The 57,671-nt window shown below is 40.9% G+C and carries 62 protein-coding genes and 2 pseudogenes; 33 read left to right on the top strand and 31 right to left on the bottom strand.

Going from position 1 to position 57,671, the window contains the following annotated elements:
• Positions 1-27: 27 nt before the first annotated feature.
• From V6259_RS12775 to V6259_RS12755, 5 genes are all read right to left on the bottom strand, one after another.
• Positions 28-291: a hypothetical protein gene (locus tag V6259_RS12775; protein WP_341584836.1), complete on the bottom strand. Its 264-nt coding sequence runs from the start codon at positions 289-291 to the stop codon at positions 28-30.
• 115 nt (positions 292-406) lie between these two features.
• Entirely contained in the window at positions 407-865 is a 459-nt protein-coding gene (locus tag V6259_RS12770; protein WP_341584835.1) for a hypothetical protein, read from the bottom strand.
• A 470-nt stretch (positions 866-1,335) separates the two neighbouring features.
• Positions 1,336-1,617 (bottom strand): hypothetical protein, encoded by a 282-nt coding sequence (locus V6259_RS12765; protein ID WP_341584834.1) that lies wholly within the window; start codon positions 1,615-1,617, stop codon positions 1,336-1,338.
• A gap of 50 nt (positions 1,618-1,667) precedes the next feature.
• A complete protein-coding gene (locus tag V6259_RS12760; protein WP_341584833.1) occupies positions 1,668-1,880 on the bottom strand; it encodes a hypothetical protein in 213 nt (70 codons plus the stop codon).
• A 47-nt stretch (positions 1,881-1,927) separates the two neighbouring features.
• Complete coding sequence (locus V6259_RS12755) at positions 1,928-2,653, bottom strand: DUF5983 family protein (protein WP_341584832.1); 726 nt, start codon at positions 2,651-2,653, stop codon at positions 1,928-1,930.
• Positions 2,654-2,887: 234 nt separating this feature from the next.
• Here V6259_RS12755 and V6259_RS12750 point away from each other — a divergent pair, with 234 nt between their 5' ends.
• The 4 genes from V6259_RS12750 (at position 2,888) to V6259_RS12735 (ending at position 7,340) form a co-directional block, all read left to right on the top strand.
• Positions 2,888-3,325, top strand: coding sequence for a hypothetical protein (locus V6259_RS12750; protein WP_341584831.1), 438 nt, complete (start codon positions 2,888-2,890; stop codon positions 3,323-3,325).
• Positions 3,322-4,983 carry a hypothetical protein gene (locus V6259_RS12745; RefSeq protein ID WP_341584830.1) on the top strand — a complete coding sequence of 554 codons (1,662 nt, stop codon included), beginning with the start codon at positions 3,322-3,324 and terminating at the stop codon, positions 4,981-4,983. The genes V6259_RS12750 and V6259_RS12745 overlap by 4 nt, the downstream gene beginning before the upstream one ends.
• Positions 4,984-5,155: 172 nt before the next feature.
• A complete protein-coding gene (locus tag V6259_RS12740; protein ID WP_341584829.1) occupies positions 5,156-6,247 on the top strand; it encodes an SPFH domain-containing protein in 1,092 nt (363 codons plus the stop codon).
• Between the two features lie 4 nt (positions 6,248-6,251).
• Entirely contained in the window at positions 6,252-7,340 is a 1,089-nt protein-coding gene (locus tag V6259_RS12735) for a hypothetical protein (RefSeq protein WP_341584828.1), read from the top strand.
• A 217-nt stretch (positions 7,341-7,557) separates the two neighbouring features.
• Here V6259_RS12735 and V6259_RS12730 read toward each other — a convergent pair whose 3' ends face one another.
• The 9 genes from V6259_RS12730 to V6259_RS12690 form a co-directional block, all read right to left on the bottom strand.
• Positions 7,558-7,917 carry a hypothetical protein gene (locus V6259_RS12730; protein WP_341584827.1) on the bottom strand — a complete coding sequence of 120 codons (360 nt, stop codon included), beginning with the start codon at positions 7,915-7,917 and terminating at the stop codon, positions 7,558-7,560.
• A gap of 154 nt (positions 7,918-8,071) precedes the next feature.
• Complete coding sequence (locus tag V6259_RS12725; RefSeq protein WP_341584826.1) at positions 8,072-8,587, bottom strand: hypothetical protein; 516 nt, start codon at positions 8,585-8,587, stop codon at positions 8,072-8,074.
• Positions 8,572-8,829, bottom strand: a complete 258-nt coding sequence (locus tag V6259_RS12720; RefSeq protein WP_341584825.1) for a hypothetical protein — start codon at positions 8,827-8,829, stop codon at positions 8,572-8,574. The genes V6259_RS12725 and V6259_RS12720 overlap by 16 nt, the downstream gene beginning before the upstream one ends.
• Before the next feature lie 27 nt (positions 8,830-8,856).
• Positions 8,857-9,045: a hypothetical protein gene (locus tag V6259_RS12715; protein WP_341584824.1), complete on the bottom strand. Its 189-nt coding sequence runs from the start codon at positions 9,043-9,045 to the stop codon at positions 8,857-8,859.
• A gap of 220 nt (positions 9,046-9,265) precedes the next feature.
• Complete coding sequence (locus V6259_RS12710; protein WP_341584823.1) at positions 9,266-10,126, bottom strand: helix-hairpin-helix domain-containing protein; 861 nt, start codon at positions 10,124-10,126, stop codon at positions 9,266-9,268.
• Positions 10,127-10,128: 2 nt separating this feature from the next.
• On the bottom strand, positions 10,129-10,338 hold the full coding sequence (locus V6259_RS12705; protein ID WP_341584822.1) for a hypothetical protein: 210 nt from the start codon (positions 10,336-10,338) through the stop codon (positions 10,129-10,131).
• Positions 10,339-10,372: 34 nt separating this feature from the next.
• Positions 10,373-10,702, bottom strand: coding sequence for a helix-turn-helix domain-containing protein (locus tag V6259_RS12700; protein ID WP_341584821.1), 330 nt, complete (start codon positions 10,700-10,702; stop codon positions 10,373-10,375).
• The gene (locus tag V6259_RS12695) at positions 10,686-10,970 is read right to left on the bottom strand and encodes a hypothetical protein (protein ID WP_341584820.1); all 285 of its coding nucleotides are present in this window, start codon (positions 10,968-10,970) and stop codon (positions 10,686-10,688) included. Before V6259_RS12695 ends, V6259_RS12700 begins: the two co-directional genes overlap by 17 nt.
• 28 nt (positions 10,971-10,998) lie before the next feature.
• Positions 10,999-11,664, bottom strand: a complete 666-nt coding sequence (locus V6259_RS12690; protein WP_341584819.1) for a hypothetical protein — start codon at positions 11,662-11,664, stop codon at positions 10,999-11,001.
• Between the two features lie 270 nt (positions 11,665-11,934).
• On the opposite strand from V6259_RS12690, the gene V6259_RS12685 reads away from it, so the two are divergent.
• The 3 genes from V6259_RS12685 to V6259_RS12675 all read left to right on the top strand — a co-directional run bounded on the left by V6259_RS12685 (position 11,935) and on the right by V6259_RS12675 (position 13,383).
• The gene (locus V6259_RS12685; protein WP_341584818.1) at positions 11,935-12,405 is read left to right on the top strand and encodes an antitoxin Xre/MbcA/ParS toxin-binding domain-containing protein; all 471 of its coding nucleotides are present in this window, start codon (positions 11,935-11,937) and stop codon (positions 12,403-12,405) included.
• On the top strand, positions 12,402-12,851 hold the full coding sequence (locus V6259_RS12680; RefSeq protein WP_341584817.1) for an RES family NAD+ phosphorylase: 450 nt from the start codon (positions 12,402-12,404) through the stop codon (positions 12,849-12,851). The genes V6259_RS12685 and V6259_RS12680 overlap by 4 nt, the downstream gene beginning before the upstream one ends.
• A gap of 79 nt (positions 12,852-12,930) precedes the next feature.
• The gene (locus V6259_RS12675; protein ID WP_341584816.1) at positions 12,931-13,383 is read left to right on the top strand and encodes a competence protein CoiA family protein; all 453 of its coding nucleotides are present in this window, start codon (positions 12,931-12,933) and stop codon (positions 13,381-13,383) included.
• Positions 13,384-14,077: 694 nt separating this feature from the next.
• Here V6259_RS12675 and V6259_RS12670 read toward each other — a convergent pair.
• Both V6259_RS12670 and V6259_RS12665 read right to left on the bottom strand, forming a co-directional pair.
• Positions 14,078-14,776 (bottom strand): hypothetical protein, encoded by a 699-nt coding sequence (locus tag V6259_RS12670; protein ID WP_341584815.1) that lies wholly within the window; start codon positions 14,774-14,776, stop codon positions 14,078-14,080.
• Between the two features lie 255 nt (positions 14,777-15,031).
• Positions 15,032-15,556: pseudogene (locus V6259_RS12665) on the bottom strand (DUF7281 domain-containing protein); the annotation flags it as partial.
• A gap of 227 nt (positions 15,557-15,783) precedes the next feature.
• Here V6259_RS12665 and V6259_RS12660 point away from each other — a divergent pair.
• Positions 15,784-16,626 (top strand): WYL domain-containing protein, encoded by an 843-nt coding sequence (locus V6259_RS12660; protein WP_341584813.1) that lies wholly within the window; start codon positions 15,784-15,786, stop codon positions 16,624-16,626.
• A gap of 73 nt (positions 16,627-16,699) precedes the next feature.
• Positions 16,700-17,911, top strand: coding sequence for a tyrosine-type recombinase/integrase (locus V6259_RS12655; protein ID WP_341584812.1), 1,212 nt, complete (start codon positions 16,700-16,702; stop codon positions 17,909-17,911).
• A 37-nt stretch (positions 17,912-17,948) separates the two neighbouring features.
• On the opposite strand, the gene V6259_RS12650 is transcribed toward V6259_RS12655, so the two are convergent.
• From V6259_RS12650 to V6259_RS12640, 3 genes are read right to left on the bottom strand one after another with little or no spacing between them, the layout of a single operon-like run.
• Entirely contained in the window at positions 17,949-19,379 is a 1,431-nt protein-coding gene (locus V6259_RS12650) for a BspA family leucine-rich repeat surface protein (RefSeq protein ID WP_341584811.1), read from the bottom strand.
• A gap of 22 nt (positions 19,380-19,401) precedes the next feature.
• Entirely contained in the window at positions 19,402-19,701 is a 300-nt protein-coding gene (locus tag V6259_RS12645; RefSeq protein ID WP_341584810.1) for a hypothetical protein, read from the bottom strand.
• Positions 19,698-19,847 (bottom strand): hypothetical protein, encoded by a 150-nt coding sequence (locus tag V6259_RS12640; RefSeq protein WP_341584809.1) that lies wholly within the window; start codon positions 19,845-19,847, stop codon positions 19,698-19,700. Before V6259_RS12640 ends, V6259_RS12645 begins: the two co-directional genes overlap by 4 nt.
• A gap of 462 nt (positions 19,848-20,309) precedes the next feature.
• On the opposite strand from V6259_RS12640, the pseudogene V6259_RS12635 reads away from it, so the two are divergent.
• Positions 20,310-20,645 (top strand): annotated as a pseudogene (locus tag V6259_RS12635) (BspA family leucine-rich repeat surface protein); the annotation flags it as partial.
• 433 nt (positions 20,646-21,078) lie between these two features.
• Here V6259_RS12635 and V6259_RS12630 read toward each other — a convergent pair.
• Together V6259_RS12630 and V6259_RS12625 are read right to left on the bottom strand one after the other, a co-directional pair.
• Positions 21,079-22,347 carry a Y-family DNA polymerase gene (locus tag V6259_RS12630; RefSeq protein WP_341584808.1) on the bottom strand — a complete coding sequence of 423 codons (1,269 nt, stop codon included), beginning with the start codon at positions 22,345-22,347 and terminating at the stop codon, positions 21,079-21,081.
• A gap of 10 nt (positions 22,348-22,357) precedes the next feature.
• Positions 22,358-22,777, bottom strand: coding sequence for a LexA family protein (locus V6259_RS12625; RefSeq protein WP_341584807.1), 420 nt, complete (start codon positions 22,775-22,777; stop codon positions 22,358-22,360).
• A 738-nt stretch (positions 22,778-23,515) separates the two neighbouring features.
• Between V6259_RS12625 and V6259_RS12620 the strand changes: the two genes are divergently transcribed.
• The 5 genes from V6259_RS12620 to V6259_RS12600 all read left to right on the top strand — a co-directional run bounded on the left by V6259_RS12620 (position 23,516) and on the right by V6259_RS12600 (position 26,792).
• Positions 23,516-24,034: a hypothetical protein gene (locus tag V6259_RS12620; protein ID WP_341584806.1), complete on the top strand. Its 519-nt coding sequence runs from the start codon at positions 23,516-23,518 to the stop codon at positions 24,032-24,034.
• Between the two features lie 70 nt (positions 24,035-24,104).
• Complete coding sequence (locus V6259_RS12615; RefSeq protein ID WP_341584805.1) at positions 24,105-24,752, top strand: crossover junction endodeoxyribonuclease RuvC; 648 nt, start codon at positions 24,105-24,107, stop codon at positions 24,750-24,752.
• Between the two features lie 82 nt (positions 24,753-24,834).
• Positions 24,835-25,122 (top strand): hypothetical protein, encoded by a 288-nt coding sequence (locus V6259_RS12610; RefSeq protein WP_341584804.1) that lies wholly within the window; start codon positions 24,835-24,837, stop codon positions 25,120-25,122.
• Between the two features lie 60 nt (positions 25,123-25,182).
• Entirely contained in the window at positions 25,183-25,851 is a 669-nt protein-coding gene (locus V6259_RS12605) for a hypothetical protein (RefSeq protein WP_341584803.1), read from the top strand.
• A gap of 23 nt (positions 25,852-25,874) precedes the next feature.
• Complete coding sequence (locus V6259_RS12600; protein ID WP_341584802.1) at positions 25,875-26,792, top strand: recombination-associated protein RdgC; 918 nt, start codon at positions 25,875-25,877, stop codon at positions 26,790-26,792.
• 48 nt (positions 26,793-26,840) lie between these two features.
• Here V6259_RS12600 and V6259_RS12595 read toward each other — a convergent pair whose 3' ends face one another.
• The 5 genes from V6259_RS12595 to V6259_RS12575 all read right to left on the bottom strand — a co-directional run bounded on the left by V6259_RS12595 (position 26,841) and on the right by V6259_RS12575 (position 32,183).
• Complete coding sequence (locus V6259_RS12595) at positions 26,841-27,884, bottom strand: hypothetical protein (RefSeq protein WP_341584801.1); 1,044 nt, start codon at positions 27,882-27,884, stop codon at positions 26,841-26,843.
• A 164-nt stretch (positions 27,885-28,048) separates the two neighbouring features.
• Positions 28,049-29,263 carry a type II secretion system F family protein gene (locus V6259_RS12590; RefSeq protein WP_341584800.1) on the bottom strand — a complete coding sequence of 405 codons (1,215 nt, stop codon included), beginning with the start codon at positions 29,261-29,263 and terminating at the stop codon, positions 28,049-28,051.
• Positions 29,263-31,014, bottom strand: coding sequence for a GspE/PulE family protein (locus tag V6259_RS12585; protein WP_341584799.1), 1,752 nt, complete (start codon positions 31,012-31,014; stop codon positions 29,263-29,265). Before V6259_RS12585 ends, V6259_RS12590 begins: the two co-directional genes overlap by 1 nt.
• Before the next feature lie 11 nt (positions 31,015-31,025).
• Positions 31,026-31,553: a hypothetical protein gene (locus tag V6259_RS12580; RefSeq protein ID WP_341584798.1), complete on the bottom strand. Its 528-nt coding sequence runs from the start codon at positions 31,551-31,553 to the stop codon at positions 31,026-31,028.
• Positions 31,554-31,652: 99 nt separating this feature from the next.
• Positions 31,653-32,183 carry a hypothetical protein gene (locus V6259_RS12575; RefSeq protein WP_341584797.1) on the bottom strand — a complete coding sequence of 177 codons (531 nt, stop codon included), beginning with the start codon at positions 32,181-32,183 and terminating at the stop codon, positions 31,653-31,655.
• Between the two features lie 398 nt (positions 32,184-32,581).
• Here V6259_RS12575 and V6259_RS12570 point away from each other — a divergent pair, with 398 nt between their 5' ends.
• The 7 genes from V6259_RS12570 (at position 32,582) to V6259_RS12540 (ending at position 37,477) form a co-directional block, all read left to right on the top strand.
• Entirely contained in the window at positions 32,582-33,055 is a 474-nt protein-coding gene (locus V6259_RS12570; protein ID WP_341584796.1) for a hypothetical protein, read from the top strand.
• A gap of 53 nt (positions 33,056-33,108) precedes the next feature.
• Positions 33,109-33,798: a hypothetical protein gene (locus V6259_RS12565; RefSeq protein ID WP_341584795.1), complete on the top strand. Its 690-nt coding sequence runs from the start codon at positions 33,109-33,111 to the stop codon at positions 33,796-33,798.
• Positions 33,799-33,802: 4 nt separating this feature from the next.
• A complete protein-coding gene (locus V6259_RS12560) occupies positions 33,803-35,179 on the top strand; it encodes a hypothetical protein (protein WP_341584794.1) in 1,377 nt (458 codons plus the stop codon).
• 10 nt (positions 35,180-35,189) lie between these two features.
• Complete coding sequence (locus tag V6259_RS12555; protein WP_341584793.1) at positions 35,190-36,050, top strand: hypothetical protein; 861 nt, start codon at positions 35,190-35,192, stop codon at positions 36,048-36,050.
• On the top strand, positions 36,040-36,498 hold the full coding sequence (locus V6259_RS12550; RefSeq protein WP_341584792.1) for a hypothetical protein: 459 nt from the start codon (positions 36,040-36,042) through the stop codon (positions 36,496-36,498). Before V6259_RS12555 ends, V6259_RS12550 begins: the two co-directional genes overlap by 11 nt.
• 14 nt (positions 36,499-36,512) lie before the next feature.
• Positions 36,513-37,067 carry a hypothetical protein gene (locus V6259_RS12545; RefSeq protein WP_341584791.1) on the top strand — a complete coding sequence of 185 codons (555 nt, stop codon included), beginning with the start codon at positions 36,513-36,515 and terminating at the stop codon, positions 37,065-37,067.
• Between the two features lie 104 nt (positions 37,068-37,171).
• On the top strand, positions 37,172-37,477 hold the full coding sequence (locus V6259_RS12540; RefSeq protein WP_341584790.1) for a hypothetical protein: 306 nt from the start codon (positions 37,172-37,174) through the stop codon (positions 37,475-37,477).
• Positions 37,478-37,718: 241 nt separating this feature from the next.
• On the opposite strand, the gene V6259_RS12535 is transcribed toward V6259_RS12540, so the two are convergent.
• Positions 37,719-38,879: a hypothetical protein gene (locus tag V6259_RS12535; RefSeq protein ID WP_341584789.1), complete on the bottom strand. Its 1,161-nt coding sequence runs from the start codon at positions 38,877-38,879 to the stop codon at positions 37,719-37,721.
• A gap of 48 nt (positions 38,880-38,927) precedes the next feature.
• Complete coding sequence (locus V6259_RS12530) at positions 38,928-40,268, bottom strand: ParA family protein (RefSeq protein WP_341584788.1); 1,341 nt, start codon at positions 40,266-40,268, stop codon at positions 38,928-38,930.
• A gap of 369 nt (positions 40,269-40,637) precedes the next feature.
• Between V6259_RS12530 and V6259_RS12525 the strand changes: the two genes are divergently transcribed.
• Positions 40,638-41,273 carry a hypothetical protein gene (locus V6259_RS12525; protein ID WP_341584787.1) on the top strand — a complete coding sequence of 212 codons (636 nt, stop codon included), beginning with the start codon at positions 40,638-40,640 and terminating at the stop codon, positions 41,271-41,273.
• 68 nt (positions 41,274-41,341) lie between these two features.
• Here V6259_RS12525 and V6259_RS12520 read toward each other — a convergent pair whose 3' ends face one another.
• Together V6259_RS12520 and V6259_RS12515 are read right to left on the bottom strand one after the other, a co-directional pair.
• On the bottom strand, positions 41,342-42,604 hold the full coding sequence (locus V6259_RS12520) for a hypothetical protein (RefSeq protein ID WP_341584786.1): 1,263 nt from the start codon (positions 42,602-42,604) through the stop codon (positions 41,342-41,344).
• A gap of 4 nt (positions 42,605-42,608) precedes the next feature.
• Positions 42,609-43,148, bottom strand: coding sequence for a hypothetical protein (locus tag V6259_RS12515; RefSeq protein ID WP_341584785.1), 540 nt, complete (start codon positions 43,146-43,148; stop codon positions 42,609-42,611).
• 220 nt (positions 43,149-43,368) lie between these two features.
• Here V6259_RS12515 and V6259_RS12510 point away from each other — a divergent pair, with 220 nt between their 5' ends.
• From V6259_RS12510 to V6259_RS12465, 10 genes are all read left to right on the top strand, one after another.
• Positions 43,369-43,956, top strand: a complete 588-nt coding sequence (locus V6259_RS12510; protein ID WP_341584784.1) for a hypothetical protein — start codon at positions 43,369-43,371, stop codon at positions 43,954-43,956.
• A 218-nt stretch (positions 43,957-44,174) separates the two neighbouring features.
• Positions 44,175-45,095 (top strand): EAL domain-containing protein, encoded by a 921-nt coding sequence (locus V6259_RS12505; RefSeq protein ID WP_341584783.1) that lies wholly within the window; start codon positions 44,175-44,177, stop codon positions 45,093-45,095.
• Positions 45,092-45,646: a hypothetical protein gene (locus tag V6259_RS12500; protein ID WP_341584782.1), complete on the top strand. Its 555-nt coding sequence runs from the start codon at positions 45,092-45,094 to the stop codon at positions 45,644-45,646. The genes V6259_RS12505 and V6259_RS12500 overlap by 4 nt, the downstream gene beginning before the upstream one ends.
• Before the next feature lie 6 nt (positions 45,647-45,652).
• Positions 45,653-46,528: a hypothetical protein gene (locus V6259_RS12495; protein ID WP_341584781.1), complete on the top strand. Its 876-nt coding sequence runs from the start codon at positions 45,653-45,655 to the stop codon at positions 46,526-46,528.
• Positions 46,529-46,553: 25 nt separating this feature from the next.
• A complete protein-coding gene (locus V6259_RS12490) occupies positions 46,554-47,936 on the top strand; it encodes a hypothetical protein (RefSeq protein ID WP_341584780.1) in 1,383 nt (460 codons plus the stop codon).
• Positions 47,924-48,394, top strand: a complete 471-nt coding sequence (locus tag V6259_RS12485; protein ID WP_341584779.1) for a hypothetical protein — start codon at positions 47,924-47,926, stop codon at positions 48,392-48,394. The genes V6259_RS12490 and V6259_RS12485 overlap by 13 nt, the downstream gene beginning before the upstream one ends.
• Positions 48,391-48,750: a hypothetical protein gene (locus V6259_RS12480; protein ID WP_341584778.1), complete on the top strand. Its 360-nt coding sequence runs from the start codon at positions 48,391-48,393 to the stop codon at positions 48,748-48,750. Before V6259_RS12485 ends, V6259_RS12480 begins: the two co-directional genes overlap by 4 nt.
• Before the next feature lie 132 nt (positions 48,751-48,882).
• On the top strand, positions 48,883-49,251 hold the full coding sequence (locus V6259_RS12475) for a hypothetical protein (RefSeq protein WP_341584777.1): 369 nt from the start codon (positions 48,883-48,885) through the stop codon (positions 49,249-49,251).
• 423 nt (positions 49,252-49,674) lie between these two features.
• Positions 49,675-50,190, top strand: a complete 516-nt coding sequence (locus tag V6259_RS12470; RefSeq protein WP_341584776.1) for a hypothetical protein — start codon at positions 49,675-49,677, stop codon at positions 50,188-50,190.
• Positions 50,190-53,408 (top strand): hypothetical protein, encoded by a 3,219-nt coding sequence (locus V6259_RS12465; protein WP_341584775.1) that lies wholly within the window; start codon positions 50,190-50,192, stop codon positions 53,406-53,408. The genes V6259_RS12470 and V6259_RS12465 overlap by 1 nt, the downstream gene beginning before the upstream one ends.
• Positions 53,409-53,658: 250 nt before the next feature.
• On the opposite strand, the gene V6259_RS12460 is transcribed toward V6259_RS12465, so the two are convergent.
• Positions 53,659-57,671, bottom strand: a 4,013-nt coding sequence (locus V6259_RS12460) for a hypothetical protein (RefSeq protein WP_341584774.1), incomplete at its 5' end; no start/stop codon positions are given.

Genomic DNA, 57,671 nt, shown 5'->3' with positions numbered 1-57,671 from the left:
TCGTAAGCTTGTCATATCTATATCCTCTTAAATATTCGTGTTTTTTTGCGTACGGTTACTTCGTCCTCGGGCACGTTCATTCTGTTTTACAAAGATGCCCTTATGTTGCTTGCCAAAGTTATCGATAGCTAAGCGTAATCCAAGATCCATACTTGGAGCTATGAACCTATTCAATCGCTTACATTTTCCATTATCTAGTTTTGAGTAAGCTACTAAGCGTATGTAGGGCAATTTAGCAGCGCTCAACGAACGTTTGGCTTTCTGCCAATCTTGTTTTAATGACTCATTCACAAGGTGTTATCCTTTATCTAAGCTATCTATACGTAATCAAATTCCGTAATTTTATCCTATAATAGCGACCTTCAATAGTGCCGATAAGGTGTACTCCTAGGATCAACCGGTAAAGTTATTTATATCTAATGAGATAATCGGTTTCAAAAAAATGAAAGCCTTCGTTCTGGCCGAAATATCCCATTGCTAAGTCTTCATACTGTGTATATGCGAGGTATTTTTTGGTAAATATAGTGGGGTAGCCCTCTAGTGCGTTTAGCCCTGTATCAATTGTATAGGCGCTAAATAGCTTGTAATCGTAAACACGTCCTTCCTTATCGTTATTCTGAATCTTGACAGAGCCTTCATAGCGCTGCACCCAGCCATCATTAAGCAATATGCCATTTTTATACGAGCATCCTTTGCGACCTAGTTGAGTGAATTTGTCTCCGACCTCGAGCACTTCTCCGTTTTGCAAATGCAGTGGCGTGTTAACTGGATTAATAGAATTATCCAGCGAGACGATGAAGCAAGTGTGGCTATTAATCAATTGAGCTGAATCTTTTAGCTTTGCTATTGTATGTTGTGAATTCAATGTAATTAACCTCTATTAAGTGTGCGCGGTTCTATTGTAGTACGTGACGTTCAGGCGCTACCCGTTGGCTAATATCGATACTATAAGTACGGCGTTGTTAAAGGCTGAAATGCCTTGAGGTCGGGGGATTCTGATGTCTTAAATATGTGTGGCCACAGGACGTGATCACACATTTATTCTTTACTCATTTATTCCTGAGCTAGATTCAATCTCATACCGTGGGTCGAACTCAGTATAAAAATTAACTATATGAAGCGTTCTAGCCTCATCTTCTACAAGTACACTGAATCGATAATCACTTTCCTCGCAAATTTCGTGATGTTCTTGAGCATACTCAATAGCTGCCTCGTCGACGCTATCTGCTGATACGGAAATCATATCTGTTTTATAAAAACCGACTCTCATGGTGTTAACTACCTCATTTTTTATAAGCTATTAAATGGTTTCTCAGACTTCACTCGCAATAGACTTCAGTTATTTGTTTGCAAGCACTCTAACGCTGATTCGGTGCTCTTTTGTATTTCACGCCTAGCCGCTGCAATCTTAATCTCAAGCCATTCGAAGTGGCTTATCGATAAGACGCAACCTGGCGCTAAATCCAATCGAGATCCACCGATATCGATTAGATGAACCCCATCAGTACAAAAATCAACCCCGTGTGATGAGGCGAGAAACACATCAAAAAAGGCACCAGCTTCGCACTTGATTGGTTCGATCGTGTAGGTCATGCGATCAGGATTGCTGTCGATCATAGCCTGACAAACATGAGTAGCGCCTTTATCATTGCTTCTTTCGTAGCTACTTAGGATTCCGTATAAGAGCCGCTAGCGGGTTTTGTTGCGGTGCCTCGCGTCATTTCAAGATGATCTGCCAAGGACCTTAGATCGTCGGGAGAGACGTATTGAGTGTCTAACCCCATTAGACAATTGCCTGTTTGGATGAAATAATTTTCCTGACGCAATCCTTCTGCCGAGTACTTGATATTTCCTGATACCGTCTGTGTGATTTCTGACATTTTAGTGTTCCTTATAATAGTTTTTCTGGCTTCGCGCTCAATAGGCTTCAGTTATTTGTTAGCAACTTCGCTAACGCTGATTCGGTACTCTTTTGTATTTCACGCCTCGCCGCCGCAATCTTAATATCAAGCCATTCGAAGTGGCTTATCGATAAGACGCAACCTGTCGATAAATCCATTCGAGATCCGCCGATATCGATTAGATGAACGCCATCAGAGCAAAAATCCACCCCGTGTGATGAGGCAAGAAATACCTCTAAAAAGTCACCAACTTCGCATTTGATTGGTTCGATCGTGTAGGTCATACGATCAGGATTGCTGTCGATCGTACCCTGACAATCATGAGTAACGCCTTTATCATTGGCGGTCATAATTTTAGCCTGAAAAGCAGGGAAGTCATCATTCATAAGTTCGACATTAGTCATTGCGGCTGGTCTCTCTTCTATGTCATCGGTGCCGTCGATATAGAGTGGCAGATTTTCATAGGTATTCGCATCGCAGTCAATTTCTATATGTCCAAATCCAGCGGCAAAGATAACTTTAATCACGGAATGAAAATCATCGCTTATCGTTATGTCACCCAACAATGGTTCGTCGTCGCTATATAACTTGATGAAAAAACCTGTATCTCGTTCACTAATCATTTGATTATCTAATGCAATATCAGACAACGCCAATATATCACTGTGTCGAAAGTGAGCAGTTGAAATCCCCAAGGTTCTGTAGCTGTCGCGTGAGTTTTTCAACTCTTCAATAGTGGTGCTGTTATTCATCGAAAGGCATCCCTTATTTAGTGAGTGCCCATTATGTCTGGTTTGTGGTCTGGCAGTGTCTGGAGCAGGCCTTCTACACTATACCTAACCCAAAGGTTAAAGCCGACAGGCTTGATATACGTTTACTATCTTATCAAAATTAAATATAGTAAAACGCTATATTTAAGTGAAACGCTATATTATAATGTATTCCTGTAACCCATACACAAACCCACTACCAAGAGAGGACGATTAATGACAAACGCTATTTCACAAGCTCACTCATTAGATCAAGTTGTAGAGATCATTAATTCAGATAACCCCGCTGAATACGCTGGCGGTACAGACTTACGTTCCTCTGAAGTAATGGCAGGCCAATATGGTTGGGAAGCGGCTCTAGAGTCTGGCTACACAAGCGATAAAACCATTGAAGCGCAACTCGACATACTGCGAGACGCCGGTGCTGAATTTGATTTTCGAGAGGCGCTAGATTGCGCTATCGCTCTGAAAAATGCCTCTCGGCCAGCCGCTAGAACTTTACGCGAATATATAGACGAAGAGTTCTATGGGTCTAATCGTGATTTCGCCGCTGCACAAGGTGTGCAACCGCCGCAAGTAACGCAATGGCTAAACAAAGATTTCATTGTCGTTAACGAATCGCTGTACAGCCCTCGTAGGGAGCTAAAAAAATGATATCAACACATTCACCTAAGTTATTTAATGCGCGTATTGATTCAAACGCTTTAGCAGCTGAAATTCTGCATCCAGTACCGAACGGCATTATTTGCTCTCAAACCGTCAATATAAAGAACAGATTTTGGTCTGCTCCCAAGAATGCAGCAGACATCAAAAAATGGCGTGAAATAATAGCTGAGCTTCCGGCCAATCACGTTATGACCACCAGCTTACCGGCTATCAGAGATCCACATTTAAAACAGGTTCTTTTACCGAACGATAATTGGCGCGAGGATGAATACGTCAGTGTTAGCCCCGTGGCGAGTATGGGGGTCATTAATGAGACATATTTGCGGCTGGGCACTCAAAGTATGCCTTTTAAAAAATGGGTTATTCAGCCAACCCCTGCGGCACTAGCAAATCATGGGGACGTCATGCTGAAACAAGGCGGTATTGTCCGTCTAATGCGTCGAGGGCTCGTGCAAATTAAAGAACCTAATATCTGGAAAGGGAGCTTCGTACAATTAACGGCTCGATGTGACAACATGAATATTTCCTCTGGCATGATGTCTGTCGGTTTTCCGGCTATTAGTGCGATCGGCGGCTTCATACATTCGATTGAGCGAAAAGTTGGCATTGAAATGGAGTTCGCGTGTGGGTTTAAGTCGTTAAGCTGGTCAGAAGGGGTACCAAGATGCACTCTCCACAAAACCTCTTCACAATCGTCGATAGGGCGCATGAAAGGCAGGGCAATCGAGCCTAAGCCTGGATATACCACAGAGGAAATTACTGCGACGGGCCAGATCGTTATTCTTATTCGTTCCAGTGCCGACCAAAACGATTTAAAGACACTTGTTAAGGTTTTGAATTCCTCGAACCGCCTCGCTGGTGGCCGTCTGTTTGATATTGATGTGTCGATCGTTGAGAACGGGGTAGCGCCGGAGGCTAATTACATCTTTGATGCATCTACCGACATAGTGTGTGACACACAAACTGACGCACTCCAAGCAAGCCTTAATATGTATAAGTTGGGTGGAGAATGGAGGGAAGGCTTAGGGTGGTATCAAAAGGGAAATGGCTACACGCTCAATCACTCGGGCTATGCCTATCTCGAAGAACCTTGCGAAAAAACCAATGTAAGAAATAACTACCATCACGCATGGGCTGAGGCTGCGTTTTCTTTAATTAATCAAAGCGCAATGAGTTCAAAGGCATGGTGGAAGCGTGAAAGTAGTAAGGCTGGTGTATTTTGGCGGAATGCCCATAACACTAACCCAGTTGCTCGTAAAAAAGCTCGCAAAAACAATATAACAGGGATACCAAAGTCAATCATCGACTCAATCAAGGATAAGCATAGTGTATTTAAACGTAATGCCGATAAGCCTAACCCAGTGGAACGTAAAGAAGCTCGCAAACACAATATAACAGGGATACCAAAGCTAAGTATTGGCTTAACCAAAAATCAGAAGGGAGTCGATATCACGCGTTACACCGTCAACTTTAAGAAAAGCGATGGTAAACCGTCTAACAAGTCCTTTTATTTTGGTGCCAACACCTCTCAGCGCGATTCTTTTTTAAACGCAATTGCCTTTATGAAAGACAATGGGCTCTACGATGGAAGTACAACTGATGCGCTATCAGTTTATCAAGAATACAAACATGAAACGTTGGCTTAAAAAGAATGTCATTCAATTGTATTTAATTTACTAACAAACTAACATCTAGCTGGTTTAATTAGTATTGTATCTAATACTGAAAATGATTTTAACTGGCAAACGACACGCCCAAGTGGTGCTAGTTTGTTAATTCGAATTCTGAACTTGCCTTCAAGCCGAAACGGACTGGATTATGGGTTTTTTTGATATGTTTAAAGGCGAATTTATTGATGTCGTCGAATGGGTAGATGAAAGCAATGACACGTTAGTTTGGCGCTTCGATCGTTACCAAAATGAAATTAAAAATGGCGCTCAGTTAGTTGTTAGACAAAGTCAAATAGCTGTCTTCGTCAATGAAGGCAAAATAGCCGACGTGTTTACATCGGGTATGCACGAACTTAAAACAGAAAACTTGCCAATCCTTAGTACATTGCGCGGTTGGAAGTACGGCTTTAATTCACCATTTAAAGCAGAAGTGTATTTTATTAATTTACGCACTTTTACCGACATTAAATGGGGAACTAAAAACCCAATTCAAATGCGTGACACTGAATTAGGCGTTGTTCGTATCCGTGCATTTGGTAATTTTAGTATTAAAGTACAAGATCCTGAGTTGTTGCTTGAAGAAATTGTCGGGACTGATGGCCATTTCACTTTAGACGAAATCGATTCACAGCTAAAAAGCCTTACAATATCGCGTTTTTCTGATGCACTTGGCGAAAGCAAAATCCCCGTCTTCGATTTAGCGGCGAACTACAATGAGCTTTCTAGCTTAATGAAGCGCCTAATGAACGAAGACTTTCTTAAATATGGAATAACCCTTCAAAACTTCTTGGTTGAGAATATATCGCTACCCGCTGAGGTTGAGGCCGCTATTGATAAGCGATCGTCAATGGGGCTTTTTGGGGATTTGAACAAGTACACACAGTTTCAAGCCGCAAATGCGATGGAGGCAGCGGCAAGCAATACAGCTGGTTCTGCCGGAGCCGTTATGGGGATGGGGATGGGGGTTGCTATGGCAAATCAAGTCGCTGCATCGCAGACCCAACAGCAGCAACCTGCACCACCAGCCATTCCTGGCGCGGTAACCTTCTTCGTCGCCGTTAATGGACAACAGACTGGTCCATTCACAGTCATGGAGTTGCAAACGAAAGTTACCAGCGAACACCTCACTAACGATACCTTAGTTTGGGCTGATGGCATGCCAGCTTGGATGAAGGCTCACGAAGTCCCACAGCTGACACCTCTGTTTAAATCTGCTCCACCTCCAATTCCGAAGGGTTGATTTTTTGATTATTAATACTAAATGCCGTTCTTGTGGAGCCAACGTGTCCTACGAGGCCAATACAGAGCATATGTCATGCGAGTATTGTCATCACACTATTGACATTGAAAATGCCGATTCAAATGATCGCGCAAATGATGAATTAAATCTCGATGAGTATATAAACAAACTACAAGATAGTACTGAGCAAGTAGAGCTGCATGTTATTCGTTGCAATGGCTGTGGAGCAACAACTGAATTAGGGGCTAACAAGCTGTCTGGAGTCTGTTCGTTTTGTGATGCTCCATTAGTGGTGGAACAGGCTAGATCGCACTCAATGATTAAACCAGCGGGTCTCTTGCCCTTTGGTATTTCTGAAGAAACAGCAACTACGAATTTTAAAAGTTGGGTATCTAAGCTCTGGTTCGCACCAAGCGAGCTGAAGATTAAAGCGACTAAACTTGAAAGTTTCAACGGTGTTTATTTACCATTTTGGACTTACGACTGTGGAATAACTAGTCATTATACTGGTAGGCAGGGAACGTATTATTACGTGACTGTGAACTCTAAGGATAGTGACGGCAATAACACGACGAGCCAACAAAGACGCACTCGCTGGAGGTCAGTTACGGGGAGTGTATCAAAAGATTTCGATGATATTTTAATTCCAGCAACCAACTCTGTTTCTCAAAAGAAACTAAATGCTCTTCAACCGTGGCATTTAGAAGAGCTGGTGGATTATAAAGATATGTACATTAGCGGTTACCAATGCGAATGCTACGATAAGGATTTGAAGACGGGTTTTCAGGAAGCAAAGGTCATTATTGGTGATGCGGTGGATTTGAAAATAAAGCGTGATATTGGTGGTGACGAGCAACAGGTATCGTCCGTGCAAACCCACTACCTAAACCCTAAATTTAAACACATCCTCTTACCTGTTTGGGTTTCTGCTTATCGGTATAAAAATAAGGTGTATCAAGTGCTAGTAAACGCTCGCACCGGAGAAGTTCAAGCTGAGCGTCCGTGGAGCTGGTTTAAGATAGCTTCATTGATTGGCATGGTTGCGGTAGGCATCGGTGCGGGTATGTTTTGGTATAGCATGCATAACGGCTAGAATTAAGAGCTAAATTCATCATATGATAGGTTTATTGTGTGGAAAGGAAAATATCTTTTACTTTGTAATGCTATTTCACTATTATATTGTACAGAGAGGCCGCTCACACCAAGCAATTAGAGCTGAAATGTCAAGCCCCTCTTGATTTATGAAGCACCCTTTTACAGGGTGCTTTTTTTTGGTGTTCGATATCCCTAATTATTGTCTTTTTGTCGAATTATTCACACTTATGCTGCATGTTTATTTGACCATAGTCGAAATGCTTTGCAAGCTCGCCGTCATACGGATTGTTAACCATCTTCTTGTTCACGATCCAAGCATTCTGACCTTCTATAACAGCTTTCATTTCTGGCGGCCAAAATTGCTCATCAATTTCATCAACATACGCATGAGAAATCTCAGAGGTTTCAACCAGTTTTACTTTAAACATAGGCATAGCCAAAACATCGCATTCACTTGTATCTTCTGGATTAGCAATAATGCCAATAATTTCGATTTGTTTGCCGTCCCAGGCACACATATTGCCATCGCCTAATATATTCTTAAATAGGGGTGTACTTGCTGCAGTAATTGACATACTTAAACCTAGTTGCTTTTGTTTTGTTGACGCTCATTATAAGGTGCAAGAAAGCTGTCGAGAGAACTTTGACATCTCCGATTATAAAGCTAGGCAACAGTTAAAGGCCGAATGGCCTTGAGTACCCCGCAAGTATTATTCCAATGATGTTATTTCAGCTTATGTCGCTATCGGGCGTGGTTCTCTCTAAAGTAATTGAATCGTTTTCAATTAAAGCATTTACAGGATCATCTAATTTCCAGCTCACGCCAGTTTTTTTTAAAGGTAATTCAAGTAATACTCTTGAGGGATCGTTTCTAGCGTTGCCTCCAATATTATGAGTAGTGCAGCTGCTTCTTTGTAATGATGAAATTCGCGTTAAAACAAGTTTATCCCCCTGTTTATTTATAGAAACAGTATCCCCTTTCTTCCATCCGTTATTATGTAGTTTGGTACCTTGCAACCAGAAATGGAGTCCAGATTTAGAAGTTCGCACCTTTGTTCGTATGGTCTTAGAATTGATTATTTTCTGATTAGGCAGGAAGCCATTCTCGGCTTCTACCTTCTGTAATGAGGTTAGCGCCTTAACTACAACAGGATTCAAATTATACGACATACATGTCTGTAATATTCGTAGAGCCTCCCTTATACATTCAAAATCAACTGACTGCATTGCTATTTTTTTAGGCATTTACACTCCAATGATTCAGCTTTTGCTTTTACCCCATCGTCGTTTTTAACCAATGGATCAAAACAGCTTTTGATCGTCAACGGAAAAGCAACAAGACTAACGCTCATAAAAACAATTATTGAACACCAGCCTAAAAGGGTTAAATCATCCGCCTTTGGTATTACGTGAAAAAAACCCATATTCAAAAGGCCTCCTAGAAAGAAAGCTGCCATAGTAGCTGAGTCACGAATTTGCTTATACATAGATACCTCTTGTGGTTTATTCCAATGTCACTTTCGCACTGAATATTCATGGCCGCATGCGACGAGCGCATCTCCACCTTTATCAACTTCCCAAGAGCAAATGATGTGTATTTCCTCACCATCGTCGTCAACACCCTCATCACAATCTGAGGTGCGTTCTCCGCATGATGGACAATCCCAATATGCTTCATAAGAAGCGTGAATTTGTGCGCTCATAATATCCCAACCTTAACTTTTTGAGATTTTCACATTGCCAAAAATGAATCAATAAACCCAGTAATTTCCAAAGCTTTCCCCATAAACATGACAAACGATAGCGCCAACAACACCACCATAATCACACTTATAAACTTAGGTTTTCCAGCTACGAAAAAAGTCTCCATGTTTCATTAATTTTAGCCATTAACAACACCGCCTTATTCCAATGATGTAATTGCTATTTGATTAGGCCTAATTCCTCAAGGTGATTAGTTATTTTCCTTAAAGAAGCTAATCGCGTATCGAAAATAACATTACCTAGATTGTCTTCCACCCAAACCTTTGAATACGTTTCTAATAGACCTTCGGCAATTTCTAATGCTTTTGATTGGTGTATAGGGCCCTCTTTTTTTGAAATAACATTCAGGGAACTCTCATTTACAAAAAATACATTCCAAATCTCGCGAACATCAATGCCAACCAGTGAAAATTCATCCAAAAGCTTCTTGTAATTAGGCCCTTGTCTAACTTCTTTTGTTAGAGACCAGTATAGATTTGACGGAGTAGCTTTCTCCTTAGAATGATTTATATTTTCAATTAACTCTAAAGCTTTTTTTTCGCCAATTCCTGGGAGCTCTACCAACTCACTTAGTCTATCGGGTAATGTATAGATTTCAGGTAGCGACCGAACCAAACCGGACTCAACCAGCTTCACCACCATAGACTTCCCCATTCCATTAATTTCCATTTTATGAGCTTGAGAAAAGAAATGGATTTCTTTAGCAAAACCATTATTTAAAAATTTCACTTCCTCCGATAGGCTCCCGCTTTCTACCAAAGTAAATTTAGTTATTAGGCTTATTAGAGAAGGGCAATTGACTACGCCTGAATTAATAGGCTCAAGTATTGCTGTAAAACCATAGTCCTTACAGTAATGGCAAAGTTCTGTTAGCCTGAATAGTTTTCCGTCTCGGCGCTTCCAAATTTGTCCCGCTATAATATTGTTTTCTGTAAGGCCTTCAAGGGTAACGACCTCTTGGACTCTTTTTTTTAGAGATTCGTACGAGTTGTCACCATCTATACGGAAAGGCTTTTTCATAATTATTCCAATACACCCGCTGACTTCAACGTATCAGCACCAAAAGCTTCAATAAAGCGTTCTTTGTCGCCTTCATCTGTATTCGCATCCAACATAAGAACCATTGTTTGCATCGTATCCAAAACACTTTGTAGTGGCGCACCCGATTGAGCAATGTACGATAGAGCGGTGATTGCACCATTGCTGTAGTCTGCGAAATTTGCTTTTGTCATGAGCTCTAATCCCTTGTCGATGATTTATTATCGTCTATTCTAGCACGTCTATGACGTGCTGCAAGTTGTTTTCTATCCAGTCTTTATTAATCGCTCCCCAGTTAACAATTTGGTATGTCAGGTTTTTGGTACCACCTGATCTTTCAGCCTGTATACCGACTTCCCCAAGTGCTGCCAGTGTATCTTGTAGGGTGCGTCTTGGCATTTTGGTAGCATCTAGAAGTTCTTTTGGGGTGTTGATGCCAGAATCGATTAAGTAGGCAACATAGATGCGACGGTAAAAGCTTGCCTTGCTTCTGCTCGTATTGATTGTGATATCTCCGTTTACAACTAAATGACCGGTGCCTTTAATTTTTTGCTTCATCTTTACTCTCGGTTAGCGATTCACCACGAACGCGAGTCACTTTGTATTTTAATTCGACTGCTTTTTGATGGCACTGCTTCAATGCCTTCGCCCATTCATCTGGAGTAGGCTCTTTTATCGATGGATCAGTTGATAGATTTAACATTGTCATTTGATTGCTACCATCGAGTAAATTGACTGTATGTAGATTTCTTCCTCCGCCTAAGTCGCCACCTAATAAACTAACGATTTTAAGTGTGTAATTTAGATCGATACATGCTTTTCTCATGATTACTTAAACCTTCTAATTTATTGAATTACTCTAATGATCTTGGCATTTTCACGCGTGAAAATATTTTCGACAATATAGACTCCAGTTCTCTTTCATGCGGTCTGACGTGACCTTCAAGAGTCCTTTTGTCCTTTATGCCTGTTAGCCCTTTCAGGTCTGTCCATTTCGCTCCACTTTCATACATAAGCTTAATAAAAGAGGCACGGTAGCTTGCTGGTGTAGCATCGTATAAACCGCTGTTCTTTATCATTTTGCGTAGCTGGTCGTGCATAGCTTTAGCAGAGCGATGTCCTTTAGCGGTTGTATTTATACGATAACGCTCACCATTGTCATTGAGAAGAAAAGGTTTGTCTGGCAGCAATGCTTGATGGCTATGCCCACCCGTTCCCCATTCTTTTTTAAGTCGAACATCTATGTATTTTTGAAAGAAGGGGACAAGGTGATCTTCCGTGTATAGCTCTCTTGATTTCCCGTTGTAGGACTCATGGCTGGGAAGAACCCAAGTCCGGTATAATTGACCATTAGGAGCTATCACTGATTCAGTGGAAACTAAAGACTGCTCTAAGGGGGTTAGGCCCCAGCAAACACCACTTAAAATTAAAGCCGCATTCCTGGCGCCATGCTCACCACCGGCATTTTGAGTTAACAGCTCATTGATATCACGTTCATCAAATATTCGTTCAAGAGGCATTGAAAAACCTTGTCTAAAAATTAATATCGCCAATCATACTGCTAAACAGACTGAGAATATAATGCATATAGTGCAATATATTCTGTATAAAAAAGGAAAGCATACTGTTTATGCAGCCCAACCCCAGCAAAAGCAACACTTCATTGGAAACCTGTTTGCTGCCTCGGTATCTGTAAAAGAGTCAAACTGAACAGGCCGATTACTAGGTTGTTTGATTTTGGCAATATGCCATGTATAGTATGGCATATTGCCAAAACATAAGGGGGCTTTATGCAGACCATTACATTTAACGTTAAATCCGTATTAGATTCTAAGAGACAAAAACCACTTACCGAGCGCGTTTTTGATCGTGTTTCACGAATGACAAACCTGAAAATATCCGGTGAAAAAGACTTCAACTCAATTGCTTTACAAGGCGTTTCGCCTCAAGCTTTTGAAAGCTTTATTAGTTTCGAACCGAAAGCAAATACAAGTTGGATTATACCTCGTCGCACACTGACTCATCGTGTAACTAAAAAACAGCGATTTACAATGGAGGAAACCACTAAATTGCTTAGGGCAGCACAAACCATTGCTTTGGCAGAAGAGATATTTGGCAACGTGGAAAAAGCACATAAATGGCTTTCTAAGCCTTTCCCTGATTTCGATTCCAAAACACCGAATGAGTATATGAAAACTGAGTTTGGCGCAGCTATGGTTCGTGATGCTTTATACCGTCTAAATGAAGGGTACTTTGCATGATATTGTGGCGAGTAAGTAATTTTGCTGATTTGAAAGGCATCGGAGGCATTAGACAAGCAGGGCGGTGGCATAATGCAGGCCGCCCAATTGTATATTTATCAGAGCATCCAGCTCTTGCTCTTTTAGAAATACGAGTCCATTTGAATGCTGACCTAGAAGATTTACCGGACAGTTTTCAGCTTCTAAAAGTCGATTTCGATGAGTCTTTTATACCTGTAGAGTCTTTAGATTCGGGCTTAAGTCGTGAGGATCTACATCAACAAAGCATTACACAGAGAATAGGGGATTCATGGCTGAACAATGGGCAAAGCCCATTGCTAAAAGTACCATCTATTGTAGTTCCGCACTCGTATAACTACTTACTCAACCCGCTTCACCCTGATTCAGGGCACCTTTCAATTGTTGACCAGTCTAAATATCCTTTTGATCAGCGATTGTTCAAATAGACCAATCTCGGACGGTTTTCTTAATGCACGCTCATGTATTCTTATGGGTTTAAGTTATTGATATATATAGGAACCATTTATGTCCATTAGCGCTTTAAAAGAGGATGGCACCCGTGTGATTGGCATGCTGATGAATGATTCCGAGTGGCAGGAAATAGAAAAACTTTCTAAATCTCGTCGGCTTCTCATGCCTCAATCAACTAAAGTTGCAATAGCAAAAACAAGACGTGGTAAATTGATTACTAGATATTTCTCGCATTTACCAGGTGAAGGGGATTGCGCTAGAAATAATCAAGGTAGTATAGAGTCAATACATCATCTTCACTGGAAACTTGAGATCTACAAAGCCCTTAAAGAAGAGGGTTACGACGTTATGATAGAGTGCGGCAATAAAGCATGGGTGGCTGATGTATTGGTACGATTTGGAGACCTGCGGAATCCGATAGCAATCGAAATACAGCATTCCAAACAAAGCGCACAAGAAACAATAAATCGAATCGCGTCATTTTCCCTTGGGTTAAGAAAGGCATAAAAGGTCATGGCCGATACCCTATACCAAAAATGGACGAATATGATAGTTTGTTTGAAGATTTGGGTAGACATTACGGCCTAAAGTTAGGTCTTGTTACCGACTCTTTTGTTCCCAATTATAGCCATTGCTTTAATCAAGCCGGTGCCAGATTAAGGATTCCGTTTCCATCAAGAAAAAACGAATTGTACTATCGTATTTTTGTTTGCCCTAATTGCCGTGAACGAAAGAGTTATTCGCCTCTTTTTTTACCGAATCAAATTATAAACCTCGACTTGGAGCGGGCATATAGTCCTCTTGAGTTTTATTCCGATGCCACGGCACACGCAAAAACCGATCCATACTGGACTATCGAAAAAGTCAAAGGTTCAAGGGGGACATCTTATAGTTCCGTACATTGGAAGCGGCATTTCACCAATGCCGTTAGAGAGTTTATATTACAGACAGAGTAAATAAATGTGCTAGCAGTTAGCGTGGACTTTAGAAGGGTTCTATTTTAAATCATTGATTTATAACGCTATTTCCGATAATTACTATATTAGTTATCGTAGCCATACTTTTAATCTTCGGTAAAGATTGTCGTAACTGCTTTATCTATCCGAACCAATTTTGTGTCCAACAAACTCTACGACCTCCTGATCGATCACGCTTCGCCGCACCCCGTTGGTATTAGCCAGCAACCTGCTGGTGGCTATTGCTACCCTTTTAGATAGCTTTCTTTTAGCGCTGATATTTTCTTTCGGTTTTCTTCAAGCTGCTTATGGCTAGTATAAGGAGAATAAGCTTTATACTGAGCTGCTGGCGCATCTATTATTGAACTCAAAGGCGGTACATAAATATGAGATGAAGAAAAATGCCTTGATATGTAATCACTTAATGAAGCGCTCCCTTTAAGGTGTTTAGTATCCGCATAGAATGGCTGCAAGAACCATTGATTGCAGTCATGACACTGAATTGAAATTAAACCACCACGTTTGCGCGGAACGTCTGGGAAACTTAAATCAAAGCCAATCAGGCGATGATTCATTTCAGTTGCATTTTCACATTGACAGCGATCAAGACCCTTCAAAAGACCGGCATTCGAGCTAAAAAAATGTTTAGGGGTGTTTGTCTCACGAACTAACGCTTTGAAATTTTCACTATTTACAATCGAACTTACTATGCCTTTTCCATCAAACACAAAGGTAGTTTTTTCAGTAGCCCTGTTACCTCGCCTCTTGATAACAAAACCTATTTCAAGCTCATTTTTTTCATTGCAATATACGACGCCTCGAGACAGCATAAGGATTTGATGCTTGAGGGAAAAGTGAAAGTCATGCTCTTCGAAAGATCTAACTTCTATTGCTCCTTTTCTAATGTCATCGTGTAGCAACTCTTTAATTTGCTTTGCATTCATTATTAACCGCCCCGTACCCTTTTTATGCCGATAGTCGTTTGAACTTCATGAATAATAGGAGTTATCAAGCTGTGTGTAAAATAATATTACTGTGTCGCACCTGGGTGCGATCACGCTCAAACAACCCTCCTCATAACGCTAAGCCTACACAGGTAAAAGGGTTCAATAAGGCATCAAATTCCATGCACATAGGTCCAGCGCATGAGGTTCTGTGAAGATGGTGCCCGATTCTTGTGTGATGTGGCATAAGCCACGTTAAGCATACGGCTCAGAACAAGCGATTGAAAAAATGTTTAACTCTACGTTATTAGCAATAAGGCATTCTTGTGTGATAGACAGCTTATTGCTGACGATAGTTGAATATGAAGCTTTTAGTGAGCTTGGAAGTGCGCTCCACAAATTCGGGTACCGGTTTGCCTGTTTCGACACCTCGCTGAGTTTATTGAGATATGGCTGCTCTTTAAGTAGTTGGATGAGTGAGACTTCGTTTGGTAATACTACCTTTGTTATTACGTGTCTTAAATCGCTGAGTATCTTCAATCCTGGAATGTCGTAATCAACAAAACCATAACACTCCAATCCAGCTTTATTGGCTGACTCCATGAGCCGTATTACCATGGCAGCGGCATTGGTGTGGCCACGGTACACCACCAGCGCCCCCGCTCCTATTTCATCCACCAGCATTTTACTGGGACGCCATGAATAAAGAACTTCCCCATTTTCAACAAAGACGATCGCATGAGTATCTAGGATGATGTCACTGGCTTCACACTCTACATAAACGCCTTGGGGTAGATATCATAATCGATGGAGTTATAGATTGGTAATACCATTACTCCTTTGGAGCTTAATCTTTTTATTCTCAAAGCGAGCTGTGCGGGTGCATAGTTACACTGCATAACCATACCCTTTAGCATGTAAAATAAGATTACTTAGTCTCTAGAAATGGTATATTTAGTTACTGAGGTGCTACACATGCCGCAATAGACAACAAGGCCTATAGACCTATGATGAAAAAAACGATCGAAGACTTCTTAATTTCTGTGCCGTGGGCGCAAGTCCAACGTATTAAATTCATTGAACGTTATTTGCTGTGGCACCGGTATATTAGTTCAGCCAATCTTGTTGATGTATTCGGTATCACTCGCCAACGAGCTCATAGTGACATCATGAAATATAAGGCTTTAGCGCCGAATAATGTGAATGCTTACGATGCATCAGATCGCTCGTATAAGGCGTCAATCAACTTTATGCCGCACTTCATTCAAACAGATCTCGAAAGCATTATTTCGACGGCCAAAAGCCATCAGTCAGAGGGGTCAGTTTTTGTACCAAGACTTGAACGACAACTGTTGGATGGCTTAATACCCGTGTTGCTGTCGGCCATAGATCAGGGGGCGTCGATCGAAGCAAACTATGCGTCTGGCACCTTCCCTCTCGGGACCGTTCGGACTCTGCATCCTGTTTGTATCGTGTTTACCATGAAGCGACCGCATTTGAGGGCTTATTGCCGACGTAATAAAGAATACCGCGATTATTTGTTGTCGCGCTTCATGTCCTTGCCTAAACACGTCGAGCCGGAGTTAATACCAGACGATGTGGACTATATTGAAAATGTCACTATTAAGCTGATCGTCAATCCGCAACTATCCGACGGCCACTTCAAGTTAATTTCGCGTGAATACGGCATCTTCTCATCAAAAGAAATCACACTTAAACGATTCGCAATCAGTTATTTTCTTCGTGACAACAATATCCCTGTTACCGCCGAGGAAAAGGCAGAAGCGGCATTAAATCCGTGGTCGTATCCAATTATTCAGCTCGAATCAGAAACTTTCAATGAATCCTAAGCACACCCAGAACAAGGTGCCGGCACCGGTGCCAATAATCATTAATCCGCGGTGGCTGGTGGAATCCCACACCATGAACTCGGATTACACGCAATGGCTCCCAAAGAATTCAAAGGTGCCAACGAATGTTATGCATGACGATTTAGTTGCGTGTATACGTCATATTATTCAGTTTGCTGGATCGCTTGATACTATGAGCTTTTATCGAACAGAGCTTAATCGATTTCTGGCGTGGTGCTGGCTAATTAAAGGTCAGTCTATTTGCGATATGCGCCGCGAATCGATCATCGAGTACATTGAGTTTACGATCTTTCCACCAGCTTCTTGGACATCTCCTCATGCGGATTATGCATTTCTGAAAAACGAAGACGGTACGCTGACGCAAAATCCAAAGTGGCGTCCGTTCTTGCAGTCCGACTCCTCTGCGACAGCGCAAAGCACAATCACGAACACCTTTGCGCGGCTCTCTGCCTTTTACAGGACGTTGGTCTCCGAGTCGCTTATAGATCACAATCCTGTTCAAGCCATTCGACAAAAGAACACATACAAGAAAAAAGGTGATGGTACCAAAGCGCCAAAAGTACTTACTGATGATCAGATTGTGTATTGCCTGAAGGTGTGTGAGCGGCTAAGCGATGAAGCTGACGTAATAGACAGCAATAAGGCTTTTATTCATGCTGAGCGCGCCTTGTTCGCCTTCTCGATCGGTTTGGGTATGTATTTGCGGGTCTCAGAGCTTGTGTGGTCTGAAAATTATAGGCCAACCCACAGCGATTTTCATAAAGATTCCGATGGGCATTGGTGGTTTCGTACGATCGGCAAAGGAAAGCAAGAGCGTGTGATCGTGGTGTCTGATGATGTATTAGCCGCGCTGATTCGTTATCGCCGTATTTTAGACCTGCCTGATCTCCCTACTGCAAGCGACACAACGCCTCTTATTATGTCGCTTGGCAATGGAACCTGGGACAATGAAAAAGATTGGTTTTCAAAGATAGTGCCTATTACAGACACCGCAATTATGTGGAAATTATTTAAGAAAATATTTTCACTTGCGCGTGAGGCTATGATAAAAGAAGGCCGGATAGAAGATGCGTATGAATTGCTGTGCGCCAGTTGTCACTGGCTCCGTCACACAGGGATTTCAAATGATGTGCAAACAAGGGCTGTCGAGTTTGTTCGTGACGATGCGGGTCACAAAACGAGTCAAACGACATGGTCATATGTGCATGCTACGCACAGAGAAAGAGCGCTAAGCAAAAAAAAACCGACGTACTTAATAAAATAAAAGGGGGCGTAGTCGCCCCCTTATTTTACAGGGTGGTCTAGTTGAGGATAGCTCGCTTGTAGGTATAATTGGTCGCACGAGCGGCTTCGGCGGCTTTGAACGCTTCTTGAGCGAGTTCTTCAGCTTGTTCTTCAGGTGTTTTAGGGCAAGTTCCCCAAACTGGATGCAAGGATTCGCTCCATCCAACTGAGTTATATGCAAACATATATGGCCCTCGGCTTGGGATCTTGGATACGCACCAGGCAGTTAAATCTTGATCGAAATTAGCTCCCTTGAACATCTCTGTCATATCAGTTACATTTCTTACGTTCCAATTCGATATATCATCTCGAAAACCTGTCACATTCTCAAACGCTCCCCATAGATTCTCCGCTTTAGACATATCCCACCCGCCTATATTGCCTTGAAAGTTTTGCGAGCTAATAAATAGGTCACGAGCGTATATCACGTTGGATGTATCCCAGCTGCTTAGGTCGGCTTGAAAGTCTTTTGAAAATTTAGCAATACCGTTAATATTTGTGACTTTAGATGTATCCCACCCACTTAAATTGCCTCGAAAGTTTTCTGTGCCATAGAACCCATTCTCAAGTCTTGTCACGTTAGATGTATCCCACCCACTTAAATTGCCTTGAAAGTTTTTTGATCCTGAAAATACCGCGTAAAGTTCTGCTACGTTTGATAAATCCCACCCACTTAGATTGCCTTGAAAGTTTTCTGATGAAATAAATGCTGAGCTAAAGGATGTCACATTTGATGTGTCCCACCCGCTTAAGTCGTGTTTAAAGTTAACTGAGCTATTAAATAGATAACTAATCTTTGTCACATTAGAGGTATCCCACCCGCCTATATCGCCTTGAAAGTTTATCGCACTAGAAAACACCCCAGTTAAAGTTGTTATGCTAGATGTATTCCACTTACTAATATCACCTTTAAAATCTGTTGTATCCATAAATGTAAAACAAAGACATATCGCATTAGAGATATCCCACTCGCTTAAATTACCCTGAAAGTTTTTAGACACAGCAAACATCGTATCAAGAGATTCTACGTGAGACATATCCCACCCTTTTAGATTGCCTGTAAAATTAACTGTCTGATTAAATAAAAGGCGAATGTTTGTCACATTAGATGTATCCCAGTCGCTTAAATTTTTATCGAAGTTAACGAGTCTTTGAAATGCAGATTCTAATGACGTTACGTTAGAAACGCATGCCCGAGGATTCTCCTCCGTGCCATCTGCCACTACCTCCGCTGCCACTGCCGTTTTGGCGCTATAAAACACCTTGTAAACGACTCCGTCGATCGTACCAATCGCTCCGTCGTCTAGGCCTTTGCAAAAAACAGTGCCATCCACTTTGCTCATACCGCCTGATTCGTCCGGTGGTGCAACAGATATAGCTGAAAAAGCTGGGGTGCTGAAGGCGCTCGATATCAGTAGTAACGTGAGAATTCTTAAGAAAATTAGCATATTGGATCTCTTTTTTAACTAGTTAAATTATAAGACTGGTGCCCTGCTGTACGCCGACATTTTGTTTGATGATTTTTCCAGTCGGATTGTTTGAGCCGTTGGTCAGCCACTCGTACATGGGGTCTTTTTTTATGAAAATATCAAACTTTATTGTCACGGAATCTTTTTGCTGTATCTTTCCTCCCAATATTGGGCCTATTATTTGTTTTCGGTTGACTCCCAGTACTTCTTTTAATAGCTCAGCCTGAACCAATGGCGATGGTATACCTGTCCATTTGTCGTTATAAGATCGAAACCACTCCAAGTTCTTATTGATTTTCAATTTGCCGCTAATACTCTTTGATTCGATTTTTCTGAGTTTTTGAAAGCTCTTCGTAAATAGAATGCGACATCGAGATCATGCTTTATTTCTGCTGCAATGCGAGGGTCATTGCTGCTGGTTTGATTCTTATCTTTAATGATTGTCATCTGTACACCTCATTTCTTCTAGTCATTACGTAGTTGGTTAATCTTCGAAGGACGATGTCGCTCTTTTTATAATTAAATCCAACATTGCTCAGTCATTGTTAGATGATATTATATGCCTCAACTACGATAACCAACATATCTCATTTGATTTAATTGGACTCAATAACTATTGCGTAAACCAAAATAGACTGCTTGAAAAATCATCAGCTTTTGACAACAGGACTACGGCATAGGGCGAACCTCTTGAGCCGATATGGTGAACTTGTGTGGGAGTAGTAGATGGTGCAAGCGGCTCAGGCACGATCTGGCGTCAAACAGACTTCATTTACAGATTGTGCATAGACACATTAATCACTAGAGCAGACCTACTTTGACGCAATCAACTTCAATGGCAATCTTGATGGCTGGGATACAGCAGGACTGGAGTCGATGTTCTTGACATTTTAAGAGACCGAAAACTTCCAAAGTGACGTTTCTAAATGGGATACGTCTAGCGTCACGACAATGGGTTACGCATTTTCAGGCTCAGACTTTAACATTAACATCAGTAATTGGATGGTGGACAGTGTATCAAACATGGAAGGTATGATTGCAGATTCAAGCTTCAAACAAAATCTTAGTAGCTGGTGTGTTTCTAAGATTGCCACGAAGCCAGACGATTTTGACAGCGGAGCTACGGCATGGGACGAAAGTCTTGAGCCGAAGTGGGGGACCTGCCCAGAGCCAGAAGAGGAAGATGGTGATATCAGTGACTCTGAGTCACTTCAAACGATCCATAACAGCGACTCCAAGTCATGACAAACAAACTTTATCTACACAGCGCGCATCCAGAAATAAATAGCACTATCTGAAGCGAAAGCATTACTAATTACGACGTTAGAGGCGACACTGGTCACTGGTCACTGATCGATAGAGACTACATAGCGTTATGTGCAAGCGACGGACAGAGAGCGGGGCTCAAAGCGTGAAAGCTAAGAAGCCCCGCTAATGTGAACAATATCACCACTCAAGAAAGCTACTATTCGATAGATCAAAGTCATTTCAACGATATCTCTTTCAGTGTCATGTAGTGAGCGAACTTAGCCTCTTGATAATCGCGATACGACTTATGGCCCTTAAGGAATTTGGTAACCTCATGACTTCTGGCATATGCGTGTTGACTAGGGTTTGGTTGGTGTGTGGGTTATCTTGGATGAGGCGATCAATGTAGCTTGTAGAATTAAACCGTGTACTAATGCACTTTGGGTACTTCACTCCAACTCCCCGTATAATTGGGGCTCAACTTTGCCGACGGAATTGCTGGTGGTTTTAGGAATGTGCTAGCGAACGACACTCCGCACGCTTGCTTAGCATTGATTTTATCTAAAATGTTCATCAATTCTACCTTGTTGCGCGGTTCTTTTTCGTCAAATAAACCTAGTTGCTTATGTTTGAGTTCCACCAGCTCCGAAACCATTACGCCGCACTTTGAGTAACGTAAACCATTTTGCCATATCGCGATAAGCAGCTGATGAATCACCGCATGAAACTTTGATGTGTCGTTGGAATGTGTAGTAAATTCTGCGGTCCGGCTTAGATAACGAAACGGGGCCGACTTATCGAAGGGGCTATTTTGAATAAAAATAGTGAGTCGCTTAGCTTGAGCTTTCCTGTTGCGCAGTTTACTGGCCAGCTTTTCAGCATGCTGTGACAAATGGCCTCTTATTATGTCCTGATCCATGACTCTCTCAGTGAAGGTTTTACTCGATACCATTTGCTTTTGTGCTGGCGCCTCAAACTCAAGGCCGAAGCATACCTCTCCATTAAGTTCTGCAATCACTCTTTGCAAGGTCACACCAAACACTTTTCGCATTCGAGCTTGATCAGACGATTTAAGGTCCCATGCCGTGCTTATCCCCATGGCCAACAATTTCTCTTCAAATTTGCGTCCTATCCCCCACACATTGCCCACTGGCATTAATTTCAAAAGCTTCTCAAGTCTTTCGCGGCTTTCGATCGCCACAACGCCCTTTGTTGCTGGATATTTTTTTGCGCCATACGCCGCCGCTTTCGCTAATGTTTTAGTAGCCCCGACGCCGACGCTAATTGCTATTCCAGTTTGCTGTTGAACGGTGTTTTTAATAAAACGAGCGTAGGCTTCATGACCACCGTGTTTATCGATCGTTATTTCTAATCCATCCGAGACACCAAATGACTCATCAATAGAATAGCGATCACACGGACCAAGAAGGCTCTCTATGGCGCATGCTACTTGAACACTGGATCTTGCATACAAAGGGAAATTGGAGGCGTGAGCGACCCCACCGCGAGCCTCAAACTCATCTTTGATCTGAAAGTAAGGTACGCCCATTTTAACGCCATTTTTTTTGGCCAGTTTGGATCGAGCGACTACATTGCCATCGGCTGATGAAAGAACGACAAGCTCTTTGTGTCTTAAATGAGGGGCGTATAATACCTCTACCGACGCAAAGAAGTTGTCGCCGTCTAAGAGATAGTACATAAAGGCTTTCTCACCACATCGATCTCACGACAGCCACAACTACACCGGATATTATGAGTTCATCATTTTCTGTAATTGGGATGAATTTATAGGCTTTGTTGTGGGGCATTAAGCCTAATACCGGCCTCATCAATAATTGTTTTACCGTGAAATCACCGTTCAACTCCGCAACAACAATATCTTTATCTTTCGCGCTAACCGATCTATCGACACACAAATAATCGCCATTTAGTATCCCAGCGTCTTCCATGCTACTGCCCTCTACTTGAACGTAAAAGCTGCTATTAGGGTTTCGTACGCAAAGGTCATCCATGCTCAATAATCCATGATCAATTTCACTAGCGTAGTTGGGAAAGCCTGCGGACACCCTGACATTAGAGGACGGCAAAGCGAGATTGTTGGGTTTATTCTGGGTGACATTAAGCGGCATAAACACTCCTAAAAAGCTGGATATTTATACAGTGTATAGTAAGATTTTTGTATTGTTAAGGGGAATAATTTTGGCGCTATGTCAGTGCGCCAAAATGATCCAAAAGACTATAACCTCATCCATTTCGGCCGTTCCTTGAATGACAACAATTCTTTAACGTAAAATTGATGCCCTAAATTTTTTTATAAATACAGGAATAAATAATATGTTTATCTGGCTGGTTCTCACGTGGGTATCTTTTAGTTTTGTTGCCAAATACCTAAAACATAATTTTAATATGATCTCTCAATCAAAAGACGCAACGCAAAGCATTTACTGGTTAATAGATCAGATCTCACAGCAAACTCCTATCGGCATTCTTCTGTACTGCTTACCGGTAATGTTGATTGGAGCTTACTTCACCTATAAAAAACCCGCTTGTTAAGGTTTCAGTAAAAGTATCTAAGGCAATCTCTTCATGTGTAATATTGATCATTTAAATAAGTTAATGATATAAATTGAATTACTCGCATTAATTCTATTGAGACCATGAGCAGCGTTATGAATGTTAATACACGTCGCGTAGCACAAATAATGTGCGCAATCACAAAAGAGATTCTCTGGAATCCACGGCAAAAATGGGCTCGTGAAAGAATGCCAAACTGCGAGCTAAAGATTAAAGTCGGAAACGGAAAGGCCACAAATGTAAAATCCTGTCGACCTACGGATTCTAACATTCAGCTCACCTATGGTGAAAAAATGATAATTTCGCACCTAGATTCATCGAAAATTCACTTATGGACAACTGGTAATGAAATCCTTCAGCGTGGTTACTTTGGTGGGGAGCTTAATCTCTTAACAGCACTTGCACAGGTAATAGTCCATGAATTTTCTCATGTAATACAAGTGATTTTAAATACTGAGGATGCCGCTAAGTCCCACGGCAAGTTGTTCTACAAAATATTAGATAAAGCCCATGTTTCTGGCATGGCAGATCGAATAAAGGATGAGCTTAATTCTCGCTGCTTAGATATGGGAGTGGATTTGAGTGAGGTTAAAAGTACAGGTACCGGAAAGAACTCTAAGGATTTCTCCATTGGGCAAACTGTGTGGTTGGCTGGTCGATATAGTTACCTCAACCCATTTAAAGTGACGTATAGAAAGAGGAATTTGAAACTAGTTTCTCTTAAAGACAAGGACAAAACGCTACTGGCTCATCCATCTTATGTTTACAGCACTGCCGAAGCTCGTAAAAACCCTGACATAGACGTTGGCTAACAAATTTGTAAAAGCGCTCAAGTATGAGTGGATAAATATCGTTTTGATTTTCTAATGGGGTTCGTATTTTTTGAAAAAATATCTTTTAGCTATTGATCCTGGGTCGAGAAAATTTGGATTTGCTGTTTTTAGTTTTGAAAATGGAGATCAGCATGAACTTATTGAGTTTGGCACTGTGGTTATAAGCAAACCAACTAAACAGTGTGCAACGACATCTATTTATGAACGCCTTAGGCTAATAGGTGAGTTTGTGGAAACTATTTGCTGTAAGTATTCTATCGATGAGTTCGCTATAGAAGAGGCATTCCTTGGTAAAAATACGGATTCCACAATCAAAATGTCCATGGCTCGTGGGGCATTTATTTGCACTATAAGCAAAGCAACCTTAAATGTTTATGAATACCCCGCAACCAAAGTTAAACAGATTGGCGCGCTTAATGCGAAGGCAACAAAAGACGATGTTATCTCAACGATAAAGATGATTTATAGCTTGCGAGACATAACAGAAGACGCTGCAGATGCGGTTGCAATCGGCAGGACTCATCTAATATTACGACACGGCGCGCTTAGTCGTGCACATCAATTATTTACGACTGGTGTAACCTCCGGTGCATTTCGTCGAACCTCTACATCGAGAGGCTCTTCAAGAAGATCTACCGCTACATCTAGGGATGCAATGGAAAAAGCGTTATTAGCTAAGGGATTAATCAAGGCCTAATGATTAATAGACTTAATTGTTTTAATTGAATTACAATACTTAAATCAATTGAATCTATTCTCTATAAATTGAGGCCGCACAGATGCTATCTAGGAAACACAGCTCGTCTACACGCACCGAAAGTGCCGATACCCCCGCCGTACTGACTACCAAGAAATACTCAATTACGAAGACTAAGCAAAATGGTTTGTTTGCTCTCCTATTAATGGCTTGGATGTACGCGGGAAGATTTGTTTATAACCACTATGTGGATCTAAGTGACAACATCATCGTTGTGCTTTTTCTCATCACATACTTCTACGTTGCTACTTTGCTTTTAATTAAAACATTGTTCAAAGGTCAACCGCGCAAGCCGATACCGACAGAGTAAATATCTTATCTTAGTAGTCGATTAACTCCCAACAACTAACCTTTCTGAGGCTCTAATATTATGCAAAGTATCTTAAATCAACTTCACGCTACCTACACAAATCACTCAGAGGCCATAGTAGCCACCGTGTCGACCGATCAAATGATCAATGCTACGGGTAACGGTTTGCAGGAGCTTGAAATTGACCCTCGTAACACGGTAATAGCTCAGCGCTGCTTACTTGAATCGTCTAAGCACTTCAGACAGCTAATTAGCTATTGCCCTATCATCAACAAAAAAGGGGAAGTATTGGTATACCTCCGTAAGAAGGGAGGCAACGAATCAGGTCTTCATGATTTGCATTCTATTGGCTTCGGTGGGCACGTAGATGGTGTTGAGGCCCAGTTTAACAGTGCTGGTGGCATAGAGCTCGAACCGACTTTATTGCAAGCTATCGAGCGTGAACTTGATGAAGAGCTTAAACTCAATCTAAATGCGCTTGAGGTTGAGCACCTGGCCGGAAAGTATATCTTATCAAATGAAAACTCAGTAGATGCTGTGCATTTGGGTGCGGTGTCGTTTATTCGATATGACGGACCTACATATAACGGCGAGGTAGACGTTATTGGCATTAAGGGTTTCTATCCACTATCAGATTTGGCTCAGTTTAATCTTGAAAGTTGGTCGTCACTACTAGCTGAGTCAAGCGAACTAAAAGAGTTCTGCGTTAATGTTGCAAAATCAAACTAATTATAGAGCAAGCTATTTCAACCATGATTATTAATAAAGCTTACGTATCAACAATTCAAAACGGTGTCGATCTATCTAAATTCGAATCAGACTTAAAAGATCACATCTTTAAACCTTGTGAAAAATCATCAGCATTCAGTAGCGGATGGGTCCCAGTGATTCGAAATTCTGATTGCTACTTATTGCAAAGCCATGGATGCGGGTTGTTCCGATTTTGTATCGAAACTCGTAAAGTAGACAGCTCGGTTTTAAGTGAAGAGCTCGCTGTGAAAATTAGCAATATAGAGCTGCAGGAAGGGCGTACAGTAGGTCGTAAAGAAAAACGCGAAATACGTGAAGATTTAGAAACTTCCCTTCTTCCATCCATGCATTCCAAAAAAGCCTATATTTACTGTTTCGTAGACACCATATCTAGCTTATTGGTGCTAGGTACCACAAACGCATCGCAGATAGAGAAAATAATTTTCTACTTGGTCGAGACCTTTGGTGATAGTTTGGGTATTCGCCCCCTTGCTCCACAAGCAAGTCCTAGCAAGATCCTGACTGATTGGATTTTAAACAATGAAGCCCCTGCTTCTCTAGAAATACTAAATCAATGTGATGTAGCAGAATCTTCAGAAGACAAGGCCAGTGTTTCGTTTAAAAACATAGAGCCTTTTTCTAGCGAAGTGACTACATTCCTAAATCAAGGTTTTCAAGTGAAAAGTGTTGCTGTGTCCTGGGCTGACAGATTGTCTATTAAATTAAGTGATGATTTAATGTTCCGAAACATTACATATGGCGATTCATTAAAAGAGACAGCTTTTCATGATTCTGAAGGAGGAGAGATGGCGGACTTAGACGCTATGTTTGCAATCACCTCTTTGACGTTGAGAGAGTTTTTATCGAGTTACTTCAAGTGGTTCGATATCGCTACGCCACAGTATGATCAAGAAGCTTAAATTTAAAAAAAACCGTTTATTTGATAAACGGTTTTTTTTGCCCTAACTCTAGTTGCGTGAAAGGTTCGAATCTACATAAGACTCTAGCCAGCCTATTGTGCTGTAAAGACACTCTAGATCCTTTAGGTCTTCTTTATTGCTTGCCTTAGGGCATTGCACATCTTCAAGTACATTGTCGCGTCTCAAAGACTGCACTGATTTTTGACCAAAATCATAGATCAGATCATCACTTAAAAGTATTTCATTTGCCGCCGACGAGTCCAAATACCCTACGGCAACCGTAGCTAATGCAAGTTCTATTGGCAAATTCATGGCGATCAAATCCTCATGATATTCATTGAATCGTTGAGCCATTAGCTCGTAGCCACGCTCTAAATCAATGATATCTTTTTCGACTATCGAATCAGTAAGTTCACCTAGCTGCCATATTTTAAAAGAGCTGTCACAACATCCTTTGTCTAAAGCAGACATGCTGTCACGCGGTAAGGCTTGTTTGAAGTTTTTTGCTCTAATTTCAACAGAAAGAGGATTTGAGCAACTTTGAGTAAAATGCATTTTATGCTTCTTGAAGATCAAGCTATCAATGCCGAATTCCCCCATTCCATGTGATCCACCAGCCACCTTGATGCCTTTATCAATGCACATGGCAATACCCGTATCATCAAGAAACCAAGACGCCTCATGTCTAATTAGTCCTGGATTATTAATCGATACAAAGTCCACCTTAGGAAAAACAGATAAGTGCTCGCCTAAGGTGCTTTTTATTACTTCAACATACACTCTGTCGTCTCTGTATGGTTTCGATAAATGAAGGGGGGTGGATGCTGCCTGCTCAGCATTGATCCCTACGAGAATGATATGCCACGTAATATTGGTGCCAAGTATGCGATTAAGTAGTTGATAGGATTCGGTGAAGAGGCATTCACCTTCTGCTCCCGCAACAACAACAGTTAATGTGTTTTCTTTCGTTAAGTCTGGCCCATATGAAATCAGCTGTTGAGCCAAAGAGATGGCCCAAATACATCGCATTTCTAAATCAAATTGACTCATATTGACATTAAAAAGCTGTCCATTAGATGACAGCTCGCGCATAAAAAATTTTAATTTTTTGTGGTTTTTGATCAAAGTATTTATCTCGTAATTATATAATTCATCTAACTATCATAAGTATGATACATCCATTAGATTAGTTAATACAGGCTGACTAGTGTTAGTTTCGTAGAGGCTCACATTGTGGTGACCGGTCAACAAAAAGCTTAGAGCATGGCTGTTGATGAAATCATTGTTGGTATAATTGAAATTACAGTGAGTCCAAGAGATGCAGCGACCATTATCCCTATGCCGGCCATATCCGTTCTATTAATTACTTTATCGGATTCTGACTTAAACTCTTCCATATAATAATCGGCAGTGGACACCAGTGTCTCTGCTATCTGGATTTTTGTCTCAGCATTCTCAAGGGCCACACGATCCGTAGGGTCAAGTGACTTAAGTGCGTCCGACCATGTTTCGCCATTTCTTGCTGCCCTAGAAGCTACTATCAGTTCATTTGAGAGTTTTCCTGGAGGGAGGCTTTCATGCACTAGTTTCAGTATGTCACCAACGCTCACGCTTGTTCTAAATAGAAATGAAAGCGAGTGACAGGCAACATATATCCTCTGAGACAGCACTGCCTTTTTCACAAACGGCAGCTTAACTAAAAGTTGATCGGCTTGAACTGGGTTGATGCCCTTGTACAGGGTCTGAAGGATTAGTATAAATGTAATATAGGCTCCGACCGCAATAGAACCGTACATAATCCAATCGCCTGCGCTTACTGACAATTTAATTATCGGGTCATCTTTAAGGATGTAAGCAGGAGACATTATTATAGGAGTCAGCACAAAAGAAGAAACCATCGTCAATGCAATTCCCATATAAAGTTGGGTTAAGGCGCCAAACAACTTGAAGTAGTTTGTTTTGGCTTGTGCATTGATCGCCTCATCGAACTTTGCTGCATTAATAAGGCCTTCGTGCATACCTCCGTTTGCGCTACTAGATCGGATAATCGCAGTTATTGTCGGAGGGATATCTTTATTGCATTTGTCTAATGCTTGAGATAGATCTAGTCCAGCCTCTAAGTTGTCTTTTATTTCTAGCGCGACTCTCTTAGGGGCTTGAGGCATTGACTCAGCAAGTAAGGCTAGCGAGGTCGTCAGTCTTTGCTTTGTCTTCACCAAGTTTGCAATGCGACGAAGTATCAGGCTTCTCTCTCGGGGATCAAGCCTCTTTACAGAATAGCTCTTAAACGCACTCCATAACTCTGATGGCGAAAGAAGAACGCTTAAATCCACAGAATCAGCGGAAACAACTTTTAGCGCTTGTATTCCTTCAAGTGCTAAAATATCAAAAACAGCCGTTTTATTTTCAGCTGTTACCATCTCTTTTTTTTCTATTCCGTGATCTATGTAGGTAGCAATGAATTTTGGCACTATCGACCCCCCGCTAAAAACGAACTGTTAAGTGGTTTTACATATAAATTGTTAGAGAGAATATAAAGCCCCACTTCACCATAAGCATTCTCAATGGCATCAGGCCCCTCGCCTTTCTCAAGCATGCTTCCAACCCCTTCTCGTAATAAGTCGCCTTTTGCTGCGTGTGCTACTATCTTCTCTTTAAGTGCGAGATCGCCATTGTCAATTCTGGCTAAGATTCTTGTAGCCTCTTCTCTAAACTCATCAATCACATATTTTCTAGTCGTTACTCGACTAAAAATTTTACCTATTGCGTCCTCACACATGGTTGCCCACCAGATTTCTCCATCAAGCAATCTTTGAAAATCAGTTTCATCATGAATGTATGCACACTCCGATACAGTCGTTCTGTCGATATGGCCAAGCCCACCACAATCAGCGCACTCCTCGTCATTAACGATTTTTTCGCCAAAGCATGTTCTACACGCAACTTTAATTAGCTTTTGGGCTAAAACACCACGTAGCAAATCTTTGTATTGCTCGGGCCGAATCCCAATTGTTCTAAGTCGGCCAACGACGCTTTTAATAGTTTGGCAGTGCAGGGTGCCCAAAACCGTATGAGCAGATTCTCCTGCACGAATCACAATACTCCCTGTTTCCTCGTCACGGACTTCGCCTACAACAATGTAATCAGGGTCCGATCGCAAAAACGCCCTCACCGCGTCCACGAAATTCAGATTATCAAGTTCATTTATTTGCATTTGGTGAACAAAAGGAATTCGGTATTCTATCGGGTTTTCAGCCGTTAAAATGGAGTTTTCAAGCCGATCTAGCTCACGTATTGATGTGTTAAGTGAAGTTGTTTTCCCTGATCCAGTAGGGCCTACAATAAATATTAGCCCATCGGGGCGATTGATTGCCTTTACCCACTCTTTTAGATCAGTAATGCCTAAATATTTTAGCTTTGTTACAAGGTTGCTAGGATCTAGTATACGAACTGTTGCGGTATTCCCGCCTTCGCATGGGATAGTTGCAACACGGAGGTCGATTTTTACTCCGTTATATTCGTAAGTAAAACCACCATCGCCTGGGTGTAATTTGTCAGAGGTGTCAATTCCAGACAGCTCTTTTAGCTTTGACATTAGCTTATGGTATTCTTCAGCTGAACCTGATTGGATCATGCTTAAATCGCCAAGGTACCGGCCTTGTACGAAATAGGTGTCAGAGACCAGCATTAGTTTAAAGTCTGATACGCCCATGGCGATAGCCTTTTCAAGCAACCCACCGATATCGCTTTGCTGTCTTGTTCTATTGGTTTTTAACTTGGTAAGCGTTTCGGAAATGAGGTCCATAGATGTGGTTCTGTGGACAAGACGGGCCTTTCGGTAATGCTTTCTCAGCTTAGCTTCTGCTTCTATCCTATTTCCCATTGTTGAATAGAAAACGACCTCTTTCGCTTCCATAAGAATTATGGCGCTAAGCTCTTCAAGGACATCAACGGGACAGCTCGGAGTCATACACACTTCGTCAGTTATGCCGTCGAAGTGGTTTTCCTCTAGCAAAATGTCATATAGCTCTATATCAGTTACAAACCAGTTTTCTACAAGTATTCGGCCAAGCTTTTTGTTTGGATGTTGCTTTTGTTGTAATAGTGCGACTTCGAGCTCGTGCGGCTTAATTAAGCCCTGATCAATTAATGCCTCGCCAAGTTTTTTGCGAGGCTTGATATATGACTGATGAGCGGGGGAAGTTTGAGATATCGCAGTCATAAAGTTTTTCCTTAGAATTTTTCAACCCAATATGTAACGGCGAGGTTGTGAGCTTCAGCGGCTTTAATATCATTTGTCACGCCACAATTATTAGCGGTAACAAGCTGTCCCACACCAAGGGTGTCTTTTATCGAATCAAATGCTGAAAGTGTTGAAGATTTTGGGTTACCTCCTGAAAGGCAAAAATAAGCTCCCGTGGCATTGGTGTCATAAGTCCACGTCATACCATCGACTGGGTGCGGCAAAAAGCCATGACTAGGAAATATAGTCGTGCGCCAATTTGAGTTTGTTGGGTAGTTTGTAAACGTAACGTAACATGCCTCGTAGTCCACGCCTTCAGGACTTGTAAGCGTTTGACAAGAGAGTGCTGGGTTCGCTTTTTTATAAGATAACCAAGACGCTCTCAGATCGGTATAAATCGTTTCTATCCCATACTTCGCGCGTATTTGCAGTATTTTCGTGGGATTTATGATGGAAATTGAACCCGCTGCAATTAAGGCTTGAAGGAATAACGCAAATACTAATTGCTGAATCGGCATTGTCTGGCCTAGTCGTTGATGTGTTGAGTGACCTAAAAATAAGAAAAGCGAAGTGAGAGCCACTTCGCTTTTGTTGCGTTCTTGTCTGTTTGATTAAAATTACAGTTTGTAAATTGCTGTAGCTTTGTCGTCAATAAGAGCGCATGACCAGCTATTTATATTAGGTTTGCCAATATATGTATCGATGTCATCAGCCGATAAGTTCTTGTAGCCATCTTCATCAGTCTTATCAAGTGTATCATCGACAGGAAGGCCATTGATGCTATTACAAACAGCATCGGATACGCCATCGACCTTTAAGGCTACAGGCTTATTAGCCTTACCAGCATCAGTTACAAGGGTGTAATCGGCAGAGCCGGACTTGTCCTTAAGGATATCTTCATCAGCTTTGGGTACGGCAGATATGATATGTGCTGTGTTTAAAGCATCAAGATCGGCAGGATATTCTCCTTGCTCCATATCGTATTGCGTGATGCCGTCACGCAACTGAACCATGGTAGTTAACATAGTGTTTTGTCTAGATTTCGCAGCGGCGGTTGCAGTTTGGCCCGAGCCTAAATATTGGTAACCAGTTGCGATGACTGCACCAAGTGCGATGGCCATGATTGCACCAAGGAGTTGCGGGTTCATTTGAAATTCCTCACTTTATGTATGTATGTGGTAGTTGGCTGCTTCTTAATCAAATTAATAGCGGTAATATAAATAGGTCAATTAACCATATTATCGATTATATCAACATTGTTTACGATTAGAAGACTGTTTTGCGTAATATTAAGATTTTGATCTAGTTAGCATGTAGCTATGCCCTCAATGCTAAGATTGAAAGCTGAGCAATTTTTCTCTTTAAATTCAGTTACATATGAGGTTTTATTTAAATTTATTTGTCCGTTGACAAAATGAGATATTTTAAAGAAAGGGCATAAAATAAATTAATGGTGCTAATAAAATCGTTCCTATTATGTTCAATAAGTGTATTAATTGTGTAAAATACGTGCTCATCAATTTAATAGCGCTTACGCGGGGGAATAATGAACACAAATCTCATTGGGGTTATTGCAGCAATCGTGTTGACAGCAATGGGGGCTTGGATTTACAGCTCTTACAACGCGGATACTATGAGTCGAAGTACTAGTTCATATGAAGCTACAAAGATCAGAAATGAATTGGGTATGATTATGGACAATATCGAGACATACAAAGCAATGAATAATGGCGACCTACCAGTTTCTATAGACGAGGTTGGCGAAAAAAATAGCGAGGAAGACTTAATTGCAGCTTTGCAGAGCACTGTCGGTACCGCAAGTCTAAAGGTTGATTTTCCTCAGGATTGGATCATTGCGAGAAACTCTGAAACGAATGATTTGATGCTTTCAGTATCTAACGTGGCTGAGCGTACTTGCAAAGCGCTAAACGTCAAGTTGAAGATCACATCCTCCATGGAGGATCCGATTCCTGCTTGCAGCATAACTGATACAGAATATTGCTGCGATTCGACACTATAAAACCCAAACTCCGCCAACTTATCTATCACATTAAACTTACTGGTCTCCAAAGTATGAAAGACAAATTAAAGGTTTCGCTATTAATTGCGCTTACTTGTGGCGCGGTCAATGCTTATTCTAGCGGATTTCCGACAAGCCAAGAGCAAAAGTTCGCAACTAATAATGAGTTGAATTCATTGGCTTCTAAGCTTAGCGCTTTGGAGGTAATCATAAAGAAACAAAATGAAGTTATTGACACTTACCGCAATAAATCAAATATAGATAATGTGAACTCACAATCAAGTTTGAATGGTTTTAGTGATAAAGGCGATGAATCTCTAAATGGTGCAGAGGTCGGCGTTATCATTGGTGTAATAAATGGGATATGCATATGGAAGGATACACTTTCAATAACCCATTCAACAACTGGGTGCCCAGAAATAAGTAGCTCCCCATTCATGGATATCGATGTAGATAAAACCGGCAAGGCGGCACTCTTAGGTGAATCCGCTATATCTAAAGGGGTTAGCGCTGCTAGAAAATATTCAGAATTGGCAATCAAAAAGCCCTTAATGGAAGCTGCAGACCATATTCACAATCATACAAGGGACATGTTTGTGTCGAATTCCGGCGCTAGTGCGTCTGGTAAACAAGAGTTTAGAGAGCTTGATGGCCAGCAGATTTCTAATCTAACCAAAGTGGAGCGGGATAAGTACTTTAAACAGCGTGACATCATTCATAAAAAATTAGAGTCTGGAAGTTAATGATATGAACATAGTAAAAAGCGTTACAGTTGCGTCCATTCTCATTGCTACCGCGTTTATGTATGGTTGTACTACCAATGGATCTATGCAGCAATTTGATGCCAGTTCATCTCCAAAAGAAAACACTTCCGATCCAGCTTTACCTGATGGATGGGACTCTTCACCTGCGTACTTAGAAAAAGTCTCCAGTACTCCTCTTTTTGAGATTAAGAGAGACACTCTACCCTCAGCACTGCTTCATAAAAAGATGAACGTTGATTTGAAAGGCGACATAACTCTTACTGATCTCGCTGATGCATTAACGCAGATAGGAATTCGAACGTACGCAATTGGTGATGAAACAAAAAAAATTACTATCCATCTTGAAAAGTTCAAAGGTGAACTATGGGAGGTGTTTGATATAATCCGGAATACCACCAGCATTGCTCCTTATTATCGATCAGGGGTGCTTTATTTGGCTGAGTCTAATACATATGCAATCTCGTCTTTTCCAAATAAAGAATATCAAAACGCCATGAAGGGGACGTTAGAATCGCTCGGAGCAAAAGATGTAATCCTCGCAACAGACATTGGTGCGGTTTTCTTTAATGCTGACTCAAAGACTCTTGAGATAGTAAATTTATATCTAGACGCGCTGAAGAAAAATGCAGCCGTCGTTAATCTACAAGTGGCCGCAATCAATGTAACTCTGAATGATGAGGTGGCAAGAGGGGCTAATTGGGAAGAGCTTAGTTTGCTTCTATCAAAAAACACAACCGATGATTACAAAAAGGATATCGCTTCATACTCAATAAACAAGGGGGTTGGCAATGTGGCGTTAGCTGGTAAGAATTTGAGCATAAAAGCTGTCGTTAACGCGCTTTCAAAATATGGCGTGTCCAAAGTTAGTCAAAACACGCTATTAAGTACGCTGACAGGCAAAGAAATATCGCTTGAGTCAATTACTTCCACGCCCTATACCGATGCCACGAACTCGACCACCACTTCCACTACAAGCACCACAAACACTGTTGATAGTTCAAGCACGAGCATTGCTTTCCTTGACATAGGCTTTGTCTCGAAAGTGACGCCTACATACACTTCAGATGATAGATCTGTGATGTTAGACATATCTCTCAATCTATCGTCACTTGTGGCTATGCGTGAATTCGACGGCGGCGAGATCATTGTTCCTGAGACTACTAAGCAAAATCTACTAGCGACAACAAAAGTTGACGCGGGTGAGACAGTCCTCGTCGGTGGACTTATTTATGATACAGAGTCCACAAATTCCAGCACCTTATTTAATTCTGACTCTATTCGAGGTGGCAACAAGAAGCACACAAAGCGCGCTCTATTTTTGCTTGTTCGACCAACAGTTATAGCGTTTAAGCGCATATAAGGAGCAATACGTGGCTAATACGAGCACCTTTGAAGGTAATGCACAGATTGATAACAAGAAGAATAATGGGAATATCAAGGGCATGGAGAGAGTCGACGTTATTACACACAAAAGCAGTACTGATTTTGCTGGAAGTAGTGACGATGTAATCGAAATGACAATTTTTGGTCGAGTAACAGGTAAGAAAGTTAATGCATTGGCTTATATGCGATCTCAAGCGCACTTGTTGCTTAAGCTAGATAGTCATTATTTTTTCGACATAATGAAGTTAGAAAATAAATCTTGGTTGTTTCAGATAAGTACTACCCCTTTGGATGGAAGCTACCTAACAGATTTAGTATCAAAAGCAAAAGCTCACAAAAAAAACAAAACTGATATGCACAGCTTTATTTACAGACTCGTGGTTAATGACTCTGTCAGTGTTTATGTCGATAGCCATATTTTCCCAGAAGATGGCAGAAAGCTAAATTGTATGCTCGTACATGCCGATGAAGCCCACCATTATTCGAGCACAATTCAGCGTGAAAAAGTGATCGACTTGATACCTGATACAAAGCGGAAATTGACAGCCATTAATACGCCGTCCATTACTTCGTATCACCTGTCTACGCTTGTGTTTGGCTTGAGCCTGATAATATTTGTCGCTTCGTTGGGATATTCAGTTATGGCAAGTTACAAAGAGGTTTCCAAGAATCTAATGGTGTTAGAGCAAAAGCAGCTAATAAAGATAGAGGTTGAGAGTAACATGGCAAAGAACACTTTATCCCCTATCAGTACGCTTCACAAAATCATAGGCATGGATGATAAAAGATGGCGACAAATAAACTACAACCCTATCACTCATAACTGGAGCGCTACGCATGTCGATTAAGGAAAGGCTAGCTAAGGGCGTAGCCGAAGAGCAAAGATCACATAAGCTTAAAGCAAGAAAGATATTTGCTTGTGCGGCGGCAACCCTTCTCTTAAGTGTTGTGGCTTTTCTAATACCCCAGTCCTCCCGTTTTGTAGATGGGCTTAGTGGGGTCATACACGAAAACAATGCGCTTCGACCTTCGGCTTCAGAGCTATCACGAGCTGAACAAGTATGCTTTGAAAAATCAAAGGATATTAGCGGTGCAAAGCTTATATCTAGCGGAAGCAAAAAGTTCATCCTGAAAGCCTCAATGTCTAGGCTTGAAGAGGATGGGTATGTAAGTCTCGTGGGCGAACTATCTAAGACGATGGCTGATTGTGGCGCGCTAAACGCTATAAAGAGCATGTGTGTAGGAATCGCATGCTCAAAAGATGGTGATGTTGTAGCTACAATTTCATTTAATTAATTTTGGGTCAGTCTATGAAAATGAATAAAATATTTAGTCTTACTTCCCTTTCTATATTATGCGTCATTGGCGTCAGCGGCTGTGTTAATAGTTCAAGTGTCTTGAATAAGGACCTTGAGAGAATGACTGCTAAAACACGACCGGAAGCTTTCATGAAATACACGCCAACAGCAAGCTCTAAGTTTGTGAATAAGTGTAGTGATAGGATGGCCCTACGTAAAAACTTGCGACAAGATGAGTGGAGGTTCTTGCAGGGCTCCACGTGTAATGGAGCAAGAGTTTATTATTTTCCGAAAGCGTCAGCGGCCCTACCACAATCGGATGCTAAAGATTTGAAAGGGGTATCTAAGTCCATACTTTCGATTGAGTCACCTGTGGTAAAAGTTATTATCTTTACGAGTAACGAAGGTGGCTATCAAGCCAATAAAAGTATGTTTGACTTAAGGTCTGCGCAAATTCGGCGCCTAATAACAGGGACTAGTCATGACCTTACTATAACCTTTTACTGGGGATTAAATGGGGGTGAAGTGAATGGCAAATCCGCCCGTAAAACTCTGATTTCATGGTAGGTCAATTTAAAGTTAAAAAGGGAGCCGCTAAGGCTCCTTTTTTATATCTCACCGGTACTCATCATGCTTAACGCGCTTAATCAATGGCGGTAAGATGCCGATAGATGAGTTACCGTGTGATGATTTTAGAGAATCCAAAAATTGGTGTCGCACATACTAGAATTAACAGTTTTAAGATGCTTGATATGGTGATCGGGGTGAAAAAAAGATGCTTAGCTTTTACGTATATCAGAATGAGTCCGATCGACAAATATAAGGCTCCAATCACTGCAAGACCTGGAGCAAAGAAAGAAAGCAGCATAGGTATTGCGTTGGCCAAAACGAACAGAATGTTTGTGTTCAGGATGAATGTAAGTTGGGACATTGGATTTAATGCCTTTGATGAATTTCTGGCATTAAATCACATATAAAATGTTCTTGATAGGCTAAAGGCGCCCATGAGGCGCCTTAGTTAGGAATTAGTTCAATCGTCGCTTCTTCGCCAGCTTTAAGAGAGCTATTCGTACAGGCTTAGAGCAAGTTGCTATAACAGAACTAATGTCTTCGACCGGCATGTTCCAAAAGTCACAAGCCTTAATATGGGCTGTAGTTGCGCTTGATTTCATTGCTTCCATTTTCGTCACCTATCAATCAACAAGTTAATTTTCGAAATTATTTGGCTATTTTGAGAGCATCGATTTCTTTAATGGTCTCATTCATTCGTTGTTCAAGAGTATTTAAAATGTCCAATGCTTTTTCATAAGCATCCTCGTCAAATTCTGATCGATCAAGGTTGATATCGGCCTTGGCTTTCGCGCCTTTCTTGGTTAATTTAATAGACACGACCGGTTTTGACTCTGCATTTTTAACGTCACTTTTCAGTTCTTTTTTCAGGGCAGCATTAAGACCGGAAATAAAGTTTTTCCCCTCCCCTATGCTGTTGTGAACCTCTAGAGCGATCTCGCTTAATCGCTCTAGCCCGTCATCCCAAATATTTTTCGACTCTTGCTCAAGATTATTTGAAATTCCACCACCATTTAAAGAGCTTTGCTGTACTTGAATCGCTAAATCGTTCCCCGTGTAGCCTTTTAGAAATACACCAATCGAGGATGCTATTTCACCTTTAATGTCTCCAAGATCGGTCACATAGGGCGACAAGATCTTTATAATTGACTCTGCATAAAAACACATTTGAAGTTTCAGGTTAAAAGAATCACGATTGTATTTGCGTTTACGCATAGTGTGCGTTTCTACCAAATTCTGAAACTGTCTTCCGGATATGATTTCAGCGCCTTGTACATGCTCTAAGTATAGTTGGTGAATGCGAATGGAATCTTCGAACCAACTAAACAGCTCGTTTGAGTCAGACAAATCACGTAGACGATCTATTACCCATTCATCGCCTTTTTTAATAGTATAGATTTCAGCATTTACATTAATTTCACGATGATCGTCATCATTTTTTGCGTACAAATAATCAGCTATTTGAATCCGTGTCCAGCCGTTCGCGGCATAGAAAGTGCCTTTTTCGTGCCCTTCTAGCTCAAAGCTTTGATCATTCGGGTCAATCATGTATAGCGTCACAGAATCTTGAATAACGCCTGTGTTTTTTATATCTTCAAAGTAGGATCGGTTAGTGAATTCGGTGCCAATAAAGCGACGAACGTTTTTAGGTGAGCGCATAATAGTACGAAGGTCCTGAGGTAAAAACTCACGACTGCGTACGTTTACTTCTGCTTTTACAATGTCTCCGCCTTCGTTAACAGAAGTAAATTCACGAGTTTTAATCGCTTCTACTGTACGATGGGTGCGTTTTCTAAAATCTTTATTCATAATCAATCTCTAACCAATCTAATATTTTTTAAATTAAGCTTGTTTGGCTTAGTGAGTGTCTTTGCCGCAAAATGTATAAATCAAATCTTTTATTTCACTGACCCAATCATTAACTTGCCCCATGGTGTCATTGAAGACTTTACTGGACATAAGGCGGCGATCGAGAACGTCTTTTTGAATAAAGTCATGCACTGTTACATTAGCCTCAGCAGCTAATGAGAAAAGTGGAGAATGGGGCATGTGCTTAGTCATCAATAGACCTTTAGATACCTGCAACAAATGGCGACGTGACTCTTCATGAATTCGGTTAGCCGGATTATAGTTGGTTAAAATCATGCGATAGAATTTAAAGTGTCCGTCTCCAGAAGGAAAATATGGAAGGCGCTTAGAAATACTATCCAAATAGTTGGTTGTGCTAGATATGTCATATCGAGACGCGCTAGTTGGAACAAGCAAGCCGTCTGCCGAGTCGATGGCCATCCAAGAGTAAATGCTATCCTGTGGTGGAGTATCGATGATAATAATGTCGTACTCTTCTTTAAGAATCGGAATGATCTTTTGAGAAAAACGCAGTAATAGTTGTTCTTGTTCTTCGTCTGATAGTACGCCGTATTTGTCTGTTAATCGCTCGTCAGATGGGAATCCAGCCAGCACGTCATAATTGGAAAGATGCGTAGGCATAGGCGTATTCTTAACGATTTCTACAAAGGCCTCATCTTCTGTTATGCCGTCTAGAAGGTAGTCATCCATAACGATATTGTAGTCCGCATCGGGACGATTGATTTTCTCGCTCGAATGATGGCGCTCTAGATCCCCCAAAACCAAGTCTAATGCGGTGAGTTGTATAGCATTAGGGTCAACTTGAGAGGTATCAATGTTAGCCGAAGACACCGTACCTTGTGGGTCCAAGTCAACTACAAGTACACGAGGACGCATGCGAACATCTAGAGCAAGACCGGACGCGAGCGTTGCTACGACAGTAGATTTGGCCACACCGCCTTTGTGAGTTGATATCGCCAAAACAGTCGGTTCAAATTGATCTGAAAACTTCGGCACTCCAAACCAATCCATGAACTTAAGGACATCATCGTGAAAAAAGCGATGTCCGCCGCCATATTCGAAATGCGTACCGATGACCCCAGCTTCCTGGGCCTCTTCCAGCTTGTTGCGTAGAACAGTTCCGCTAATATTTAACATGTCACGCAAACTATTCTTAGTTTGCGAGTGATTGATTGCCACGCGCTCTGCCGTTTCTTTACGGTTTCGAAGCTCAGCTTTCGGGATTGCTCGATACATTTCTGTAAGACTGTGTCGAAGATTTTTGAGGGAGCTTGCATGCCCTTCAATTTGCTTGGCAACCATGCTTGGCTCGATGTCGCGTTCAATCATAAGTACCTCAATGTCAATTAGTTAAGATAGGGCTATTAAATCACTCGCTTTAAGACTTGTCCAGCATTCTTTGTAAAAAAACATAATATCAGGACAGGTGTGTTGATTTTGTGACAAACTTAATAAGCTGGGACTACTCGTCGTGTGATGGGACGAATATATCTGAAGTTTGGTTGATACTTATACAGGTCTCTCTCGATTCATGCCGTCATCATTACTAATAAAAGATAAATTGTGACTAAACTACCACTTATAGGCGTAATTCCGTTGTTGGTGCGGTCTGATAATCCGAAGTATCGGAGAAAATTAATTATAATTATGCGAAAATGGCATCATTATAATTAATATTCATTTTCCCACTGGATCATTATGGCAAGACAAAAATCTATTCCGCTAACAAATCATGAAGTGAGTGAGTTGATCTCTGTAAACGAACAGGCCACTAAAAGCGAATCAGTAAAATATGACCCTCTGTTGCGAACTGCTTTTCTGTGGAGTCAACTTGGGTGGGGGCTTACACCCTTAGAGGCTTCAATGCTGAGGATTGCAGATACAGCCTTCTCTAACGGGTCTATGGCTATTAAGTCGAACGGTAGGACCTTATATGCACCGCCACCAGCATTTAGTATATTAAATCGCTATTATGAATGGCGCTGCCTTAAGGGCTCCGATAAACATGATTTCTTCTTTGAGGGCGGAAGTGGTTCACAATTCAAAGTGATAGAAGTGGACAACAAAGGCAGCAATAAATCACCTTCGCTCCGCCCTACTGAAGCCTATGGACTGTTAAAAGAGGCAATGGGGCTCGCCAGCATCAAAGAATCATGCTCAGTGCTATCTCTTAAAGAGACGCACTTAGAGGGTTTGTTTAAAGCTGGGGCAAGTCCTGATGAGATTGCCACATACATGAACATGAACGTGATCGTGGCGAGAAGGAAAAGAGAGATCTTTTATTCACGGTTATCGATCAAGGAAAGAATTTCCGAGCTCTACCCTGCTCTATAGAACAAAAGACATAAAAAACCTTGAAATCAGTAATGAAATTCAAGGTTTTTATAGCGCCCAGAATATTGCTAAGAATCTTTCTCCATCTTAATTATCAATACCATCGCTTTTGCTGTCCCGTCTGGCCCTACCCCTTTATCTTTATTTCGGATTATGCCATTACCGGCACCATCTTCTGTTAAGACATGGAAAACCGGCGTGTTGATATCATGAATTTTGCTAGACATAAACTGCACCTGGTGACCGTTAGGTTCTTTGATAGAGAAAGTGTAGTCGGTATTTACTTCATCAGGATTGCCATCTATTGCAAAAGAGTTTGCTGAGAAAGTGATATCTGAGCCAGCTTTCTGGAAATGTAAATTTTCTCCACTGAAAGACAGCTGCTTCACAGATTCAATATAATCCGGATTGTCTTCTTGATTGATAATTGGCTTGCTCAAGTCAAAGAAGGAAAGTCGCGCTTTGTCGAGGTTTTGGCCGCTATAAATGCCACTTTGGCTGCCTAATTCCTTCAGGAACTTTACAGCAGCAAGCCCATTAGCAGACTTATTGTTTAAGTCAGCCTCAATGAATGACGCCTCGTAATGGTAGTGTTGAACGGGCTGTAAGGCTATATTTTGAATCTTAGATTTGATCATGGAAATGTTGGGCGGAAAATCATGAAGCTCTAAAATTCCTCGTTGGCCATCGGTTACAGACATGTAGCTAGAACCACTTTTCGATCCATACATAGTCAATATGTTTTGCACGGCTGAAAGGTAGGGTTTCGAAGTGTTAGAAAATGAAATAGTTGCATCATCAAGTGCGCTAATAATGACGCCCTGATCCTTTCCATCATCATACACAGACCAAGTTAGGTCAAATCGTGTATCAATGGCATCAAGCCAGTACTTTAGGGTTTGCTTGTATCCATTAAGCACCATCATTCCGGTTTCAACGTGACTTTTATTGTCATCTTTAAAGTAACCGTCGTCGCGTGAGATAGCGCGTTTTGCGTCATCGCTTAACTTTATGTTGACCTTGTATAGCTGTTCCAAGGTGGTCACCACTACACTTGCGGGTAGAGGTTTTTCCTCATGGAAGCTAAAGCGCTTATCGACTAGAAAACTTGGCGTTAGATCCTTTGAAGAGCCCCACTCAAACGGACCAAAATCGAAAGTATCAGAAATCTCGACCGCCTGTTGTTTTTTAGGGCCTAATTCCATTAAAACCGGTACCGGTTTCGGTGCTACAGCAATTCTAGTCTCAGGGTGTGGATTGAATGAGGAGCATGCAGAGACGGCAGAGGCGACTGCGCAAACTGAAAATATTTTCACATAGTTCTTCATCATTAGCTTAGCCCTTTTGTTCTACAGTAATGGTGTTCATTAGGGTGTTGATTCGGATTGTAATTGGCCAATGGCTTTCCTTTGCGGCAAGTCCGAGTCGTGTTGCCGCTTCGAAAATAGTTCCATTAAAGCTGTAGCCGTAATGGAACACGCCTGGGCCTGCATCCTTAGGCCAAATTAGTTTCACTTTCTCGGCAGATTGCGAGTTGTGGATGTCTACCCAACTTTCTAAATTTTCTTTCAATGTGATTCGGTCATCTAAAATCCATGATGAAAAGAGGTCTGCTGAAGGATGACCACCTGAAATCTCCATGCTACCGCCACCAGCTAGTGCGTTTAAATGATCAATTCGAGGCTGGTTTTTCCCGCGTAAATCAAACTTATTCAAGTAGGGGCCAGCATCTAATTTCTGATCCATTACTGAATACTTGTCGCTGCTACTAAACTTAATCACTGTTTCAGCCTGTGCGGCTGCTGTAATGCTACTAACTAATAACGTAAGAGCCACGGTTTTCATGTCTATCACGTTTTTTATGTACTGCTTCATCTATTCACCATCACCTAATATAAGGGCGTTTATTTCAATAAGAGCCTAATGATATCGTTAATTCTTAACTAATCTATATGAACTAATGCCAATAGTTTTATTATTAGCATTACGTAAGTTAATACTATAAAATCGCATTAAGTTTTGAAATAAGAAAATGCATTTACAGCCCTTTCTCATCCATTTTCTTATCTAATTCGATAAATAGGAGATATTTTGAATGTTTAAGACGCTAGGAATAGTCGTTTTGTTAAGCAGTTCTATATCGTCTGTCTATGCCGTTCAGCCTAAAAATTGTTCTCCTATGGGGCAACCTGGGAAACGGTCCTACACATACGATCAAGGCACTGTTGTTTACGAAGGAAGTGTATTCAGGGACTTGTCCGACCTCAGTCGAATGCATGGTATGGGGCCAATCGAGATCCCTTTAGGGCACGATATTTATTTGATTAAACGGCTTTTTGTTAAAGGCACCTCAATGGTCTCTGTTGCTAAAGCTATTAATGCGGAAATTAGTGGTGCGGAAATTACAATTAAAGATAACCATTTCGCAATCAAAACCACTTCTTCTGTCAGCACTGACCCGCATGACGATCAGATCTCATACGTAGTTAAGGGCGGAACTTTTCTAGAAAATATTGAGCGTTTTTCCAAGCAAATGGGGGTAGCTATAGATACTTCAGAAATAGACCCATTTGATAGCGCTCAGCTACTAAAGCCTCAATTAATTATTGGCTCTAGTGTGTATGACATAGTGGCAAAAATGGTTGCCAATACAAATATACGAGTTTCTTTTTTAGATGAGTAAAGGCTAGTTCGATGGTTCATGTTGACGTCAGTGACACAGCCGTACAGGCTAAAATTAATAATATTTTCCCGCGCCAAGGATCAAGTGAATCGGCTTTGGGGTTGATCGTATGTGAAAAATCATGGGTCAAACAAAAGCAATTGCTAAATAAGGTACCCACGATCATTCTCGTTAACCCTAACCACAAATACGAATCGCTAATCCCAATGAGCGGCTACATGTTGGCACCATTAGAAATAGCCCATCTATCACCTGAAAAAATTGCTACTTTTGTACTTGAAGAAATGATGTCTTTGTTACGTGCTGACATTAATGCTTCTACCCAGTGGTATGACAAAGTACAACCATATCTCCAGCCTATTCACTCTCTAGAATCTAGACAGACCACTCATTATGAAGTCCTCGCTAGATTTTTTGTAAATGATCAATATGTAATAGAACCTGCTGCAATGTTTAAGTGGCTAACTGCCATGGAGAACGTGAAGGTTTTTATACAATTACTTGAGAAAACCGCCCATATTGATTTGCCGCTTACATTTAACCTCTCCTGCGATGTATTTCTTGATGGCAAAGCTTTCGAACTGCTAGAAAAATCATTGCCTAAATCCGTTCTTTCTGACCGGTCCATCATTATTGAGATTGCTGAAACGCAGCTTGAAGAGCAGTCGTTACGAGATCTGACTCTCAAAAACAACCTTAAACGCCTACATAAAAGAGGCGTCTGCTTTGCTATTGATGACTTTGGTGTTGCTGGCTCTAACTACGACCGTTTGCGCCGCTTTGACAATATCGTTTCCATTGTAAAGGTCGATAAAAACTTTTTTTGGGATATGACAAAAAATGTTCGTAAAGGCGACATTTTTTTGAACTCCTCAGCTGACATGGGCAATGAGTGCTCTCGGGACAATGTCGAGGTAAGGCTAATAAACTTCATTAGGTCCATGAGTGTCTCTAGCATCGTTTTTGAGGGGATTGAAACAGAAGAGCACTTACGCATGATAGAGAAGATATCTAAGCTTATTAGCGCGGATGTGTACGGGCAAGGCTATTACTTAGGTAGGCCAACCAAAATCTCAGACGCTCCCCTGCTCGATAAAGCTGACAAAGAAATGTTGAGCGTTTATGAGGAGACATTATGATATTTACTAAGCCTAAATCACTAACGCAAATAGAAGATAAATTGAAAGATAAAGGCTTGGACGAAGCGGCGAATAGTTGGTGGGGCCAAGTTCAAAAAATTAAAATAACTGATATTGGGTCAATACACTGGGGCACAATTCGTATTTCTCCTTCTGAAGCTGCTGATGTGGTCATGCCTAAGAACGCTGATGATGTTCAATACGTTCATAAGCTTATTCAATCTATCCATGCTCGTATGCCGCGCATTTCTCCTGAAGGTATGGCTGAAGAGCTTACTGTTCGCTTACCTATTCAACTTACTGACAATTATGAGGGGCTTTACGGGTTTTTCTATAGGCTCGTAACGCTCGGTAAGGGACGAAGATACTCATGGTTCAATTTAGGCCAAAGTGTTTGCGTGACAAAGTTGCTCCAAATAGCGAGTGCAAACCCTGACGCATGCTGTTACGCCTTGATCACCTCTAGAAAAATGTTAACACCCCAGAAACTTCTCAAGGCTACAGAGGCATTTGAGAATTATCACGCAAGTGGATTTATTAAAGCGGACTAATAAACAATGAAACATACTTTTTATTTAAGCGCTGTTGCAATATCTGTCCTTCTATCCGGATGCTCTTATATTCAAGGTAGCAGTATAGCTAAAGACAACACAGATACGACCATTACCAATGAAGGTAATAAAGATGCTCCAAGTCCTGTTTGGGTTCCATTAGAGTCACTAGATTCACCAAATATCGGTTCGGATTACACTTATATCAGTGGTAAGCCCTATTCTGTTAATAAAAGTGGTGAGGTCCTAATACCTAAGAGTGACATCGGCATTATTAAATACGGTAACGCTCAAGTATATACGCCCACTCCTATAGCCGGTATAGACTTGAGCGGACGTGAGCTCAAGACTTTGATGGCTGATAAAGATGCTTTATTCGTATATTTGAAAAATCCTACTCTTCAGAATACAGGTAAGGTGAGTTTTCCAATTCTACGTGGCTCACTACAAGACAACATTACTCGCCTTGTTGGTAAGTCGAACATCGATTCAGTCGTATTTGATACTTCATACGACTTCTTTGTTCCAGAAGATCAAATCATATCGGCAAGCTCGTTTGACGAACTTCTAAATGTCATCTTTAACGGTTACCCACTTGAAGCTTCTATCGAAGACACGAAAGTTGGCAAAACTTTACGTGTGTATGACGCCGGTAACGAAAACCTACACTTTGGCTTTACAGTTAAAAAAGGCTCACTTCGGGATAATATTTTTCGTCTTGCAAAAATCGCGGGTATCAAACCTATTTGGGATTTTAACTATGACTATATGGTTGAAAAAACTCAACATATCAGAGGTAAGTCTTATGCTGACTTGATGATGAAGCTTACTAATTTGAAGGACTACCCTTTAAAGGCAACAGTGACTGAAACAAAAAATTAATTAACCTTTTTTGGAGAGGAATAGCGTGGACGACAACAGAGATAAATCAGAACAAGAACTTTTAGACGAATTAGACTTCGATCTAGATGATGATGGGTTGAATGACAACGATGCTAGTGCTGTTGACGCTCAAGAAGCAGCGCAAGAAGTAGATGGCTCTGATGCTGAAGAAGTAGAAGTAGAAGAAGTAGTAGTAGAAGAAGAAGAAGAAGAAGTAGTAGAAGAAGAAGTCACTGATGCTGGTGGTGCCGGTGACAAAACAGATCCCTATCTGACTAACAATGACATATCTGACGAGAGAGCGCGTATTGTAGCCGAGCAATACCAAGAGCCAAGTAAGATGGATGCTATTAAAAACAAGATTGGCGGATTTCAAGAGTTTGCGAAATCTAAATTGCCTGAATCCAAAGTAGCGAAAACTTGTTGCGGTGCCGCCATTGTTGGACTTATAGCTGGTAGTTATGCTCTCTCAAATTCGGATCTACTTAACAGCCCTAGCGTTGCTATAAATAACGTACCAGCAAAAAGCAGTAATCAAAAAAAAGCAGTAGCGCCAGCAGCGTTGGCCAAAACTGTTAGCCATCAGGTAGAAGAACATAATGCTCAGGTAGAAAAACTAAGGTCGCTAGAAAAAAATATGCTTAGTTTAAGTCACCAATTAAATCAATATGCGTCTGAGGTTGAAGATAATAACTCCAAGATTAAGCAACTCTTGAATACTGTGCATACAAATAATGACATACAGCAAAGCTTGTCTTCAGACCTCACTCGATTACGCCAGTCGCAAAACGTACAGGTCAGTGCTCTCTCTGATTTAAAAAACTCCCTGACTGCGATGTCAACAAAAGGTGAGTTTAATGCTAAAGACATTGCTCGCCTCCTCACTGACGTTACGAAGTTGGAACATCGGTCAACAGTAAATTCAACAGCGATTAACAGCCTTAAAAGTACCGTATCAGTCGATTTAAAAAATGTGAAAGGGATCGTTAGCCAATACGCAGACAAAGTAAACGGTCTAGACCAAAAAGTTACTAATGCGACTTACATAACCTCGGTGCCTAATCGTGTCGATTACAAGAAAAACGGAATATCTTTAACCACAACATCAGACTATTCCAAACAATACGGCGCACCTAAAAAGAGTATCAATCCAAATCTAGCCTCCGCTAAAACTAATACGGCTAATGGCAAATACATCCTGGCAAACGAGTGGACGCTAACTGGCACCGTTGGTAACTATTTCAATTTGAAAGATTCTAGTGGTGGAACATATCAATTCACTATTGGATCAGATCTAGATTATTGGGGTCAAATTACTGATTTCGTAGATGGTGATTATCCACGACTGATTACCAGTAAAGGTTATGTAATTACAAATAAACGTGGGCGTCAACAATGGCAGATGTGATGGTGTCGATCTCGGCTTCATACCTAACGTTGTTGTTTATCTGGTTCTATGCTGGTGGTACTTGGCTTTTTTACACCGGAATTGATAAAAAGATAAAAGAACAAGACGGTCAAATGATGCAGCAGCAAACCCAATCCATAGGAAGTGTTTTCTTTAACTCCGGATGGGCTATGTTTCTACCTGCAATATTAGTGATGATCAGTGCCGATCTAGGTTTTGACAACCCGTTCTATTTGTTTACCCAAGTCGCATATAACTCTGTGTCTATTGGTTCAAAGGATGTCTGGGGCACGATGTGTGCAGTATCAGCGATTCTCTGGGCCACACTAGCTTATATGGCTACAAGTACAAACTATGAGGGTGTTGGAAAAATGATTCATAGTGTCATGCTGCTAGCAATAAATCAGGCTTTAATTTCCTTTTATGCAACGATAATTGGCACGGCGACAACATCATGAGACACATAACACTCAATCAAGTAGCAGTCATTGTCTTCTTCATGTTGATTGGCAATGCACATGCCGCAGGTAACGTTGACTACGTTAACTCTATCAATGTTCTAACGAAAATCGTAATTAAGTTAGTTGATGTGCTGTACATTTTTGCAGCATTAAAAGGATTCACATCGATGTACTCGATATTGATGCTTAAATACAAGAACGAGCAGCAAATTCCTAATTTTGGATTAAAAATGCTTCTTTCTGGGTGCATGATCCTGTTGTCAACTGGTGCTATTAATGGCACCTATATGTCTGATTTTAATTTGAGCAATGATTTCATAAAGAACCTTGGTGTCGTACAGGTAGCTAAATGAAAATGCAAATGCAAAAATTTGAAATTAAGGCTTTTAATTTTTTTATTAAACGTTAAAATCCTAATTAGACTAATTAACTTAACATCAATTAGAGCTATTAATTAAATTAACTGAAAAATAAGGGTAATACTGATGAAATCACGTGTAGCTAAGACGCTTTCCGCACCAGCGATACTTACTTTGGGAGCCATTACTTCTGCGCATGCAAGTGCAGCCGCCGCTGGCGGTCAAGCAGTAACTACGATCAATAACATTGGTAGCATTGGTACAGCATTAATTAACGCTAGTGCTATTTTTGCAACTCTAGCTGGTTTTGTAGTTCTTGCTGTAATCTTATTCCAAAAATTCAAGTCAGAGCGAGAAGTGGAAAATTTTGGCACAAAGATGTTGGTAGGTGCTGGTCTTACGCTATTAGGTGGTGGTTATTTGACAAATGTCATGATCACAGATAGTGGCATGACAGCAGCCAACCCTAAATCGACGACCTTCTCGGCTAGTTAGAAAACATACTAACCTTCAGATAAAAACCGTGCCACTTACAACGTGGGCACGGTTTTTTTTTATTTAATATAGATAATAGGCTCAAGTCTATTTAGAATAATAAGCCCATTAATGGCCTTATTGACTGATGCTATGTTAAAACCAAAAATACATAACGCGAAACCTAAGAAACGTAATCTATTAAAAGCTGATCAAGCTATTGTAATCCCACAATTCAGTGAGCAGTTTTTATCCTCAGAAATGGAGGCCATAGAACTGCCCTCTAACGAGAGATCCATTTGCCAATCATGTCATAACGATTTCGTCTCAGGCGACCGGCTCTCAAGTACCGGCTTTGTCTTGAGACAAGGGAGTAAAAGGCAAATAAACCTATGCCCTATTTGCTATTCATGTATTGTTCGATTCACGTCGGCTGGTATTTTGATGGAATCTAATGTTCACAATATCGAACATTGCTCATACGTAACAGTCATACCTAGCTCTATCGTTTCTAGACAGTCTATTCTTCGCACAGCTTTCCTCATAGCAGTACTTTCATACCAAACTGAGACGATTATAAGTATTAAGATACACTCTAAAGATGGCGAGTATAAGATCCCTAAAGACCAAGTAAAAACACAATTGGGATCTATGAAAAAAGCTTATAACGAAATTGCCTCCGCTCTCGCTATTAAAGCTAAAACTGGTAGTTCAGATAACGCTGAAGCTGAGCTCCTTGAGTACAAGCTACACAAATCTCTCGGTATTGCCATTAGAGCAGCAGTGAATGATTTAACAACTATAGAGCACGAAAAGATCAAGCATCTCGTTACTCGTGAAACCCTTAAGAAGATCGCTGTAATCCCTTCCATTGAACAAATGCTCGATCTATTCGGTAGTGTTTTTATTATTCGAGAAGTAGAAAAGAATTTAAATATTACTGTTGAGAGGACTGAATAATGTTCCATGAAATTGAGCTGCCACACTCATTTAGTTTACTTGCTAACAAAATGTCTTCAGCTTATCGTAAAAAAATTAGAGGCTTTACGAAATCCCATTCACGCTTCACATCACTCATTAATGAAGTTGGCGCTGGAGACAGCGCTACTGGCCATGCTTTCCTTTGCGACGACTTTTCCTATGTCACGTATTACCTAGTCGATGGCTTAGCTATTGCACCAACCTCTCAAACATTTGGCAATATTATCACTAGCTTCAATACAAGCTTATCTGCGGAGTTAAAAGATGGTCATTATATAGAAGACTGCTTCGCCACTTATCAGGATAATATTCAAGACCGTATTGGCGTATATCTGGATGGAAGGCAAGAGACTGCAGAAAAGTTAGGCTTAAACGTTAAAGCAAAAGATGAATCTATGAAGCGCATGCTTGAGCATCAAATGTTCTTTGAGACTCATATAATCGCGCTTGTAACTCCTAACGATAAGAATCTGTATATTAACGACGATGGATTGCTAAAAGAAAACATCCCAGACATTCCGCTTTCTGAGCATTACATGGATGCATATCGTCAAGGCGCAGGAGACCGGCTGTTAACTAAACATAATCTATTTGTTTCTGTTTTTGAACGATTCGTAACCGACGTTAAATGCAATATTTCAGCAACGCGGCTTAATCACCAAAAAGCTAAGTCCATCCTGAAAGTATTTACATCAACTAAATCGGCTGATGTCTTGCTAGAAAATATGCCTCCAGTAAATTTAACACCTACCGGTCTTTCTGGAGATACAGGAGATCAGGCTTTAGATGAAGCTCTAGGCAAAGATTATCATCAAGCACTATTTGGTGATGGCGCCGAAGTTCATCCAAAGGACCGCAATATAATTGTTCATGGAGATAGAGTTTTCCTTTCAGTATTAGTTGACTCTTATTCCAAGGGGCCATCTTCATATAACGAGCTACATGCCGAGATACTTAAAAAAAGGATTCCCTATATATCGAAGACTCGAATTGGTGGAAATCCTTTAGCGCTTCTAAAAAAAGAATTTGTAGCCAGCAAGGCAACCTGGACCCTTCAAGGAAATGAGACTCAACAAAAGTTTAAGATCGCCTATCAAAAGATCAGGGATTTCTACAAAAATAACACAGTCGTTAATATTAGTCAGAGTTTCCTAACATGGGTAGATGGGACGGACGAAGCTGCTATAAAAAAGCTATACAATCGTGCAAATGACCTCGTCATGATCATAGAGAAATGGACTACAGCAGAGAATAATAAATGTCATATTGATCGCAGAACTCCATTACACTCGTTTTATTCATCAATGCCTTGTGTTTTACGATCTACTGCCGCAAAGATTCCTCACGCTTTAGTTGATGTTGTCGCAAGGTGTCCGTATATGCGACCATCTTTGCCCTACACTAATACGGGCGATATGTTGCTAATGGCAGACGATGGTAAAGCTCTTCCATTTGACCCGTTAGTAGGTCGGACCGCCAAGATTGCATTCCTAGTTGGTGCAATGGGTTCTGGTAAAACCGTTATAGCGCAAGCCCTTAGGGATAGGATGGTACTCAAGCGAGGTAATAAAAATATACCCTACCAGTTCTCTATCGATGTCGGTGCGTCGACTGAAGCATCCACCGTTGCTTATGCTGTAGAAAATCCAGCAATTAAAGACAAGTTTGCTTTTATCCGTATGGATCAAGCATATATAAATATTCTTGAAACACCTCTGGGGCTTCGGCAATTACCAAAACAGCTGTTTTCCACCATTAATTCGCTCATTGCTGACCGATTAATGGGTGTTCATGGTGACGAAATGCCTCAAGCATCGGATATGCTTGGAGAATGTTTAAATTTTGCTTACGAGAAATGCGCCCACCCTTCCACGGCCAAACAAATACGATTAGCGGAGATACCATGGCTAGAGGAACAGCTTAGTTATTTGGGATTTGAGTTCAAAGAAGCAGAAACCTCTGATGTGTACAAAAACACTGTAAAATATTTAGGGTGGGATATTGTAGATTTTCTGTGCTTACACTCATTATGGGATAGGGCTTATGAGGTGCAGCGTTTATGTGTTCCGACGATGAAGGATGTTCTTGCCGCCGCTGCTCGAACTGAATGGCTTGAAAAATATCGATTGACTGTTGATGGGATAATTCTGAGTGAAGTGTTTCCACTTAAGCTACAATCCTTTATTGATTCGTATCCATCTGTTTGCAAGCCATCCTCAGTAACGATCTGGAATAAACATGTTTGTACGTTCGAGCTAGGTGAAGTAGTTACTCAAGGCGGTAACGCTGAAGATGAATATAAATCTCGTTTTTGGTTTGGTTTAGTGTTCATTTTCATTCGAAATACACTATCACTGCAAAATGCTTTTATTAAAACTTATCATGATCAAATCGATCGTGAACAACAGTGGCGCTCTACTCAAACGTATCAATCTAAATCTGCGGAAGGAATCAAAAAGTATCATCTAGATAAAATTACTGAGCTCGTTAACTCCCCTAAACGTTCCTATATTGATGAGGTGCATCGCTTTTTGCCTGTGGATCTAAGTCAAGCTGGATATGCTCAAACAATTTTGAGCTCATTTATTAACGAGGTTCGCCGTTCAGGTACTGAGCTAGCATTTGCTTCACCTCAACCAGCTCACGGCAAATTTTTCAATAAAGTGGCTACACTAGTCATGATATTAGGTTTCCAGTCAGACGCAATGGCAGACGATTGTATTGAGGCTTTTGGTCTCAGCCAAGAAGAAGTCGATCGTTATGTTAAGCCTCTACGCTTAGATCATGGAAAAGGTGCAAACTTTTACATGCTTCTACGTGATATTGGTAAGATCTCGAAAATCTCCGAGTTTAGACAAACAGGTTATTTCCCTGTGCCGATGGTAGAAATCTGGAGCTATGCAAACGAATTTATTGAGGTTTATATTCGAAACCAATTATATAGAAAGCTAGGGGCAAACAGAGCGTTGGAAGTTCTAGCTATGGCCTTACCCAAAGCGGGCGCCTCAGAAATGATTCTTACAGCACAAGCTCAAATTAAAAAATCTGTTGCAAAGAAAGAGAAACAGCCCACTAAGGATGATGAAGACAAAGTAGATGCCGCTGCAGGTGACAAAGTGCTCCAAGAAATACTTGAAAACCTTGAGTATTGGACTGCGATGGCGCAAGAAAAAATATATGGAATTAAAGCTAGTTAAGTATTAGTCAGTGACATAATAAGTGGTTCACATAGCTCTCAAATGTGCGTAATAAACCATTAACTGACCAAACAAAAAAGGCCACATATCGTGGCCTTTTTATTTATAGAAACACACCAAATAACGCTTAGGTTTCTGTTTTATATCTCTTTTTCACACACCCTATATAGTTTAGAGGTGTTTTATTGTGCTAAAAATCAAAAGAAAAGCCCCTATGACATTACGCAAGGGGCAATTGTTTGAAAGACCATTAATAAAGATCGTCTTCGTTAACGTAAACATCCTCACTGATAATCACATACACCTCTTGTCCACGCCATAAAGCAATTTCCCTTGTTAATGCATCTATTTCAGACTGGACCAATTTGCGCCCCTCATTTGCTGCTTCGCCAGCTACAATAAGACCAATTTCTTTAGGAGACGGCTTAGCAACAGTTGTGGTTTTGTCTCCATCATCGGAGGTTTCTACCTGTTTTAGCTCTTCTTCTGTCCATGATCCCCACTTATCGATAAGAGCAAATGGCGCAATCCGTAAAAATTTGGACCAGAAATGATTATTCACTATAGCACCACTTCCTGGAAAACCGGTTTTAGGATTGATAGTAATAGCAAAAGTACCTGGTGCAGTAACTTGTTTACTATTTGGTAATGTAAATTTATCACCAAAGACTAAAGTAAGGTCGTCTGCGCCAGCAACAATTTGACTTGCTTCAAGAATTGTTCCTCGCATGTTTCCAGACGTTAATCTCACTGTGGGCATAAAGACATTTTGCGCTGACGCTGTGGAATATGGAGCATCAATGACAGCTCTTATGCGATCGCCCTTACGGAACAATTTGAATGCATTTTCTGGAACGTCAGTAACCTTAGAAAGCTGTATATAAGCCTTATCTTTGCTAGACGATAACTTACTATCATCTGATCCAGCTCCATCAGGGCCACCACTTGTTGCCTGTTGGCTTCCATTGGCCGCGACTTTTTTAGCGTCGTAACTTACTGTTCCTGTCGCATTAGTAGTGAATTTTGCATTAGCAATACTATCAATGCTATTAACTTCTGATTGAATATCAGAAAGTTGATAAGTGGTGACGCTCATAGCCTCAGAATTAGTCATCATCACGTGAGCATCTTTTAACAAAGGAAGCCTAATATTTCTAACATTCTCACTCGATACTGTCGGCTTAGAACTACCACCCTGTGATGTGCTAGTTGGAGCCTCAGTGCTCGATGTAGCCTTAGGCGGATTATTGCTTGAGGTATTAGTGTTATTACCTGTGACGTTACTAGAAACATCTGACGGTTTAGCAGCGATAATCGTCTTATTGGTCATCCCTTCCCTTAGTCGCTGTAAGTTCGACTTAGACGCTTTAATTAGATTGTTGATAGTGTCAGCTGCAGATCCGAGTAAGCCTTTCTTAACGACGGAGCCATCATCCGTAACTTGTGCAATTACTTCTCCTTTATTAGATACAATTCCATTTTCTGTAAATTTAACATCATCCCCGTCTTTCTTAATAGTAGCTTCGCCAGCAACAACAGATCCATTCTGTTTTACTTTAAGATGCTTGCTGTCAACAACAACAGGTTTCTCTTTTTTTGTATAGACTTTATCTTCATCATCAAAAAGAAAACTACCTAGGTTGGCTCTGCGGTGTAAGCTACCGGTTTTGGTTAATTTTGCTTTTGAGTTGTACCTCTTTCCGGATTCCGTTTCTAGATAGTCGAAGCTAGTGTCTACACCTTTATCGTTAACCCAGCCATTTCGTTTATCAAGAATTGCGGCTCCGTCTCCTCCCGTTACTATTTCACCAGTAGCTAAATCTCGGGCCACTCCTTTATCGTCAATGTAGACCCATTTACCATCTTTCTTAACCATTTCACCTTTATCGTTAACTAAAATATTGCCAACTAATTTAAGATCACCAGCAGCTTTGACTGATGTTAAGAACTTAAAGTTAATTACCTTACCATTTGATATTAAAATATCTGAAAACGATTCAAGTACGCTCTGTGGCTTGATTACAACGTTACCATCGTCATCAATAAAGCGGTTTCGTGTATATTTATAATCTGTTGACAAGACCATACCATTCTCATCGGCTAGCATAGAATTATTGTTTACAACTATGAAACGCTTACCAACATCAATATTTGTAAGAGATTTTGGTAAATTAAGTGCATCGGTATGGTCTTTAATTTGACTGCTAAAAGTGACTTGATCTGACCTTAGCACTCCATTCAGATATGTAGGTATTACACTGTTATTTTTGTAAACTACACCTTTGCTGGAGATGGTGAATTTACCCATGTCATTGATAATTGGATCATCCGCATTGACGCTCGGAAATAAAGAACCTGGAGAAGTTTCTAATTTTTCCTTAGCCTCAGCTAAACCCAACCCTTCTTTTATTGGTATTCTCTTGCCATTTTGGTAAATAAAAGAACCATCAATATTCGTTAAATAATTCCCATAACTATTAGTGGACAGAACGACTATAGGTGCCAAAGGACCATTGTGGTTAACCAACGTGCGTCCATTAAATTTAACCGGTAGCATTCGTGAGTCTAGTACCAAGTATTTTAATTCTCTATCCGAGAACACCAAACCTTCTTTTGACACAAACAAACCGGCTCCAAGCATCTCAAAATCTAAAGTTGCCTTGGCAAACGGGATTTTTCTTGATTTCGAGTCATATGCAAAAGCTTGAAAAGGTGAAATTACTTTGCCTTTCTTGGTTAATACAATTTTTTCTTTTTTGGATGTGAATTTAAGACCTTGGTAAATATTACCTTTAAGATTGGTAACAACTAAGAACTTTTGGTCATTCTCTATTTGTCTGACTCCACGCAATTTAATTCCGCGTTCATCATATATTGGCTTACCGTCACGTAAAATTATTCCATTACTCAAATTGGAAATATTATAGTACCAAGCTTGTACTTTTTTAGTCCCTTTAAGTACGCGACCCTTATGAGATATGGCTAGGCCTTGAGCGTCGGTCAATATGCCATCAGTCATATCAAACATAGAGTCTGCATTGTAGATTCCTGTTGCATCATCGAAATACATCTGTTTGTTTCGAGTGTCCTTGATAAATTCGCCTGTCTCGTCAACCAATTCACTTTTGGTGTTGATAAAAACTTGCTTGTTATCAAATAGAATTCCTCCATTTGCACCCACTAATTTTGAATTATCCCCTTGGTATAATAGTACTTTGTCTTCATTATTTGAGATTAATTCCCCTTTAGCGTTGTATAGAAGGCCTGTTTTCTTTGCCTTAAACACTATCGGTTTTACATTCTTATTTGTTCTTGAAAAAGATAGCGTATCAACGTTCCAAGCTATAGAAGAAGACTGAGAAGCATTGTCGTCGTCTAAAAGCACTGCTGTTGAGTTTAATGTAAGTGGCTCCATATCGGACGATAAAAGAGCCCCTGTGCTAGAGAGATAAAACTTACCAAGACTTGCTGCTTGCGCCGTCTTTGAATTTGCCTTTGATGCCGATTCTTCGTTCTGAAGTGCGGCTATTTTTGCAATATCTCTATCCATTTCTTGATATGCAAAACCATTGTTTTTATCGCTAGCTGGTCGACGAACTGTGCCTCTAGACGTTATTAAATCACCTGATGAAGTAGCAAGCTTGCCGCCTAAATCGGAATTTTCACCTTTGGCATTCAAGAAACCTTTTTTAGGGTCATAGAAAACAGCTTCACCGTTCTCATCGAGCACTGGGGAGCCATCCATATATTTCAATTGACCATTTTCATCTATATACGCGGTTTTACCATTATATGTCATACCAGCTAGGTCATCCTGAGAAACTTGCTTGTCTTGGAGGCTGCTAACAACAGTACCGTTGGAAGTAATAAGCTTGCCGTCTGCCGTAGTTAGATTTGTTCCTAAATTAGCTTTTTTTCCATCTTTATTAATGAAGCCTTTATTCGGATCGTAAAAAACAGATTCGCCATTTTCATCCAAAACAGGTGACCCATCCGCATATCGTAATTGGCCGTTATCATCAACATACGTCTCTTTACCGTTATACAACATTCCATCAAGCTGGCTCTTGGATAGCGGGGTCTCGAAGGTCGGTTTTATTATTTTTCCACTTGCGGTCACTATTTTGCCATCAGCCGTAGTCAGCTTTCCTGAAAGTACCGCTTGTTTACCATCTTTTGTGACGAAGCCTTTGTCTTTATCGTAAAAAACAGATTCCCCATTTTCATCTAAAACAGGTGACCCATCCGCATAGCGAAGTTGCC

Origin of the sequence: Marinomonas sp. TI.3.20 (genome assembly GCF_038155025.1) — a bacterium.
Classification (GTDB): domain Bacteria; phylum Pseudomonadota; class Gammaproteobacteria; order Pseudomonadales; family Marinomonadaceae; genus Marinomonas; species Marinomonas flavescens.
Note: the sequence above shows the minus strand (reverse complement) of the source record. Positions and strands in the feature narration are given on the sequence as shown.

Coding starts and splice junctions, on each gene's coding strand:
- V6259_RS12765 (WP_341584834.1), bottom strand. CDS start 1,617: ATGATCGACAGCAATCCTGATCGCATGACCTACACGATCGAACCAATC.
- V6259_RS12760 (WP_341584833.1), bottom strand. CDS start 1,880: ATGTCAGAAATCACACAGACGGTATCAGGAAATATCAAGTACTCGGCA.
- V6259_RS12755 (WP_341584832.1), bottom strand. CDS start 2,653: ATGAATAACAGCACCACTATTGAAGAGTTGAAAAACTCACGCGACAGC.
- V6259_RS12750 (WP_341584831.1), top strand. CDS start 2,888: ATGACAAACGCTATTTCACAAGCTCACTCATTAGATCAAGTTGTAGAG.
- V6259_RS12745 (WP_341584830.1), top strand. CDS start 3,322: ATGATATCAACACATTCACCTAAGTTATTTAATGCGCGTATTGATTCA.
- V6259_RS12740 (WP_341584829.1), top strand. CDS start 5,156: ATGGGTTTTTTTGATATGTTTAAAGGCGAATTTATTGATGTCGTCGAA.
- V6259_RS12730 (WP_341584827.1), bottom strand. CDS start 7,917: ATGTCAATTACTGCAGCAAGTACACCCCTATTTAAGAATATATTAGGC.
- V6259_RS12725 (WP_341584826.1), bottom strand. CDS start 8,587: ATGCCTAAAAAAATAGCAATGCAGTCAGTTGATTTTGAATGTATAAGG.
- V6259_RS12720 (WP_341584825.1), bottom strand. CDS start 8,829: ATGTATAAGCAAATTCGTGACTCAGCTACTATGGCAGCTTTCTTTCTA.
- V6259_RS12715 (WP_341584824.1), bottom strand. CDS start 9,045: ATGAGCGCACAAATTCACGCTTCTTATGAAGCATATTGGGATTGTCCA.
- V6259_RS12710 (WP_341584823.1), bottom strand. CDS start 10,126: ATGAAAAAGCCTTTCCGTATAGATGGTGACAACTCGTACGAATCTCTA.
- V6259_RS12705 (WP_341584822.1), bottom strand. CDS start 10,338: ATGACAAAAGCAAATTTCGCAGACTACAGCAATGGTGCAATCACCGCT.
- V6259_RS12700 (WP_341584821.1), bottom strand. CDS start 10,702: ATGAAGCAAAAAATTAAAGGCACCGGTCATTTAGTTGTAAACGGAGAT.
- V6259_RS12695 (WP_341584820.1), bottom strand. CDS start 10,970: ATGAGAAAAGCATGTATCGATCTAAATTACACACTTAAAATCGTTAGT.
- V6259_RS12690 (WP_341584819.1), bottom strand. CDS start 11,664: ATGCCTCTTGAACGAATATTTGATGAACGTGATATCAATGAGCTGTTA.
- V6259_RS12685 (WP_341584818.1), top strand. CDS start 11,935: ATGCAGACCATTACATTTAACGTTAAATCCGTATTAGATTCTAAGAGA.
- V6259_RS12680 (WP_341584817.1), top strand. CDS start 12,402: ATGATATTGTGGCGAGTAAGTAATTTTGCTGATTTGAAAGGCATCGGA.
- V6259_RS12675 (WP_341584816.1), top strand. CDS start 12,931: ATGTCCATTAGCGCTTTAAAAGAGGATGGCACCCGTGTGATTGGCATG.
- V6259_RS12670 (WP_341584815.1), bottom strand. CDS start 14,776: ATGAATGCAAAGCAAATTAAAGAGTTGCTACACGATGACATTAGAAAA.
- V6259_RS12660 (WP_341584813.1), top strand. CDS start 15,784: ATGATGAAAAAAACGATCGAAGACTTCTTAATTTCTGTGCCGTGGGCG.
- V6259_RS12655 (WP_341584812.1), top strand. CDS start 16,700: ATGAACTCGGATTACACGCAATGGCTCCCAAAGAATTCAAAGGTGCCA.
- V6259_RS12650 (WP_341584811.1), bottom strand. CDS start 19,379: ATGCTAATTTTCTTAAGAATTCTCACGTTACTACTGATATCGAGCGCC.
- V6259_RS12640 (WP_341584809.1), bottom strand. CDS start 19,847: ATGACAATCATTAAAGATAAGAATCAAACCAGCAGCAATGACCCTCGC.
- V6259_RS12630 (WP_341584808.1), bottom strand. CDS start 22,347: ATGTACTATCTCTTAGACGGCGACAACTTCTTTGCGTCGGTAGAGGTA.
- V6259_RS12625 (WP_341584807.1), bottom strand. CDS start 22,777: ATGCCGCTTAATGTCACCCAGAATAAACCCAACAATCTCGCTTTGCCG.
- V6259_RS12620 (WP_341584806.1), top strand. CDS start 23,516: ATGATAATTTCGCACCTAGATTCATCGAAAATTCACTTATGGACAACT.
- V6259_RS12610 (WP_341584804.1), top strand. CDS start 24,835: ATGCTATCTAGGAAACACAGCTCGTCTACACGCACCGAAAGTGCCGAT.
- V6259_RS12605 (WP_341584803.1), top strand. CDS start 25,183: ATGCAAAGTATCTTAAATCAACTTCACGCTACCTACACAAATCACTCA.
- V6259_RS12600 (WP_341584802.1), top strand. CDS start 25,875: ATGATTATTAATAAAGCTTACGTATCAACAATTCAAAACGGTGTCGAT.
- V6259_RS12595 (WP_341584801.1), bottom strand. CDS start 27,884: ATGCGCGAGCTGTCATCTAATGGACAGCTTTTTAATGTCAATATGAGT.
- V6259_RS12585 (WP_341584799.1), bottom strand. CDS start 31,014: ATGACTGCGATATCTCAAACTTCCCCCGCTCATCAGTCATATATCAAG.
- V6259_RS12580 (WP_341584798.1), bottom strand. CDS start 31,553: ATGCCGATTCAGCAATTAGTATTTGCGTTATTCCTTCAAGCCTTAATT.
- V6259_RS12575 (WP_341584797.1), bottom strand. CDS start 32,183: ATGAACCCGCAACTCCTTGGTGCAATCATGGCCATCGCACTTGGTGCA.
- V6259_RS12570 (WP_341584796.1), top strand. CDS start 32,582: ATGAACACAAATCTCATTGGGGTTATTGCAGCAATCGTGTTGACAGCA.
- V6259_RS12565 (WP_341584795.1), top strand. CDS start 33,109: ATGAAAGACAAATTAAAGGTTTCGCTATTAATTGCGCTTACTTGTGGC.
- V6259_RS12560 (WP_341584794.1), top strand. CDS start 33,803: ATGAACATAGTAAAAAGCGTTACAGTTGCGTCCATTCTCATTGCTACC.
- V6259_RS12550 (WP_341584792.1), top strand. CDS start 36,040: ATGTCGATTAAGGAAAGGCTAGCTAAGGGCGTAGCCGAAGAGCAAAGA.
- V6259_RS12545 (WP_341584791.1), top strand. CDS start 36,513: ATGAAAATGAATAAAATATTTAGTCTTACTTCCCTTTCTATATTATGC.
- V6259_RS12540 (WP_341584790.1), top strand. CDS start 37,172: ATGAGTTACCGTGTGATGATTTTAGAGAATCCAAAAATTGGTGTCGCA.
- V6259_RS12535 (WP_341584789.1), bottom strand. CDS start 38,879: ATGAATAAAGATTTTAGAAAACGCACCCATCGTACAGTAGAAGCGATT.
- V6259_RS12530 (WP_341584788.1), bottom strand. CDS start 40,268: ATGATTGAACGCGACATCGAGCCAAGCATGGTTGCCAAGCAAATTGAA.
- V6259_RS12525 (WP_341584787.1), top strand. CDS start 40,638: ATGGCAAGACAAAAATCTATTCCGCTAACAAATCATGAAGTGAGTGAG.
- V6259_RS12520 (WP_341584786.1), bottom strand. CDS start 42,604: ATGATGAAGAACTATGTGAAAATATTTTCAGTTTGCGCAGTCGCCTCT.
- V6259_RS12515 (WP_341584785.1), bottom strand. CDS start 43,148: ATGAAGCAGTACATAAAAAACGTGATAGACATGAAAACCGTGGCTCTT.
- V6259_RS12510 (WP_341584784.1), top strand. CDS start 43,369: ATGTTTAAGACGCTAGGAATAGTCGTTTTGTTAAGCAGTTCTATATCG.
- V6259_RS12505 (WP_341584783.1), top strand. CDS start 44,175: ATGTTGGCACCATTAGAAATAGCCCATCTATCACCTGAAAAAATTGCT.
- V6259_RS12500 (WP_341584782.1), top strand. CDS start 45,092: ATGATATTTACTAAGCCTAAATCACTAACGCAAATAGAAGATAAATTG.
- V6259_RS12495 (WP_341584781.1), top strand. CDS start 45,653: ATGAAACATACTTTTTATTTAAGCGCTGTTGCAATATCTGTCCTTCTA.
- V6259_RS12485 (WP_341584779.1), top strand. CDS start 47,924: ATGGCAGATGTGATGGTGTCGATCTCGGCTTCATACCTAACGTTGTTG.
- V6259_RS12480 (WP_341584778.1), top strand. CDS start 48,391: ATGAGACACATAACACTCAATCAAGTAGCAGTCATTGTCTTCTTCATG.
- V6259_RS12475 (WP_341584777.1), top strand. CDS start 48,883: ATGAAATCACGTGTAGCTAAGACGCTTTCCGCACCAGCGATACTTACT.
- V6259_RS12470 (WP_341584776.1), top strand. CDS start 49,675: ATGGAATCTAATGTTCACAATATCGAACATTGCTCATACGTAACAGTC.
- V6259_RS12465 (WP_341584775.1), top strand. CDS start 50,190: ATGTTCCATGAAATTGAGCTGCCACACTCATTTAGTTTACTTGCTAAC.